We start from the raw sequence: 57671 nt of genomic DNA on the forward strand, positions 1-57671 counted from the left end.
ATGAGTTTAAAGCGCTTTCTGATGTGATTGTTTCGAACCGAATGGTTGATGAAATTAGTGATGTTGCTGATAAGGTTTATACGCGTGATTTGTTTGGTTCAGATTAAGTCTTTTTCTAATAGTCGGTACTATTAGGCTAAAGTACTATCATCCTATTATTCAATTGGATACATAATGGGTGAGTCGGTTCTGAGACACTTTTTTGTCTTGTTCTCACCCTTATTCCTCGCTCAAATTACACCTTTTTCAATCAAACATGAGTTATATTTTTATTGTCAGCACAATCATCTGTTTTTTATGTGCTCAATTCTCCATTAGCAAGAGTGATATATGTCCACTAGCACTTCAATCATTTTCGTTTTCTGCCTTTCTTTTATCAGTCTGTTCGTTTTCAGGAAACTGGCTAAACGCTTTGGATTGGTCGATAAGCCCAATGAACGTAAACACCATGTGGGTCAGATCCCACTCGTTGGCGGTATTTCAATTTACTGCACGTTAATGATCGCCCTGTTTGTGCTTTTTCCTATCACTAACACTTTGCTACTTTATGTTGCATGTTCAACTGTGCTCATTGTCTTGGGGGCGTTAGATGATCGGTACGATTTAAGTTTTAAATCACGCTTAGTGGTGCAGGCGGGTATTTCACTTGCGATGATCTTGATAGGTTATAAAAGTTTGCATTATCTTGGTGCTATGTTCAGTGACTCGGCCTTAGTCATTCCAACTTACATGAGTTATATCGTCACCATTTTGGCGGTAATAGGGGCAATCAATGCCTTTAATATGGTTGATGGTATTGATGGATTATTAGGTGGTCTTGCTTCAGTGACATTCTCTGCCCTTGGTTTGATGTTTTATCTTGCTGGTAATATTGAATTAGCGACTTTTTGTTTATTGTTCGTTGGTGCTATGCTCCCCTATATCATGCTGAACTTAGGCTTTCCGTTTGGTCGCCGTTTCAAGGTGTTCATGGGGGATGCTGGCAGTATGTTTATCGGTTTTACTGCTATTTGGTTACTGATTGAAGCTAGCCAAGGTGGCAATGTGCTGGTTATTCGCCCTGTAACTGCGCTGTGGTTTATTGCATTACCGCTGATGGACATGGTTTGCATCATGACCAGAAGGTTGAAGAAAGGTCAATCGCCTTTTAAACCAGACCGAGAGCATCTACACCATATTTGTCAGCGTATTGGTTTGTCATCAAGTCTGTCATTACTGGTTATTTGTCTTTTAGCATCGATTATGGCTGGCGTGGGCATTTTGTCAGAGTTGTATAATGTGCCTGAGTCGATTATGTTTTTTTCATTTTTAGTGACTTTTGCTATTTATTTCTCTGTTATTGCAAACATTTGGCGGATAACGGCTTTTCTGCATAAAACCTTTACGTTTACTCAGCCATCACACGAATGAGTTATTTAGCTATTAATTTATGTCAGCATAATTATAATACCTAGCAGTTAACTATCGCCAAAAGTGGTAGAATACCTCGCGTTAAATGAATTTTTACAATGTTAAGTTTTATAATATATAGTTTTATAAGTGCTTAAGGATGAGATGATGGATTATTTAGTTCCTTTTATAACGGCTTTTATATTTAGTTTTGCTGCTATTTTAGTATTCAAACCTATCGCTGCTAAGGTTGGCTTATTAGATGTACCTAATGAGCGTAAATGCCACGATGGTGCCATCCCTCTAATAGGTGGGATTGCGATTTTCTTCAGTGTTTTACTCGCATCTGGACTGTTTATTAAAAGCAGTCAAACCCTCAATTTGTATCTTATTTCGTCATCATTGATCCTTTTCATTGGTGTTCTGGACGATCGTTATGATTTGTCAGTGCGGCTTCGGCTAGTTGCACAAGTCATTGTTGCATCAATACTCATTTTTGGTGCAGGATTTTACCTGACCACTTTGGGCGATATTTTTTATTTTTTTGAGTTTAAACTGGGCTATGTTGGAGTTTTAGTCACTGTTATTGCCGTGATAGGCTCGATTAATGCTTTCAATATGGTTGATGGAATCGATGGCCTTGCGGGGATGCTGAGCCTAGTGACGTTTACCTCTCTTTCAGTATTATTTTATCGTGCTGGCAATGATTGGTTTTTACTTCCTTTACTCTTTGATGCCGCTATTCTCGCTTATTTATTTTTTAACCTTCGTTGGCCTTTTGATTCAGTACAAAAAATATTCATGGGCGATGCTGGCAGTATGTTGATAGGGTTAACTGTAGTGTGGTTATTAGTCTTAGGGACTCAATCTTATAACGTACACCAAGGAGCTGTGCTGAATGAGGTTGTTTTCTCGCCAGTAACCGCTTTATACCTGATAGCGATCCCACTAATGGATATGGTCGCTATTATGTACAGAAGGATTAGAAAAGGATTCTCTCCCTTTAAAGCTGATCGCGATCATCTACATCATATCTTTGAGCGTGCAGGTTATAATCGTAAACAGACGCTTGTTAGAATTACGCTGTTATCTTTATTATTAGCATTATGTGGTTTGGCTGGTGAGTTTTATCAGGTTCCAGAGTCGATAATGTTTAGTCTGTTTATTATATTATTTATTTCTTACAATTGGGCTCTTGCTCATGTCTGGCAAATTATTACATGGTTAAAGCGTAATGATTGATTATAATCTTGTAATTATTTTATCAAGTATACTGAATTTAAAGGGTTTTAGATGAAAGTAGTTATTCCCGTAGCAGGCCTAGGCACTCGCATGTTGCCTGCCACCAAAGCCATTCCGAAAGAGATGTTGCCTTTAGTTGATAAACCGTTAATTCAGTACATTGTTAATGAGTGTGTTGCCGCCGGTGTGAAAGAAATTGTCTTAGTGACTCACGCCAGTAAAAATGCGATTGAAAACCACTTTGATAAATCATACGAGCTTGAATCTACTTTAGAAAAACGCGTAAAACGTCAGCTACTGGAAGAAGTGCAAGCGATTTGTCCTAAAGACGTGACGATCATGCATGTGCGTCAAGGCGAAGCTAAAGGGTTAGGTCATGCGGTACTGTGTGCTTACCCTTGTATTGGTAATAACCCTTTTGCGGTCGTGTTGCCTGATGTTGTGCTAGATGAATCCACTGCTAATCAAAAAACTGAAAACCTAGCCGCAATGATAGCGCGTTACAAAGCGACATTTGCTAGCCAGATTATGGTGGCTCCTGTACCTGAATGTGACGTTAACAAATACGGCATAGCCGATTGTAATGGTGTTGAGATAACACCGGGTGATTCAGCTAAAATCAAAAGGATGGTTGAAAAACCTGATGTTGGTGACGCTCCGTCTAATCTCGCGGTTGTTGGCCGGTATGTATTATCTGAAAAGATCTGGCGATTGCTTGCTAAAACACCAGCGGGTGCAGGTGATGAAATTCAGTTAACCGACGCTATTGATATGCTGATTGAACAAGATACCGTTGAAGCCTTTAACATGACCGGCAAGTCACATGATTGCGGTGATAAATTAGGTTACATGAATGCTTTTGTTGAATATGGCTTACGTGATGCTAAGTTGGGCGCAGATTTCAAAAAAAGTGTTGAAAAAATTCTGTTCGAACTGTAACACTTAATTATGATGTGCTTTTAAACCAACTCTTGTGTAGTTGGTTTTTTGCTTTTAGGAATTGGCTAAAAGCCTAGAGCGCTGCGCTAACAAATAGGGCGCCTGCGGCTTCTAGGGCGTGACTTCGTCACTGCTAGGACGCTTCGCTGATAGAATCTAGAAGGACAGAGTCCGCCCTCAGGCGAGCTTGCGAGTTCCTAGAACCTGCGCATGCGCATTTTTTTATATTGGAGTTTTTATGTCTCGTAAGTATTTTGGCACCGATGGTGTGCGTGGAAAAGTAGGGACGTTTCCTATTACGCCTGATTTTGCTATGAAGTTAGGTTGGGCTGCTGGCAAAGTATTAGCCTCAACCGGTACTCAAGAAGTCTTGATTGGTAAAGATACTCGTAGCAGCGGTTATATGTTGGAGTCTGCAATCGAGGCGGGTTTATCTGCTGCGGGTGTGAACGTAGCATTAATTGGCCCTATGCCAACGCCAGCTGTTGCCTATTTAGCCTCTACATTCCGTGCCGATGCTGGTGTAGTGATTAGTGCGTCACATAATCCTTTTTATGATAATGGGATTAAGTTTTTCTCGAATTCGGGCACTAAGCTTAATGACGAGCAAGAGCTTGAAATTGAAGCGTTACTTGACCAGGCGTTAAATCACAATGCGATGGAATGTGTTTCATCTGAATTGTTAGGTAAAGTCCGTCGTATTACTGATGCTGCTGGTCGTTACATTGAGTTCTGCAAAGGCGTATTTGCTAAAGATTTAACCTTAGCAGGCCTTAAAATTGTCGTCGATAGTGCTAACGGTGCGGCGTATCATATTGCGCCCAATGTATATCGTGAGTTAGGTGCTGAGGTGATTAGCATTAATGATAAACCTAATGGTACCAATATTAATGATCATTGCGGTGCGACCCATCTAGACAGTTTACAAACAGCAGTTATGGTACATGAAGCTGATTTAGGCATTGCGATGGACGGTGACGCTGACCGGGTGATGTTTGTTGACCATAATGGCCATGTAGTGGACGGCGATCAAATTTTGTATATTTTAGCTAAGTCGGCCAAACAGCAAGGTACAATGACAGGCGGTGTCGTCGGCACATTAATGTCTAACCTTGGTCTTGAGATTGCATTAAAAGAAATGGATATTCCGTTTAAACGCGCCAAAGTGGGTGACCGTTATGTGGTTGAGCAATTAAATTCTACGGGATGGCGCATTGGTGGTGAAGGTTCTGGACACATTCTTCATCTCGATCATGCATCAACTGGTGATGCTGTGGTTGCATCGTTATTGGTACTACAAGCGGTATTACAATCTGAACAGTCATTAGCTGAGATAGTATCGGGTATGAAAAAGTTACCTCAAGTACTGCTTAATGTTCGCCTAACCGCTAACAACGCTAATGAAATCCTAGCATCAGCAGCAGTAAAGCAAGCTGTAATAGAAGCCGAAGCTGTTCTAGGTGATAAAGGTCGTGTGTTATTACGCAAATCAGGTACTGAACCGCTAATCCGCGTAATGGTTGAATCAATCGACCCTGAAATGTCACAAGCACAAGCAGACCACATAGCTAAAGCCGTTCGGGCATAACGTTTAGGTAATGACCTTAAGACTAGCTTGTTCGCCACTGTCTAAACGTGGCGAACCTGAATTTATCTCATTGCTATGTTTAACCGTAATACTTGGTTAGTTAAGGTCAAATTTTTAATATATAAATACTTTTACCTATAAAGAGAATGATAATGAATAATCGTTATGGTCAATATTTAAATCGTTTAATTAACGAGGCTTAAGCATGAAAATATTGGTCACAGGTAAAAATGGCCAAATTGGGAGGTGCTTAGTTGAGCAACTTAGCACTATGTCAGATATCACCTTGTTGGCATTAGATCGTGACCAGCTTGATATTACAGACCCTATTAACATCAATAAGGTTGTTGCTGAGTTCATTCCGAATATCATTGTCAATGCTGCTGCCTATACTGCGGTTGATAAAGCCGAACAAGAGCGCGAGTTGGCTTATGCAGTTAATCGTGATGGACCCTATAACCTTGCCGTTGCCGCGAATAATATCAATGCCACTATTATTCATATTTCGACCGATTATGTTTTTGCTGGCGATAGTCTTGCAGCTTATGTTGAGACAGATAACACCGAACCTCAAAGTGAATATGGTCGTAGTAAACTCGCTGGTGAACAAGCCGTTGAACGAGCTTGTTCGCGGCATATTATACTAAGGACCGGGTGGGCATTTGCTGAGCAAGGCCATAATTTTGTCAACACCATGCTGCTCCTTACTAAAACCACAGATACCTTAGATGTTGTAGCTGATCAGTTTGGCAGCCCAACCTATGCTGGGGATATTGCCAACGCGATTATCATTATCACGAAACAGCTGGCTGATGGTAATCAAGCTTATGGGCTATATCATTATTCCGGTTTTCCTTATGTAAGCTGGCATGCTTTTGCTGAAAAGATATTCGAACTTGGGTTAGCGCAAGGTGTATTGAAACAATCAATTCAAGTTAACCCAATAACAACTCCAGATTACCCAACCCCCGCAAAGCGCCCGGCAAATTCTTGCTTAAATTGTCATAAAATTAAGCAAGAATTTGGTATCGTTCAAAGTGATTGGCAAGCAGCGTTAGTCAGAATTGAAGAGTATTCACGATGAAAGTCATTCCTACAAAAATTCCAGATGTGAAGATAATAGAGCCAACAGTGTTTGGTGATGATCGTGGTTTTTTTATGGAGACTTGGAGTCAGCAACAGTTTGAACAACTCGTGACAGGCAAGCCTACCATTTTTGTTCAGGATAACCATTCAAAGTCAAACAAGGGAATATTACGCGGTTTACATTATCAAACAAAACACACTCAAGCAAAGCTGGTACGTGTCGTGAGCGGTGAAGTGTTTGATGTGAGTGTGGATATTCGTAAAGGCTCACCTACCTTTGGTCAATGGAGCGGTGTTTATTTATCTGCCGCCAATAAACGCCAATTGTGGATCCCTGAAGGTTTTGCGCATGGTTTTTATGTAACAAGTGACCAGGCGGAATTTATTTACAAATGTACTGATTACTATTGCCCTGAATCTGAAGTGAGTATTGCCTGGAATGATCCCGCTATTGGCATTAAATGGCCGTTAGATAAGCCACCTTTATTATCAAATAGAGATGCACATCAAAGTATATTGCTCAAGTACGCACAGTGTTTATAACATTTAGCAGCCTTTATTGGTTTACCATGTTTAAAAGAGCTGTTAACTGAGTTATTAGCATGATTATTCACTCAGTCACTAATTTGACAAACTAACCTCAGGCTATTTATATCAACTGTATATTGGCTTCGTTACTCTGCTTTTTAATATCTTCTTCGTTATATCCATTATCCATGTGGCTTACCTCTGATGCATAGCATCGTTCAACCCTTGCTTATGTACTTTTACCGATAATATTTTCATGGAACAGATAAGCCTGAACGAGTTATCTGATCTTCGAAGCGCCAATTATCAACCTTTTCAAACCTCATATTTTCTCCATTATTTTCGTGTCGCTTCGCTGCTAAGATTCTAGGTCGCTATGCGGATAGTGCGCTTCGCTTCTAGAACGGACTTCGTCCTGCTAGGGACAGATTCGTTGTGCGATTTGCTTTTATAGAATCTAGCCGCGTAGCGTACTAGCAGCGCAGCGCTCTAGGCTGTTGCTAAGATTTTGTCGCATCTAGCAGCGCTCTAGGCTTTATTATTCCTTACCGATAACAATATCTGCCGTGGGTATGAGTTTTCTATATTCCTGAGCTAGTGCCTGTTTGGCTTCTTCGTCGCCGTGGACGATTCTGATGTGGCTGGGTTTGTGGTGCATGCGTTTGACGAAGTTGATGAGGTTGTGTTGGTCGGCGTGGGCGGAGTAACCACTGATAGTGTGAATAGTGGCTTTAATATTAATTTTTAGTTCGTTGATATAAACGTATCCGCCTTGTGGGCCGTAGGTTTGTATATCTCTGCCTGTGGTGCCTTTAGCTTGATAGCCAACAAACAGAACATCTGTGGTTGGTTTTGATAAAAAGCGGGCGAGGTAGTTGCTGATCCGTCCTCCTGTGCACATGCCTGATGCGGCGATAATAATGGCGGGTTTATTGACTGAATCTAAATAATTGATCACCGCGAGATGGTCTTGATGGCTGTCGATAGTCGTTAGTTGATTAAAGTCGAGTGGATGGCGTCCTTGGGCCAGTTTTCGTTTGGCTTCGTTATCCCATAGCATTTTGAATTGACGATACTTTTGGGTAAAGTTAGCCGCCATAGGTGAGTCGACGATAATGTCGATGTCTTGCCATATTGGGTTGTTTTTATTGCGATAAATGATGTGTTCAAATTCGTAGAGTAACTCTTGAGTTCTGCCGATGCTGAAGGCGGGAATGAGCACTACGCCATTATCTTTTACGGTTTTTTCAATAATGTTTTTAAGCTGCTTGCTACGATCTTTACGGCCTTGATGATTTTTATCTCCATAGGTCGATTCAATCACTAAGGTATCTGCTCTGTATGGGCTTTTGGGGCTCGCAAGTAAAGGTGCATAGCTAGCGCCTAAGTCACCGGAAAACACCACTCTATGGCTTGTCTTAGCACTAGTTTCAGCATTAGATGTCGAGTTGGCATTAGGGCCACTTAAGTCTATTTCCACATAAGCTGAGCCGAGTATATGTCCTGCTGGCTTAAATTTAAGTTTGGCTTTGGTGTACCTTGGTGGGTTTTCTAATGTATTGGTAACTGCGGTTGTTGACGTCGATCTTGAAGGTGATGATATCTCATGGTTTATTGGTAGTGTTATCCACTGACCGTAATCTACTGCAACAAGCAGTTTGTTGAGTCTATTAATACAAGCTTGTATAAGTGTGGTATCGCGAGTGACGCCGACTTTTAAAGCATCTTCTATGACCAAAGGTAATAATGCTGCCGTTGCCGTTGTGGCATAAATCGGTTGGTTAAAGCCTGCTGCGAGTAAGTAAGGAATACGCCCGACGTGGTCGATATGGCAATGAGTAATAATCAGCGCTTTGATATTGTTGATATCGAAAGTGATTTGTAGCTGTTCTGCTGAACTTTGCCCGGCGGTTTCTGCCCCTTGAAATAAACCACAATCGATAAGATAGCTGCTGATATGCTTGCTGTGGTGATTCACATCCAGTTGGTGACATGATCCTGTTACGCCGTTTACCGCTCCGTGGTGAATGATCTGCATGTTAGTCCTTTAATGCTTAGTGAGTCATTGTTAACTTAGCAGCCGATCCGTTATTTTGCTAGCTGCAGGTTGTCTATGAAGCGAGTACCTTAGGCGACGACAAGCTCAGTCCACTTTCTAAATAGCAGTAATGCTGGCCTTAGACGCTAGGGCTACTGACTGTTTAGATGTTAGGTCTTTTGTCTGCTTAGATGCTAGATAGCGGGTGCAAAACTAGATGCATTTATTAGCCATTTTTGTCACACTGTGGCAAATAAAAATACTAACAATTAACAATGGAAACGATAACAAGGACTCTTCATGAAAGCTTTTACTCTGGTATTAACCAGTTTAGCCATTGCTCTATCTGGCATGGCTCACGGGGCAGATATAGATGCCAAATACATTCAACGCTTAGGCCCAGTTAACCAATCGTCGGCAACGCCATTATCAAAAAGTGCTCATGCAGATGCGCTACGAGCTAACCTGGTAGCTAGCTTAGTTGCTAAGTCTGGACAAACCCAGGCAAAAACGGTTCAAATATTTAATCAACAACTCACTTGGCAAGCAGCCTCAGCAAAGATTGAAGGGGAAGGTTGGTTAGCCTATAAGCTGCCGTTATCGACTCAGCGATTTACCCAAGGCACGTTAACTGTTAAAGGGCTTGAAAATCCGCAAGTGTATTTGAATGGGCAGTTGCTTAAATCTGCTGATAAAGTCGAACTTGAGCTGGCTAATGCTGACTATCAGCTGCTGGTGTTGGCTGATGGCCAAACGCAAGATGCGTCATTTAGCCTTGATTGGCAGGGAAAAAGTGAGGTTGATACCCTCGACTTTTCGGCCCAAAAATCACAGCGGGTGTCTGCGCAGCAATTGTTCGACTCAAAAGTTATCAGTGGCTTAACCTTATCCCCAAATGGTAAGTACTTACTGCAATCGACCATTGAATATCAAGCTAGCCAGGGTGACTCGGCTATTCAAGTGACCGAGTTACGCAAATTATCGGACAACAGTGTGATGTATCGCTGGCAAGATAATCGCCCAAGCAGCGCAGTATGGTCGAACGACAGTAAACAGTTAGCCTTTGTGGCTAATAAACAAATTCAATTACTCAATGTGGCAGATTTAACCATTAATGTTGCCGCCACTGATGTTGATAATGTGTCGGGTTTGCAGTGGTACGCTGACAGCCTGTTATTTAGTTGGCAAAAACCGTTTAAGGCCGATGAGAAAGCGACCTCAAAACGTTTTCGTGCATTAGAAGACCGCTGGAGTTATTGGCGTGATAATAGCCAAATATATCAATTAGATGTGGCTTCCGGTTTTATTCGCCAGTTAACCGATAACCCAACCAGCACAGACTTAGTTGACAGTAATCTTGATAAGAATACTGTGCTACTGACGCGATCTCCGGTTGATTATTCTGAGCCTGCGCATTCATTAACACAGCTGATAGAGTTGAGCTTAAATGACTTAACAGAAACTGTGATAGGTGAATACCGAAGCTTTAACGGTGCCTTATATGCCGATGATGGTATGTATATCACTGCTGGGCCGCGTTTTATGGACGGCACAGGAATACAAGATCCCAGCATTGAAGTGAATGATTATGATGGGCAATTATATTGGCGTGATGCTAACGGTAATGTCAGTGCGTTAAGTAAAGACTTTGATCCTGCGATTGGCAGTATGACTAAGCTTGAAAATGATGATCTGATATTGACGGTAACTGAAGGCGATCGCGCACCTCTGTATCTATTTGATAAAAGTAACCGCCGTTTTACTAAAATAGATAGTGGCGTTGATATGGTCGACAGCTTTAGTGTCGCCATTGAACAATCAAGCCCAACCATAGTTGTTGCTGGCACTTCTGCTACCGTGCCACAAAAAGCCTATAAAATGACCTTGAACTCAAGTCGCAAACAGATGTTGTTTGATAGTCAACAGCTAAACTATGCCAATACCCGTTTGGGCGAGATTGAAGATTTTGATTTCACTAATCAGCATGGTCACAATATTGATGGGCGAGTGTATTTACCCGCAGACTTTGATGCCAGTAAAAAATACCCTGCATTAGTGTACTACTATGGCGGGACTTCTCCCGTGGGTCGCCACTTTACTGGGCGTTGGCCATTTAATTTATGGGCGGCCGAAGGGTATGTGGTGTATGTGCTGCAACCTAATGGGGCCACCGGTTATGGTCAAGCATTCAGCGGCCGTCATGTGAATGCATGGGGCAAATACAGCGCAGATGACATTATTGAAGGCACTAAAGCGTTTTTAAAGGCGCATAGCTATGTCGACCCTAAACGAGTGGGGAATATGGGCGCATCGTACGGTGGCTTTATGACTCTATATTTAGCCACCAAAACGGATATTTTTGCCGCGTCAATGTCGCATGCTGGGATCAGTAATTTATCATCTTATTGGGGACATGGCTGGTGGGGTTATGGCTATTCTGGTGTTGCCAGCCGCGGTAGTTTTCCGTGGAATAACCCTGAGCTCTACGTTGAGCACAGTCCGTTATACCATGCCGACAAGATCACCACGCCGCTATTGCTGATCCATGGCAATGCCGATACTAACGTGCCAGTGGGTGAAAGCCATTATATGTACACTGCACTTAAACTATTAGGCAAAGAGGTTGAGTTAGTTGAGTTTAATGGCCAAGACCATCACATCAATACGCGCCAGGCACGTTTTGACTGGTGGAATACTACTATGGCCTGGTTTGACTTAAAGCTAAAAGATGAACCTGAGTGGTGGAATAGTCTTTACCCAGAGACAAAAGAGCAACAGTAAAAGTAAGTGTAAAATAGCCTCGCATTGCGGGGCTATTTTTATCTGATTTGTCGAGAACGCCTCATGATCAGAGTGAAGCGAAGTCGCGGGGTAATTCACTGCGCAAGTAAGATATTCAGATTGATGCCTGTCACACCCTAGATGCTATATTGCTATCATGTTACGGATGGACTCTATTTCTTCCTAGCGTTTTCGCTCGATAGAGGCACTTATCAGCATTGTTGATCAGTTCATCGATAGTTTCATTTTCACTGAGCTGAGATATGCCGATACTGATGGTGACCTGGATTTGATGTTTGAGAAAGTGGATTGTGTGGTTTTGCACACTGAGGCGAATTTTTTCAGCGATGATGCCTGCTTGCTCTGCCGATGTTTGTGGCAATATCACCAGAAATTCTTCACCGCCCCAACGGGCAATGCAGTCCTGTTGCCTGACATTGTCCGTAAATACTTTAGCCAATTCCATTAGCACCATGTCACCTGCGTTATGGCCGTATTTGTCGTTGACGCTTTTAAAATGGTCGAGATCGCACAGCAATACTGAAAGCGGTTCATGATTACGATCAATACGTGCTTTTTCTTGCTGCAATACCGCAGATGCATTGCGTCTGTTAGCGAGTTTTGTCAGCGGGTCGCTCATGGCTAATTGTTGGTATTTTGCGCTTAATTCGAGCACATTGCGGTAAAACTGCATGCTTGAATATTCGTATAATGCAGATAAAAATGTCATGGTTAAAAATGACAGTATCAGGCGAAGTTTAAATTCTGGGGTATAAGCTTCATGTGCAACAAGATGCTGCGGTAAAAACATGATGATGCAGACGATGCAGAGAAATATAGCCAGGTTAATTAAGCCTAAACGAAAGCCTAAAACATAAACTGAAACGGGTGCCACAATAAAAATCCATAAAGGACCCGTTTGTGCGACCCCGCCACTAAAGACTAAGTAGAACATTAATAAATACAGTGAGTAAATGATGATAATCGCACTGACTTTAATATTGAATTTTTTTAACGAAAACAAGGCGATTAGATAGGTGCTACAGGCAACAAGGAGGATGAGGGTTAAGGTGTTGTTGTTACCCAATAAGCTAAGTAAGCACATAACGCCTGTGATCGAGGCTCCTACCAATGAAAATAACTTAATCACCCTAGCATGCAGTAGGTTACCGTTACTTTTACTTTGATCATTGATGGATGCAAGCAATTGTTAATCCTTAATCTCATTGAATTATCAGTTCCATCGCAAAGCATTTTGGGGATGCTGAAACAATACAAGGTTATGATCAATGGGTATGCATTTGGATTGCGCTAACGGGTTATTTATCTTAAGACACCTTGTAATTAAAGTGTACCTTAATTGTTAATTAAGGTGTATTTATATTGTGTGGTCATACGGATAAAAACATGATAATTAACTAGGTTTCCTCTAATATCATGCTCATTGAATATTCTCTTCAGCCATTCTTTATCATTATTGCTTGCGGTAATATTTCAATTACAACATATGAGATAACCTTTTAGTGAGGGACAACTAAATGCACACTTTTCAAACGGTATATCAAGATAGTCACTGGGTTACTCCTTTGCCGCATAATGCTGACACAACTCTGGTATTGGCCTTTGGTTCGCCTGAGCTCATGTTAGACAATAAGCTCAATGATGAGCTATCAAGCGCTTTCCCAAATGCACAGATAGTTGGCTGCAGCACTAGTGGTGAAATCCAAGATGATTGTCTGTACGACAACAGTATATGTGTTACTGCGATTGATTTTGAGCACACCCAAGTGCACGTCGTCAGCCATTCGATAAATCAATTTGCGCATTGCGCTGAATTGGCAAAGCAGTTGGTAAGCCAATTACCTCTTGAAGGACTCAAACATGTTTTAGTTATTTCTGATGGCCATTTAGTGAATGGTTCTGAACTGGTTGATGGTTTACAGCAATACTTGCCTCAAGGCGTCATGGCAACGGGTGGCTTAGCTGGCGATGGTGAGCGTTTTAGCCAAACCACGGTATGGCACAATAAACGCATAGAAAGTGGCCTGATTGTGCTGGTTGGACTGTATGGTGAACGGTTATCTGTTGGTTGTGGCAGTTTAGGCGGGTGGCGTCCATTTGGGCCTAAGCGCCTGATCACTAAATCGACAAATAATGTACTTTATGAACTTGATGGTCGACCAGCATTAGATTTGTATAAAGAATTTTTAGGTGAGTTTGCCAGTGATTTACCTGCATCTGCTTTGTTATACCCGTTGGCGTTACAACAACACGGTGAGCAAGAACATGTAGTTCGGACCATATTATCAATTGATGAATTACAAAAAAGTATGTTGTTCGCTGGTAACATGCCCGAAGGTGCGACCTGCCAGTTAATGCATTCTAACTACGAAGACTTACTCGATGGTGCTCAACTTGCGGCAGATCAAGCTGGAGCGTGTTTTAAAGGAACGCCGCCAGAATTAGCCATATTAATCAGTTGTGTCGGTCGCAGATTAGTTTTAGGGCAGCATGTTGAAGAGGAATTAGAAATTATTAAAGAAGGCTTACCAGCAAAATGCGCTATTTCAGGCTTTTACTCGTATGGTGAAATATCGCCTATTCAATCTATTGGTCGGTGTGGTTTACATAATCAGACCATGGCTGTGACGTTACTTTCTGAGAAATAGTGATATTAACAATGCATAAACTGCTAGTTCGTCAGCTTAAGCGTAACCAAAAAGATGAGTTATTTATTTCAGAAAATGACGCTCTTTTGAATTCTATATCCGATGCTTATACGCAACATGATCAAAGCGTAAAAATGTTAGAGCGTTCTTTATACCTTATTTCCAATGAGTTAAACGATCGTAACCAAACCTTAAAAGACCAGCTAGCCATGATGAAACAGGTTCAAGACAAACTTGAACATTCTATTGGTTTATTAAATGCTACCGTTAATTCCACCGGTGAAATTTTATTTGTCTATGGATTAAATGGCGAGCTGATGTCATTTAATACTATGGGGCAGGATTTTATTGACGAACTCGGTTTTACATTAGAGTCACATTGGGAGGATTTTCTTGGCATTATCAAAGATAAAAATCATATGTTGTCGATTATTGATAATCTCAACCAAGACCCATTTCAATACTTAAGTGGCACCATTGAGTTACTCGATAAACGCTTCTTTGACTTTAGGTCTCTCCCACAAATTCAAGACGATCAAATTTATGGTCGAGTGTGGTGCTTTCGCGATGTGACAACGCAAAAGCAGTATGAGGCGACAATTGAATATCATGCTTTTCATGATTCGCTTACCGGGTTGCCAAATCGTGCACTGTTATTGGACAGAATTAGTCATTCAATTGCCACCAGTAAAAGAGAACATAAAAAGCTTGCGGTGTTATTTTTAGATTTAGATGACTTTAAAAAGATTAATGATACAGAAGGTCATGACGCTGGTGATTTATTGTTGAAAGAAGTGGTAAGACGACTGCAAACACGCTTACGAGAATTTGATACTTTATCCCGCCAAGGCGGTGATGAGTTTATTATTGTATTAGAACAAATAGAGTCTGAAATGACCATAAAACAGGTCTGCCAAGACTTGTTAGCACTGATTAAACAGCCTTTTACTATCGGTTCGCGTCAGTTCGTTGTGACATCGAGTATCGGCATATCACTGTTTCCTAATGATGATGACAATGCAAACGCGCTGATCCGCAAGGCGGATTTAGCCATGTATGAGTCAAAGTCATTAGGTAAAAATAGCTTCCATTTTTACAGTCAGGCGCTTGAGAAAGAAGCTTTAACCCAACTTGCTATTGAGCAAGAGCTGCGTAAGGCCATTGAAGATAATGCCCTGCATTTAGTGTATCAACCTAAAGTTGATTTACGCACAATGAAGATTGTAAGTGTTGAGGCACTATGTCGCTGGACGCAGCAAGATGGCACTGTTGTACCACCCGATGTGTTTATTACAATCGCAGAGCAAACTGGGTTAATTATTGATATTGGTTGTGTGGTGATTTCTAAAGCCTGTTTACAGTTAGCAAAGTGGCGAGATGCAGGTATCACTGAGTTAGCTATTTCCATTAATTTAAGCTGTATTGAGTTTCAAAATGAAGCGCTCATTGCACACCTCATTGATTGCTTAAATCATCATCAATTAGAAGGTAAATATCTGATTATTGAATTAACGGAATCGATTTTTATGGAAGATAAATTCAATGTCAAAGACATTATGCTTAGGCTTAATCAGTATGGCATTACTTTCGCGCTTGATGATTTCGGTAAAGGTTATTCATCATTTAGTTACCTACAGTTTTTACCGTTGCATTATCTGAAAATTGATAAAGCTTTTTTACAATACGTTGAGAGCAGCAGTTCATCGGCAGCCATTGCCAAGACCATTATCGATATTGGTCATAATCTTGGTTTAAAAGTTATTGCAGAAGGGGTAGAGGGCCAGTTTATGCTGGATTACATTAAGACCTATAAATGCGATTTAGCTCAGGGGTTTTATCTGTACAAGCCAATGTTACCCGACGCTATCGCATCCATATATCTTGCCAATCATGCTTCTGTTGATGCTTAAAAGTGACAGTAAGCTATTACGAATTAGGTTGATTACCTACACAATCTCAACGCGCAACCACTCAGCACTTAAGCGTGGTTGCTGTTGAGTATATTTGCGGGTCATTTTCACTGCTTATTATTAGCTATTATCGTCTTCGGATAGCGTTGCTAACCACGGCAGCAGGGCGCTAATAGTGTTGATTTGAGTTGTGGCAGATTCGGCTTGGTAACCATAAATACGAATGCCAAATATTACCGTCATTAACTGGGCCGCGTAGGCTTTTGCTTGTATCTGGGGATAATTTTCACAGAGGTAATCAAGGTAAATATGTTCAATTTTAGTCAGTTGGGCGCTGGCAAATTGATAAAGTTGATTCCCTTGTGATGCCAGCTCTAGCTGGGTTTTTATCAAAAAACAGCCACAATAATCACATGACTTTGATTGTTCAATTAGAGTATTTAACATCTGCTTAATTGCGTTGTTTACGCTGCTGGCATTGGCCATCGATAAGTGTATCGCTTCAACGGAAAAGGTGGCATAACGCGCTAGCGCAGCTTGGAATAAACCTTCTTTACTCTCAAATTCATAATATAAGCTGCCGGGCTTTAATCCGGTGGCTTTGGTTATTTGCTGAATACTTGTTGCGGCATAGCCATTTTGCCAAAACAAGGTAATCACCTTGTCTAATACGTCTTCTCTTGCAAAATTTTTCTTAGCCATGACATCGTTCCTCAACCATTTCTTGGTTGATAATATCACTACTTGAATGATTGTTCAAAAACTGCTTGTGTCTTCAGTGGAAAATGTCTATCTTGAATGTTTGTTCAGAAAAGAGTTTATGCAGATTATCTTGGCTAGCTTAAGTCCGTTACATGATGACGGTATCAATCTGCCCTTTAAGGAATCCTAATTATGTTAAGGCAAGTCTTTGTTGTGTCATTGTTGGCACTGCTTAGTGTTATCACATTCACTACTCGCGCAGGCGAATTTTCAGTTTTTCGTGAGTTAGATAAGCAACATCCACCCGGCAATGTAGCAGTATCAGCTAATGGCCGGGTGTTTATGAGTAATCATCACTTTTACGGTGTAGATTCGAGAATAGTGGAGCTTAACAAAGACGGTTCGATAGTCGATTATCCTGATACTGAGTTTAATCAGCATCTTAATCCTGTTTTGGGTGTAGTCGTTGATGAACAGGGGATTTTATGGATGCTCGAAACGGCGTCTGCTGAAGGGGTTGGCCGACTTATTGGTTGGGATATTCAACAAAACAGCTTATACAAAATGATTACTTTAAAGGCTCCTGTATTGCCTGAAAACTCATTTTTAAATGATCTTGCGGTAGATAGAAAGCATGAAGCGGTATACATCACAGATCCCGCTGGTGGCAGTAATGCAGGATTAATCGTGGTTAACTTAACGACAGGCTCAGCAAAACGAGTGCTCGATGGCAGTATTTATACCCGCCCAGAAGATGTTGATACTGTGATTAATGGCAACACCTTGTCTATTGGCGGTCAACCGATCCGCATTGGAGTTGATGCATTAACCATAGACCCAGCTAATGAGTGGGTTTACTTTGGTGCCTTAAGTGGTGAAAAGTTATATCGGGTACACACTCAATATCTGCTTGATGCCAAATTGTCGCCTAATATGTTGCGCAGTAAAGTTGAGTTCTATGCCAATAAGCCTATTAGCGACGGGATCACCATTGATAATGGCGGCAATATTTATGTCACCGACATAGGCAATAATGCTGTGGGGTATATCGACACCGAGCGTCAATATCATATCTTGCATCAAGATGATGACAAGTTCAGTTGGTCTGATGGCTTTTCAACTACGGCCGATGGTAAGTTGTTAGTCACTGTGAATAAATTACATCAGTCTCCTGCGGTGAATAACCAGCAAGACAAAAGTGATGGTCGCTACTATATCATTCAATTTGATGCGTTAACTGATACTACAGTTGGGCGTTAAAGCTTGATAACTTGGAATTAGAACCTAGATGACGAGAGTGCTACGCTGCTAGATGCTATAAAAGCAAAAGCCTAGATGACTAGAGCGCTACGCTGCTAGATGCTATAAAAGCAAAGCCTAGATGACTAGATTCTAGCTGACTCGGTTCTATAACGTCTTAACAGCGCAGCTGTCCCTAGCAGGACGTAGTCCGCCCTAGAAGCGCAGCGCACTATTCGCATAGAGGTCTAGATTAGTCATCAAATTTCAAAACACGATATATTTCAATGTCTAGTTGTAAAAAACTCGTTTATCGTCCAAAGTTAAGCTCTGTGACTCTTAACTAATAATAAAATGGTCAGACTATCTAGTTATAAAAATGCGCTTAAATTGGGTATTGGAATATTTGCTTTCGGATTAACCATTAGTTTTGTGACTGCTGTTAGCGTTAAGAATCAAAATAGTACTATCATTACTAAAGCACTTGATGAACTGTCAGAGCAAGTTGCTAATACGATTATTGATCGTATTGTATTGTATCAATATGGTTTGCGAGGTGCTCGAGGCGCTGTTGCGACTTCAGGCGAAGACAGAATTTCTCGTAAAATCTTTAGAAAATACAGCTTAACTCGTGATATTGAAACTGAGTTTCCAGGGGCGCGAGGCTTTGGTTATATCCGACGTGTGCCCGCAGCTGATGAGGCTTCTTTTGTCGTCAAAGCGAAACTTGATGACTGGCCCGATTACAGTGTTCGTCAGTTAACCCCTCATAATGATGAACGTTATTTGATTGATTATATCGAACCCGTTGAGCGCAACCTTGCGGCGATCGGTTTAGATATTGCCTCTGAGCCAAACCGTAAAAATGCCGCCCAACAAGCGTATTTAACTGGTGAAGTACGCTTAACTGGCCCTATCACCTTAGTACAAGCTACAGGCCATCCGTTACAAGCCTTTCTTATTTTGATGCCTATCTACCGCACAGGTTTTATACCAGCAACTGCCGAGTTGAGGGAGCAAAATGCTTATGGTTGGAGTTATGCGCCATTAGTGGCCAATGAAGTGTTTGACCAAATTAATTTATCTCGCAAAACGACCAAGATATTGATTAATGATGTGACTGATAATCAAAAAAATGTCATGTTTTATGAGACCCATATTGATGATGCGAGCCCGTTATCGTCTTTTTCTGTTGTCGTCGATCGTGAGATATTTGGCCGTAAATGGCAAATATCTTTAGTGGCTTACCCTGAATTTGTCAGTGGGTTACATTTAACTTCGCCTAATATTGTTTTTACTTACGGTGTAATTGTCAGTTTATTGTTGGGGGGCCTGATTGGCTTTTACAGCTTTGCGTTAGGACGTAAACGCCTTATTTTGGAAGACAATGAAAGACGGGCTAACATTTTAGAACATTCGCTAGATGCGATTATTAGTTTAGATTGTGATGGGGTTATCACCAGTTGGAATGAGGGCGCGGTAACCATTTTTGGTTATGAAAAGCAGGAAGTCGTAGGCCTTAAAAAAACCTCATTTATTGTTCCTAGTGATGATTATGCCGCTGAAATTGAAAAATTTAATCAGGTATTGAACGGCAAATCATTGTTAAATTTTACCAGCCAACATAAACGCAAAGACAATCAGCTATTGTCTACATCGATGACCTCTTTGGCTATTTACAATGAGTTCGGCAAAATTATTGGTGTCAGTCAGACCATTAGAGACATCACGATACAACAGCATGCTGAAAAGCAAATTTTAAGCATTAATGCCAGCCTTGAACGAAAAGTAACTGAGCGAACCCACGCGTTACAACAAGCTCTGTCAGAAAATAAGACCCTACTTGATAACATTAATCAGCAGTTACTTTATTCTGAAACCGATAAAAATGGCACTATTTTAGCAGTAAATGATTATTTTTGTTCGATATCTGGTTTGACTCGAGAGCAGATGATTGGTCACAAACATTCAATTGTAAAATCGAATCAACATGACGACGCATTTTGGAAAAAAATGTGGCAAACCATTCATGCAGGTCAGACTTGGCATGATGAAGTTTGTAATCATGATAGCCAAGGTAACGCTAAATGGTTTGATACTGTTATTGCGCCAATAATGGATGATAAGGGTGAGCTTGAGCGCTGTTTGGCGTTGAGAATTGATATTACTGAACGTAAAAACACTCAATTAGAAAAAGATACTCTTAGTTCTTTACTCACAAATGTGCTTGCTGCTGCATCAGAAATTGCCATTATTTCAACGGATAATGACGGTATGATTAGCATGTTTAATCGTGGTGCAGAATTATTGTTAGGATATCAGGCTGAAGAGGTTGTTGGTAAGCAAAGCCCTGCAATACTGCATCTTGCTGATGAAGTTAGCCAGCGCAGTGTCGAATTAACGGAAGAGTTTGGTGAAGACATCAGTGCTTTTGATGTGTTTACTTACAAGCCAAGAGTCAAAGGGCCTGAAACGCGTACCTGGACCTATATTCGTAAAGATGGCTCTCAATGCCAAGTCTCATTGTCGGTATCAGCTATGCGTGATAATCGCGGTGAAATTATTGGCTATTTAGGCGTTGCGGTCAATATTGATACTATGTTGAAGCAACAAGAAGAGTTGTTATCTGCTAGCTATCAATTAGCCAAAGCAGCTGAAGTGGCAGAGTTAGGGATCTGGAGCTTTGACATACAAACCAATGAGCTACAGTGGAATGATCGTATGTTTAGTATTTATGACTATTCATTAGACATCAGAGACCAAGGGGTAAATTATCAGCATTGGCGTAACAGACTTCATCCTGATGACATTGAAATGGCTGAAAAGGCCTTACAGGAATCGATTACTTTTAATACTCCTTATAACCCCTTGTTTAGAGTTATTAGCAGCTCGGGTCAGGTTCGTTATGTTCAGGCCGGAGGACAAATTAGTTTCGATAAATCAGGCGCAGCAGTGCGCATTGTTGGGATTAATCGTGACATTACCGAGCAACGCGAATTAGAGCAAACGTTACGCTTAGCCAAACAGGCTGCTGATGCGGCTAATGCGGCTAAGTCTGCCTTCTTAGCCAATATGAGTCATGAAATACGTACCCCAATGAATGCAGTGTTAGGTATGCTTCAACTTATTCAGCATTCTGAGATGACTCGCCAACAGGCTGATTATGTTAGCAAGGCTGAGATTGCTGCCAAATCTTTATTGGGATTGTTAAATGATATTTTAGATTTTTCAAAAATTGATGCCGGTAAGTTAGATCTTGATTTGCACTCATTTGAACTTGAAACCGTCATGCGTGAATTAGCGGTTATGCTAGCCACCAACCTGCATAACCAAAATGTTGAAGTGATTTTTGATTTAGACCCAAGTATTCCCTATCTTATTGAGGGCGATGAGCTTCGTTTACGCCAAGTGCTGTTAAATCTGGCGGGTAATGCGATTAAATTTACGGCAGAAGGCCATGTCATCGTCGGTGTGCGTTGCAATACTATTGACGTAAATCAAGTCAACTTAACCATCTCTGTTACTGATACCGGTATTGGTATTAGTAAAGAGCAAGAAACTAAGATTTTCCAAGGTTTTGTGCAAGCGGAGTCATCAACGTCAAGACGATTTGGTGGTACAGGATTAGGATTAGCGATTACTAAACGTCTAGTTAATTTAATGGGCGGAGAATTATCATTAACCAGTCATCTTGGTGAGGGCAGTCGTTTTTGGTTTGATTTAAGCTTTAATATCATTGAATTAGAAAATAGTGATATTGTTATCGATTTACAGGGTAAGCATATTCTGGTTGTTGATGACAGTAAGATGAGCCGTAAGCTTGTAGAAAAAAACTTAACCGCCCACGGCGCTGATGTTAATGAAGCGCACAATAGCCATGAGGCGATTAAGCTTATTGAAAAAAGCATCTCTGCCAATAACCATTACGATGTGATTATTATGGATTGGTATATGCCAGGAGGTAACGGCTTAGAAACTGCCAATCGTATCCAAGCTATGTTTCCCCCAGCAACTGCGCCAGCCATTATTATGTTAACCGCCTATGGTGCTGAGGTGATGGAGCAAACTAAGCATTACAGTCAACAACCTTTTGTCAGTATGCTGACCAAACCTGTCACCGCCAATTTAATGCTTGAGGCTGTTTATCAAGCGATTAATGAGGTAGATAACGTACCTCAAACTAAAAAAATTAACAGTTTGGCCTTAAATGGTATCAAGGTATTAGTGGTTGAAGATAATGCTCTTAACCGCCAAGTGATTGATGAGTTATTGCGACTACAAGGTGCCATTGTTACATTGGCCAAAGACGGTACCGAGGGTGTAAAGTGGGTTACTCAGTCAAATAATCAATTTGATATTGTGATTATGGACATGCAGATGCCTGTTATGGATGGACTTGAAGCCACGCGTCTTATTCGTGCTGATGGTCGGTTTAATGAGTTATCGATTTTAGCCATGACGGCTAATGCATCTATTGCTGATAAAACATTGTGCCTGGCTGCGGGGATGGACGATCATATTGGTAAGCCAATTGACATGACGCTTTTAATACCTTGTATGCTTAAGTTGATAAATAAAGCCGATGTTACTCAATATCGTTTAACTGCAAATAATCTTGATGCGAGCTTGCCTGACGTGGTTAATGATAGCGATGATGATTTGATTATAGAAAACCCTGAGTCTATTTTGCGTCGTTTTGGCGGTGAACTGGCATTTTTTATTGATGTTAAACATCATTTTGCCACCGAAATGAAACAACAATCATTGTTACTGACTCAAGCGTTTGCACAGCAAGATGGCGGGGCTATTAGCCGTATTGCTCATACGATTAAAGGTACTGCAAGTAATATGGGCGCTAAGCGACTGGCTGATTTTGCTGCCACGCTAGAAAAAAATATAAACAATGCGACCGCTGATTCAAATAGCGACTTAAATAAAAAAGTAGTCATTGATTCAGAGACTTGTTTAACAGAAATGCAAGATCATATAGACGATAGTATTCGTATGCTGGATTCGTATTTTCCTGATGAAAGCGCAGAATCAACCGTTGCTATTGTTGATAAAGTGGGATTTTTCCCCACAGCAATCGTAAATTTGGATAAGATAGATCGTTTGATGGCGTTGTTAGTAGAGCAAAATCTAGATGTCATAGACTATCTTGAGCAGCTGCTTAGCAGTGGTGTGCCTAATGAACAGTGGTTAAGGTTGAAAACTCAAGTCAGTCAACTTGAGTTTTTGGATGCAGTCGATACATTAAAATCGATATTGAAGGAGTGATACTTGTTCATAGATAAGTATATTTCTGGCGCAGAGCCTGTTAGAGGTAAAATACTGTTAGTTGATGATCAGGTTGTCAATATCAAGATATTGCATCAACTCTTACAAGATGATTACGACATTTATATGGCTCGTGATGGTAATCAAGCCATTGAGATGTGTAAAAAAGTCAACCCGGACCTTGTGTTGTTAGATATTGAAATGCCAATATTAAATGGCTTCGATGTGTGTGCGCATTTAAAAAATGATCCCGACACACAAGAGGTGGCGGTTATTTTTGTCTCTGGTCATTTTGATGAAGATAAAGAAGTTAGGGGCTTTCAGTTAGGGGCGGTTGATTTTATTCATAAACCCATTAACCCCGTTATTACCAAAGCACGAATTAAAAATCAGATTAGATTGAAATTAAACACCGATTTATTGCGCACTATAGCGTTAATCGATGGATTAACGGGGGTGGCCAATCGACGTCAGTTTGAGCAAGTTTTACCGGTAAGCTGGTCGCAATGTGCGCGTGAAAAACAGCCATTAACCGTTATTTTATTGGATATCGATTTCTTTAAGCACTTTAATGATACCTATGGTCATACCGAGGGAGATGTGTGTTTACGTTTAGTGGCGCAGAAGATACACGACACAGTAAATCGTCCTTATGATCTCGTGGCACGTTTTGGTGGTGAAGAGTTTATTTGTATTTTACCTAATACCGATTTAATTGGCGGGACTTATGTGGCTCAGCAAATTGTCGATAGTATTGTGTCCTTGAAAATACCCCATATAAACTCACCCATATCTGCTTTCGTGACCATTAGTGCTGGCGTTTCAAGCGTCGTGCCTGAGTATGATATGTCGAGTACAACCCTGATTGAAGAAGCTGATAAACAATTGTATATAGCCAAGGACCGTGGCAGAAACAGAGTATTAGGTAGCCAAATACAAGTGACTTTGGGTGAGTAGGACTTTTTAGATACTAAGCGGTTAAATATAAGCTGTTAGAGGTGATAGCGTGTGGCTTAGTACTGAGCGGTATTGTGGCTTAGTAGCGAGAAAATACTTTACACTTGAGCGACAATTTTTTGATGCAGATTATTCCATTGCTCAGGAAATTTTCCATCTAGCATATAAACAAATGCGATTAACTCTGCAATTAATAGGTACAGTTCTTTAGGCACTTCGTCGCCTAGTTCCAGAAGTTGTAAGAATTCACTCAAATGTGGGTCCTGGTGGATATGGATCCCTGCTTCTTTAGCAATCAAAATTATCTCTTCGGCAACTAAATCCTTACCCGTAGCGGTAATTTTGGGCGCACTTTTACCATCAAAACTGAGTGCAACGGCCTGTTGTATTTTTTTCGGTTCTTGTGTCATTGTGCCCTCTGTTATGCCCTTGTTTTAACTAAATAGTGATCGCCTGGCAATAAGGTCGCCGGAATTGGGGCTAGCTGTGTCGTCAGCTTACCTGGGGTAAAGCCTATTTGAGTGATTTTATCTGATAGTGCTTGGTTAAAGCGCTCTACTTTTGTGAGCAGCATTTGGTTGTTGCCTTTGAATTGAATATCCAGCACATCGCCTTGTTTATTAGCACAAATTAATAATGAACCTTGTGCTAAGTTAAATTTGAGTTGTAACTTCCAGCCTGCTTTTTTGTCTTTATCTTGATCATTTTCTTGTTCGAATTTGCCCTCAAATTGCTCATCACGTTGATTAATAGAATAGGGCAAAGCAAAGTACCATGTCATGGCTTGATTAGGGTCAGTACTTGCGTGTTGGTACAGCGCAATACTGCTGGCTAATTGTGCTAAAGAGTCTGCACCGCCTAATTTATCCAGCGCTGCTAATAAACCTGAATTGGCGCTGAGTTTACTTAAGGTTCGTTGTTGTAATTGTGCCAGATGGGCTTGAAGTTTGTCGCTGATCGCAGCGCCGGTGGATTTGGTTTTTACCCCGAGTAATAGCTGGAATAGGGTGGTGATTGCACTGCCGGAAAACAGCGCCGAGGGCTGTGAGCCGCTTGAGTGACTTATCTGAGGGTTCGCTAGGTTAAGTGCTGCTAAACTGTATAGCTCGCTGCTCAGTAAGGCAGGGTCGCTTAATGCACTTAATGGGTGTGGACTGATTTGGGGTAAATGTTTGAACAGTTCACTGGCGAGATTATTAGCCACTTGTTGTGTTAGCTGCTGCTTTATCGGCATTGCCCCTGCTTTTGATAAGGCTTTATTCAGTACCTCGATTGGGGCTGGGTCGCTAGTTAACTTATTGGTGGCCTCGTGATTGGCACTAACCGTCGTAGGATTTGCTTTAAGTATACTTTGTTCCGTTGTGTTGCTTAGCTGAGCTTCTTGGTTTGTCTGTGACGACAAGGGTTGCTGTGTTAGTGCTGCCGTCGTTTTTACTGTATTGCTATCTTGAGCTGTTTTTAGGCTAAGGTTGCTAGAACTGGTATTGATGTTTAGTTGATTAGCGTCAGTTTTTGCAGGAGCGACATTGGGTTGACTAGCATCTGTTTTTGCCGGATTGATATTAGGTTGATTAGCTTCAGTTTTTGCCGGAGTGATATTGAGCTGACTACCTTCTGTTTTTGTAGGAGCGGCATTGGGTTGACTAGCATCTGTTTTCGCCGCAGTGATATTAGTCGGTAACGGAGTCGATTCGAGTTTTTTTAGAAACTGGCTAAGAATTTGCCCTGGTTCATTTTTGGTTATGATGATGTTGGCCGTTTGCAGTGGCTCGGTAATTTGAGGCGCGGTCAGTTTGGTTAAATTAACGCTGAGTTCTGCTATTACAGGCGTTAGTGCAAGTTGCAGTTGCTGATTTTGTAGCACGACTTTGGCTAAATATTGCCCTGAACTTAACGCGGAATTTGGCGCTAATGTAATGCTTGTGCCACTGGCAAACGTCAGTTGTCCTTGGTCTATTACTGCTGTAGGCAGAGGATAGCCCTGAGGCCTTGTCGCCAATGTTGCCAACTGTTGTGTTGATACGCCATTTTGTTTTGCAAGTGCTTCAAGGGCTTGCGGTAGTGCCAGCTGAATGGCTTGCGCCAACAGTATTAGCTGGGTGGAGACTGTTTGTGTTGGTAATGGGGGCGCTGAAACTGTAGACCCAGGAACAAGGGTTACTGGTGCAACGGAATTATTGATGAGTTCGGCTTGCACTTGTGGTTGATTAACGCTGGCTACGGCACGAGTTACAAGTTTGGCTTGGTCGCTCGCGATGACCACTTGTGCAGTTTGTTGTAATAATTTTTGCAGTTCAGCTGTCTTACTCAGTTGATACTGCTGATTTTCAATGGTGACATCGAGTTGTGCACTTGTTGGCGGTTGCGACACTTTTACAGGCAGTAATACCGAAGATAAATTTGATTTTGAAAGTGCTGAAGTCGACGAAGATGAAACCGATTTATCATTTGATGTTTTTGTGGGTACAGCATCACTATTACTTTGAGTTGGCTTGCGTTCTGCCACCGATGACTGACTTGCATCAGCAGGTTTAAATGTGACGTTATTGACCGCTTTTGGAGTCAGCGTTGTTGGCACAGCCATAGAAATCCTATCAAACAATCATGTTTATCTATCGAAATCAATCAATCTGTTAGTGAACAATATCAGCTTCATTTACAATTTTTTGATTGATATTGTAAAAAGGCGCAGTATCCTTAGCCCTCTGTTACCTTTATTGGGCAACTCATTATGGTTTTATGACCATTTGCTGATCGATTGCGGCTAACAAACACGTACAAGCAAGGCCTAGTTATTGAATATTGTAAAATATTAGCCTAATACTAGCTTGCTAAATTATATCGACTTGAACAAAAATTGCTTTAATAAAAAGACAGAGTTAGCAGTTTATTGAGCAGGACCTTTTGTCATTTTAAAGAGAATTATATGAAGTATAAATGGATATTACTTCAGGTGTTTGTGATTAGCATACCTATGTATGCCCAAGCCGAAGCACCTCAAGTTGTCGCTGCGCCAGTACCTGCAGTTGAAATTAAATATAATGATCCTCTTGATCCATTTGAGGAGATTAACCGCACTATGTGGGATTTTAATTATCTGTTTTTAGACAGATATATTATTCGCCCAGTCGCTCATGGCTATAAAGATTATGTGCCTAATCCGCTAAGAACGGGGGTTAATAATTTTGTTTATAACTTAGAAGAGCCCAGCTCCCTAGTCAATAATACTCTGCAAGGAAAGTGGAAATGGGCTGCTAATGCTGGTGGGCGTTTTACCGTTAACACCACCATTGGTTTATTGGGCTTGGTAGATGTAGCCGACATGATGGGGATGCACCGTAAACAGGACGACTTTAACGAAGTTTTAGGTTATTACGGTACGCCCAATGGTCCTTACTTTATGGCGCCATTTTATGGTCCAATTGTGACAAGAGAATTAGCCTCTGATTGGGTGGATGGTCTATACTTTCCCTTATCGGAGTTAACTTTTTGGCAATCAGTATTAAAATGGGGCTTAAAAGGCTTAGATGCTCGTTCTAAGGCCATTGATCAAGAACGATTATTAGACAATGCTCTCGATCCTTATGCTTTTGTAAAAGATGCCTATTTACAGCATGTGGATTACAAAGTGTTTGATGGTGATGTGCCATCAAGTCAAGCAGACGATGAGTTACTTGATGAGTATTTAGATGAGCTAGAATAGTCGAGGCATACAGGCACCTCGACAGTGAATGTCTGTGAGGTTGTTGTATGGCGCTAACTGATGTCGAGATCCTCTTTGTTGAAGATGACCCGATATTTCGCCATGTCGTTGCTAGTTTTTTGCAAGGACAAGGTGCTCGGGTTACTCAAGCTTGTAATGGCTATGAAGGTATAGCCCTTTTTTCTGATTCTATTTTTGACATTGTTATTGCAGATTTAAGCATGCCAGGCCTTGATGGCTTGTCTATGCTTAAGCAAATGCAAGATATTAATCCAGCTATACCTGCTATTGTTATTTCTGGTAACGATGTGATGTCTGATGTTGTAGAGGCATTGCGCATCGGTGCCAGTGATTATCTGACTAAGCCGATTGCAGATTTACTTATTATTGAACAAGCTATCATTCAAGCTATGATGTCAGCTGCGACGCCTATGAATGTGTCTGGGCAATTTCATTTACAAGAAATGAATGAGCTTTCATATCAAGAACTCACTGATAATTTATCGCTGCTTGAGCAAAATGCTCAAGCTGCCAAAAGTGTGCAGCAGCAATTATTTCCGGCTTCACATATCTATTATCCTAAAGCGGATATCAATTATAGCCTGTTTAAAAATAATGATATAAGTGCCTATTTTATTGACTCTACTATGGTGGGCGATCATCATTTAGTTATGTATATGGCCCACTTTTCGCCAGAGGATAATAGTGCTGCTTTTGGCTGTGTATTACTCCGCAGTTTTATCAATCAAAAACTTAAGCTGTTTAGAAATGGCCTAAGTAATACCTTAATTGAACCCAAGAATATGCTGACGTATCTTAATGAACGTATGGTTAAGTCAGGGCTACATATTCATACTGATATTATTTATGTGTGTATCGATTTGAGCCAGTATTTGTTATCAATAGGCCAATCAGGTAAGGGCCTGCGATGTTATTTACGCAATGGCAATATACTCACGCCCTTAGCTTTGCCCGAATCAGCGCCGCTTGGTAGCGCGATGTGGGATAAGCCCAGTATGCAAGTTAGAACTTTACTAAGAGATGAACAAATTTGTATTGGTACACATTTTTATGAGCATAAACAACAATTGCTTGATAATCGATTTACAGGCTTAGTGTATCAGTCAGATATTAAAGCGGGTGGCTTTATGCAGTTAGCCTGTCGCTGATCATTGTTAGAGGCTATCTAGACACTAGAAACCTAGAGCGCTGCGCTGCTAGGACGCTTCGCGGCTAGAGGCTATAAAAGCAAACAGCATAGCGAAGTGATCCTAGCATGACGGAGTCCGTTCTAGCAGCCGCAGGCGCTCTATTTCTAGAACCTAGCAGCCCTTGATGTGGGTGCATAAAAAATCCCCTCACAAGAAAACTTGGAGGGGATGATATTAAGAGTAACAATTACGTCAACACGAATTAACGTTGAATACCTTCGTGTTCAGCTGTGACTGCAATCTCTTCTTCTAACACTTCTTCTTCAGTGTCATTTTTGCTTTCAGCACCGTGCATCCAGTCAACCAATTTGTTTGACATGAAGTACAAAATAATCCCTGAAATAACCGCAGTAATACCGATACCAGCAAAAATAGCCATCGCGTTTGCTAGCTGCTCTTCTACTTCACCGCCATGACCAATCAATGAACCGACTAGGCCACCAATTTTATTAGCTGCAGCGATAAATAGGAACCATGCACCCATCATTAACGAAGCGATGCGCAGTGGAGCCAGTTTGGTTACCATTGATAAACCAATAGGTGATAAACATAATTCTCCCATGGTGTGGAAGAAATAAGCCCCAACTAACCACCACATGCTTGATTTAACCGAAGCGTCGCCACCCATTTCGAATACAGCGCCCATCATAAATAGGAAACCAATCGCCAATAAGAATAAGCCTATAGCAAACTTAATTGGTGAGTTGGGTTCACTTTTACCAAGACGAATCCAAATTGAGGCAATCACGGGAGCAAAAACAACAATGAAAATAGCATTGAGTGATTGGAAATAAGTGGTAGGCACTTCCCATGAGCCAATCATACGGTCGGTGAAATTGTTGGTGAACAAGTTCATTAAGCCGCCAGCTTGCTCGAATCCCGCCCAGAAGATGATGGTAAATAAACCCATTACCATAATCACTTTAATGCGGTCACGTTCAATCTTGGTCAGTGGCTCACTTCTGATCTCACCTTTGGCTTCATTTTTTCTTTGTTCTACTCTTGCAGCCGGTTCAGTACCGATATCGCCAAGTAATTTTTGAGCAAAGAAAAATTGAATAATTAAGGATAAAATCATACCAACACCAGCGCAGAAGAAACCTGCTTGCCAGTTGTTGATGAACACGTCTTTACCATCGATAACAACGTCATGACCAAATGAAGTGTAAGCCCAGGCAACAATAAAGCCTGATAAGGCCGCACCTAGGTTGATCCCCATGTAAAATATCGTAAATGCACCGTCACGACGGTGATCACCAGCAGGATATAAATCACCTACCATGGTAGAGATATTGGGTTTAAATAGACCGTTACCTAAAATTAGCGTTCCTAAACCAATATAAAACACAGTGGTTTCCAAGCCTGGCATCCAGCTATGCGGTGCTGCAAGTGTAAATTGACCTGCTGCCATTAAGAAGCCACCAATATAAATGGCTTTACGTTGACCTAATACGTTATCAGCTAGCCAGCCACCAATTAATGGTGTCAAGTAAACTAAACCAGTAAAAGTACCATATAGTGATAGTGCGTCTGCTTGGGTCCAGCCTAAACCGCCACCTGCTTGATCGCTTTGCACTTTATCGACGAGATAAAGTACTAAAATTGCACGCATGGCGTAATAACTAAAACGTTCCCATAGTTCTGTTGTAAAAAGTAAGAACAACCCCTTAGGGTGCCCAAACAATGTACCTTGAGGTTTTGCGTCACTCATTAAGTCTTCCACCTTAAGCTTGTGATTGCCTGTGAGAAAAATATCGTCACAGAAATAATTGTTTGCAAGAGTTGTCTATGACTGACTTTTCCACGAACACCTGAAATAACGGGTATTTGAATGTGATAAAGCAATACTGAGCAACTTTATTGTCTATTTTTTATAATAAATAATGTCATTTTGATGCTAAAAGCTGACCAAACATCAAAAAGCTAACCTTATATACCCTTTAAGAGGCGACAAAGTCAATGTTAATGCGGGGAACAGAGAGGTTAAGCTTGTTATCAATTGTGTCCAAGTAGACTGTTAACGTGCTTGAATGTTAAGGGATTGTTTTTAAGCTTGCGCGATAATAGCACCTAGGCTGATAAAGCTTTCTAAGCTGGCGCCGATATCCTTATCATGCTTAAGTGACATTAGCGTGAAGCCTGTCTAGCAAGGTATTGATTATAAAGTGTTGTCTTTTAATTTAACTTATAAACAGGTAAAATACGTCTCATTAACATATTTCGATGTCATGTCGAAGGGGTATTTATGGCTATCATTCGTACGTTGACATTGATCTTAATGGGGTGTTTTATCTTCACAGCCCATGCTTGGGTTGATACTGATTTTGACGGGGTACCAGACAAAAAAGATGCATGTAATGACACACCTGCTAATAGTGTTGTTATGGCAAATGGCTGTATTGATACTGAGTTGTTGATTGTCGATGAAGATGCCGAAGATGATAGCGCTTTTGATGCGGAGCTAGGCGCAACAGTTACTAATAATGCTGCTCTTATCGCTGAACAATGTCGTCAACAGCGAGATCTCTCTGTGGCTGTTGATTGTTTTGGGTCTATTCTTCAACCAGTATATTTTGATTTCGATAAATCAAAGGTATTGTTAACTCAACGACCAACCTTAGTGAGAGTGCAACAATATATTGAGCAACACCCTGAGGTTGTCATCCGTTTAGAAGGGCATACCGATAGTATTGGTAGTGATGCTGTCAACCAGGCGCTATCACTTAAACGTGCTGCCACGATTAAAAATTTGCTGGTTAATGAATACCAATTTCAGCCAACGTCGATTGGGATTGTTGGAATGAGTAACAAAAATCCGGTCTCTGATAACGCCACTGTAGAAGGGCGGCAGCGTAATCGACGTGTAGAGTTTATTATATCGGCAGAATAATACTGCTATTTAAAGGGAGAAGGGAATGGAAAACATAGAAGGTTTAGATGCTTTAGTGGAGCAGGCACCTGAGTTTTTGATGACTTATGGTCTTAAAGCGCTAGCTGCTATTGTTATTTTTGTCATCGGTAAGTATTTTTCCGGTGTAGCAAAACGCATAACAACCAAATTACTGACAAGCCGCAAAGTGGATGCAACAGTTGTTTCGTTTGTGGCAAACTTAGCGTGGATGTTGGTCTTTGTATTTACAATTGTCGCTACACTTGGTCAGGTTGGCGTGCAAACAGCTTCACTCGTTGCGGTTATCGGTGCTGCGGGTTTAGCGGTTGGTTTAGCATTGCAAGGTTCTCTTTCAAATTTTGCATCAGGCGTATTAATGGTGCTTTTCCGCCCATGTCGTGTTGGTGACTTTATTGAAGCGGCTGGTGTTGCTGGCGTAGTTGATGAGATAACGATTTTCTCTACCCGTTTACGTACTGGTGATAACAAAGTTATCATCGCGCCTAACTCTTCGATTATGAACGGCACGATTACTAATTACTCGGCATTAGAAAAGCGTCGTATCGATTTAATTATCGGTGTTTCGTATACTGCTGATATCGCTAAAACCAAGAAAGTATTAGCAGATATTCTTGATAACAATCCACTGGTATTAAAAGATCCAGCTTATACCATAGGCCTTGCAGAACTCGCTGATAGTTCAATTAACTTTGTGGTACGTCCATGGGTTAAAACATCAGACTATTGGCCTGTACGTTTTGAATTGCTTGAGCAAATCAAGAATGCACTAGATGCAGCTGAAATTGAAATTCCATTTCCACAAATGGATTTACATGTCAAAGAAGTTCCAGCAAAATAATATTGCAGGCAATTTAATATTTTAAAAACCAGCATTTGCTGGTTTTTTTATACAAGGAGTTTTTCCATGAAGCTATTTTCAACCTTTGCAGCGATCACATTATTATCTTCATCTGTTATAAGCGCTCACAGTTTTGCTGGCGAAAAAACCATGATTACCATGGGCGGTAACCCGGTTGCATTAGAGGGTAAGATGCCGAGCTTAAATAAGACTGCACCATCATTTACAGTGGTTGATGATAAGTTTAACCCAGTAAGCTTAAGTGATTTTAAAGGTAAAACAGTACTGATTAGTGCTGTACCAAGCTTAGACACTGGCGTATGTGCGTTGCAAACCAAGCGGTTTAACAAAGAATTTTCTCAATATGATGCTGATGTTGTCATGCTAACCATCAGTGAAGACTTACCATTTGCCCAAAAGCGTTTTTGCCAAACTGAAAATGTAGATAAAATTAAAGTGTTATCAGATTCAGTATGGCGTGACTTTGGTGATAAATATGGTTTGTTAATTAAAGACCATGGTTTATTGGCTCGTTCTATTTTTATTATTGATCCTCAGGGTATTTTAAAGTACCAAGAGCTAGTAACAGAAGTCAGCGAGCACCCAAACTATGATGCAGCTTTAGCGGCATTAACAGAAATATCGTCACTCGCTAAGTAATGGCTGAGTGAATGAGGATAGAGACGCAGTATGATTGATTTTCGAAGTGATACAGTGACTAAACCGACACAAGCAATGCGCTTAGCTATGTCGAATGCTGAAGTTGGTGACGATGTTTATGGTGATGATCCGACCGTGAATAGTTTACAAGACATGGCAGCCGAGATGTTTGGTTTTGATGGTGCCTTGTTTGTGAGCTCTGGTACCCAAGCTAATTTATTAGCTTTAATGTCCCATTGTGAACGTGGCGATGAGTATCTTTGCGGTCAACAAGCTCATAACTATAAGTTTGAAGGTGGAGGAGCGGCAGTATTAGGCAGTATTCAACCTCAGCCGCTGAATAATCAAGCCGATGGCAGCATTTTATTGCAAGATATTGAAGCCGCTATTAAGCCTGATGATGTTCATTTTGCTCAAACTCGATTATTGAGTTTAGAAAACACCATTGGCGGTAAGATATTAAGCCAAGACTATTTAGCCCAAGCGCAAAGCTTGGCGTTTAATCGCGGTCTGAAAATTCATTTAGATGGTGCTCGTGTGGCCAATGCTGCGGTTGCACAAGGCATTGGTATTGCCGATATTACTCAATACTTTGACTCTGTATCGATTTGTTTATCAAAAGGCTTGTGTGCACCGATAGGCTCGATTCTGTTGGGTGATGAGCGCTTAATCAGTAAAGCGACACGCTGGCGTAAAATGCTCGGTGGCGGAATGCGCCAAGCAGGTATTATTGCGGCAGCTGCTAAGCTAGCGTTAACTGAGCAGGTTGACCGTTTAGCGGATGATCATCACAACGCGAGTACTTTAGCTTTATTGTTGGCAGACATGGATGAATTTACTGTTGATGTGAGCGCAGTGCAGACTAATATTGTCTTTGCTACATTGGCTGAACATATCGATCCTAAAGCGCTTGCGCTAAAACTGGCTAACAAAGGTATTATCATTAGCCCGAACAGGCAGTTACGCCTAGTGACTCATAAAGACATCAGCGCGAATGACATTAGTGTTTTTGTGAACACGGTAAAGCAAATTATTCGTTAATCATCTGCGGTTCATTATCAAGTAAAGGCCACACTCAGTGTGGCCTTTACCTTTTTTGGTGCGTGGTTGCATTTATTTTGGGCATTTTAATCATATATTTATTAAGGTTATATTTTATCTATATGATTTTTATATAATAATATACTTGGCTTAATCATTGCTAATTGTTTAAGGGTATGCGCCTAACGACGCAAAATTAATCAGTTAGATAATGAGGTCACTATGAAATATTTCTCACGTCATATCATCATGCCTGTCCATCTCAATAGCACTAAAAGCTTATGCTGTGGTCAATTGTTAAGTTGGGTCAACGAGGAAGCGACTATTTTTGCCAGTTGCCAGATGCGCAGTCAATTCCACATCGCTAAAGTTATCTCAGAAATTAGTTTTATGGCGCCAGCACAAACTGGTGACATCATTGAGTTTGGTTTTGAGTTAGTGAGTTTAGGCCAAAGTTCAGTGACTGTGCGTTGTAAAATACGCAATAAAGTGAATCATGCACCGATTGCCTTTATTGATAAAATGGTATTTGTTAACGTAAATGAAAATGGTTTGCCTATTCCACACGGTATGCGAGCCAATGCGGCTTAGTTGTTCCATTACTCACAGTAGGGTTGTGTTTATGTTGATTGAGCTGAAGATAAACAGCAAAAAATAAGGAGCTATGATAGCTCCTTAATATTGATGGTAAATAGACTTAGTATATTACTCGACTTTAGCGATACGCTGTTGATAATCATTGATTAAATGCTCCATTATTTGATTTGGAGAAGCATCTTGGCAGCAGTTGTCTAAATAGATTTTAAATGTAACAAGGGCATGGCCATCATGCTTAAGGCGGCTACTTTGCATGGCAAAATAGGCTTCTTCATTATCGGCTTTTCGAACCACAAAATCGTCTAGTTCAAATGATTTGGTGCCTGAGAGGTTGTGCCATTTAGTGATACGGTCTAGAGCAATTTCACAAGATTGGTTTACTTCGATATGGTTGAGCCATGTTGCCGTTTGTTCGTTTTCTTTATAGTGCGGGCATCGAACGGTGTAATTATATATATGAGTAATCGCTGTCATTGTTTACCTACCTATTCGCTATCTAAGTGTTTTCATCATAGACCTTATTTTTTGTATTGGTCAATCCTTATTTCAAGAACTTAGATCTAAGCATCACTTTTTACTAAATTAAAAATAAGCTGTTGTCATTGTTGGTTTTTTACATTAAACACTAGCTAAAAAAGCCCGTAAATAAATACGGGCTTGGGGCTGCTTAACTAAACGAATTAACCTTAATTCGACCTAAGAGATAAGTCAGCTAAAGTTGACATACTTATCCCTTTATATTGGTTTATGTTCTGTTATTGAATTTTATAGCGCGTTAGTGAAAATTTGGCAAATTTCTGCGTGTGTAGCCTGTTTTGGATTTGTAAAACCACAAGCATCCTTAAGGGCATTATCTGCTAGGGTAGGAATGTCTTCAGCTTTAACACCTAATTCAGTTAAATTTGCAGGGATGTTTACTGCTGTAGACAGTTGCTTAATGGCATCGATTGCTGCTTTAGCGCCTTGATCGTCTGACATTGCTGTGATGTCGATGCCCATTGCTTTGGCTACGTCAGCTAAGCGTGCTGGTACGACTTGAGCGTTATATGTTTGAACATGCGGCAGAAGCAATGCGTTACATACGCCGTGTGGTAAATCATAAAAACCACCCAGTTGATGTGCCATCGCATGCACATAACCTAGGCTGGCATTATTAAATGCCATACCCGCGAGAAATTGGGCATAGGCCATATTTTCACGAGCTTGGATGTCATCGCCGTGTTTTACAGCATTGATTAAGTTAGCTTGAATAAGCTCAATGGCTTTTATTGCACATGCATCGGTGATCGGATTGGCAGCAATAGAAACATAGGCTTCAATGGCATGCGTTAATGCATCCATACCTGTGGCTGCTGTGAGTGATGCAGGCTTTTCAAGCATCAGTTCTGGATCATTTACAGAAAGTATTGGGGTGGTATTTTTATCGACAATGGCCATTTTAATGTGCCTTGCTTCATCGGTAATAATACAAAAACGGGTCATTTCGCTTGCCGTGCCGGCAGTGGTATTAATGGCCACTAATGGCATTTGTGCCTTAATTGAGACATCTACACCTTCATAATCTTTAATGTTGCCGCCATTAGTGGCAACAAGCGCTATGCCTTTAGCGCAATCATGAGGCGAACCACCGCCTAATGAAATAATAAAATCACACTTATGACTTGTTAATAGCTCAAGGCCAGCGGCAACATTACCTGTAGTAGGGTTGGGTTGAACACCATCAAAAATAACCACTTCAATCCCATTAGCATTGAGCTTTTTAGTCACCTTAGCCACTAAACCAATACTCACTAGTGGTTTGTCGGTAACAATTAGTGCTTTGGTAAATCCAAATGCGTTGATGTCTTTAATGGCTTCATCTACGCTACCTTGACCCAGAATGTTGACGCTTGGAATAAAAAATTTAGTCGCCATATTGATTGTCCTTTATATAAGATTGAATATTCTCTGTGGTAAACGTAGCAATAACACCAACAATATTATGTGATCTGAATCTGATTAACGGCGATTAAAAACAATTATTGATCTGATTTTTCTTACTGTTTATATCAAGAGTCGCTGAAAATTTTAGATGAATATTATCTTGTTTATATATAGAATGATTCACGGTAAAACATGAAGGGACCATGGTTTTAGATTGTTTTTACATGACTAGATCGAGATAGCTTGGATGCTAATGTGCTTATTAAGGATAGATAAGGGAAATATATAGATGTTGAATCTAAATGTTTTTTTCTCAATTTTAGAAAATTCAGCGCTACTTCTGGCGCTAGTTTATGTTTGCTCACTCTCTCCTTTGTATCAACGTAAAGTGGATCCTGCCCTGTGGCCATTTTATATTGGTGCACTTGTCGGTGTTATTGGCATCATTATCATGATGTTTCCACTGGTTGAACAACAGCCAATATTGTTTAATGCAAGCTCAGTAGCGATCAGTTTAAGCGGATTATTCTTTGGTGCTATTCCTACTGCTATCGCCATCATTATTATGGCGCGATACCGCTATTTCTTGGGCGGTGAAGCGGTCGAGGTGGGCATATTTATCTTGATTAGCAGCGCTATGATAGGGCTAATTTGGCGCCGATTTCGGGTGGATAAATTAGATCAAATTAGCTATGTTGAGTTTTACCTTTTCGGTGTAGCAGTGCATGCGGTATTACTGAATTGGTTATTTTTATTACCTTCCGAACAAGCGTTAGCCATTTTCACTCTTATGTCACTGCCTATCATGACGGTATTACCGTTACTGACGCTGATCATTGGTCATTTTCTTAGCCAAATAGTATCCAGTAAAAACGATATACAAGTTAAACTTCAAGACGATTTTCTATTTAAAAATCAATTTGATATTGGCAATATTGGTATTTCCATTAGTACAAAAAATAAATATTGGCTGCGAGTTAATCCTTATTTATGTCGTATGTTTGGTTACAGCGAAAAAGAATTAACATCGCTAACCTGGCAAGCATTAACTCATCCAGATGATTTGAATAAAGATTTATTACTCTATGAGGAAATGCTTAAAGGCCAACTCAACGAATACGAAATTGATAAACGTTTTATCGCCAAAGATGGTTCGGTTGTTTATACCCATATGACCATTACATGTCGTCGTCATATTGAAGACGATACTTTTTTGGTGATTGCAGCTTTTCTAGACATCACCGAACGAAAGCAAGCGGAGCAAGCTTTATTACACAGTAAAGAACAACTCGCTTTGGTACTCGATAGTAGTGAATTAGGCGTCTGGGACTGGGATGTCGTTAGTCATCGTATTAGCACTAATCGATACAGTGCTGAGATTTTGGGCTGTACCATGGACGAGCTTAATTTGCAGCCAGAGCGATGGATAGATGCAATACATGCAAAAGATAAATTTAAGTTTTTGCGCAGTATTAATGAAATTATAACAGGCCGCAGCATTAGTCAGCGTGTGGAATATCAATTAATTGATTCTCAAGGTGTGTGGCGCTGGATTTTACAAACCGGCAGCGTTGTTGATGTTGATGCTAAAGGTAAACCTCTAAGAGTGTTTGGCACCCATAGTGATATTACTGATATTAAACAGGTTGAAGATTCGTTAAGTATTGCCTCATCTGTGTATCAAAACTCCAGTGAAGCCATGAGTGTGTTTACTGCTAATGGCATTATTATTGATTCAAATCCGGCATTTTCTTTTATCACAGGATTTACTCAGGAAGACATACAAAATCAGCATTTGAGTATGTTTGAAACAGATCTGCAGCCTAAACACTTTTATCAGCAGTTAACACAGCAGCTTAGCCAACAGGGGCATTGGCATGGTGAAGTGTGGATGCGGCGTAAAAATGGTGAAAGTTACCTTATCTTGTTAACGATTAATTCAATCGTGAGCAAGAAGTCGCAGGCAGATCGATTTGTTGCGTTATTTTCTGATGTTACTGAGAAAAAACAAACGCAAGAGTTGATATGGCGCCAGGCTAATTATGATGCACTCACCGGATTACCTAATCGGAGGATGTTACTAACATTTTTGAATCAAGAGGTTTTATTAAGTGACCGTAAGCATAATCATTTTGCATTGATGTTTTTAGATTTAGATTACTTTAAAGAGATTAACGACACATTGGGCCATGATATGGGCGATGTATTGTTGCTTGAAACGGCGGCTCGTCTAAAGCAATGCATTCGAGAGACTGATGTTGTTGCTCGTCTTGGTGGCGATGAATTTACCATAGTACTGGCCAATCTTGAAGATACTCATGGTGTCGATCGCGTCGCGCAGCAAATACTCAAACAACTGTCAAAACCTTATTTATTAGGTGAGCAAACGGCTTATATTAGCGCCAGTATTGGTATCACTCTATTTCCTGACGACGCAAAAACAACGGAAGGATTGTTAAAGAATGCTGATCAAGCTATGTATTCAGCTAAAAAGCTTGGGCGTAATCGATTTAATTATTTTACCTCGGCAATGCAAGATAGTGCCCAAAAGCGGATGCTACTGATCCGGGATCTCAAAGTTGCCATCACTCAACAGCAATTTGAACTATATTACCAACCCATTGTTGATTTAAGTTGTCAGCAGGTGATCAAAGCTGAAGCGTTAATTCGTTGGCATCATCCTACCGTGGGCGTTATTCCGCCAGCAGACTTTATCTCTATTGCCGAAGAGACTGGCATGGTAGTCGATATTGGTAATTGGGTCTTTTATCAGGCTTGTGAGCAAGCAAAGAAATGGAAAGCACAGTTTAATGCAGACGTTCAAATCAGTATTAATATGTCTTCTGTGCAGTTTAAAGATGAGTCGACTCAGGTTGAAGACTGGCTCAACTACATGCATTCGCTCGCATTACCGACCAATAGTATCTGCATTGAAATCATTGAAAGCTTATTGCTTGAAATTGAACCTAATGTTGAGGCTAAATTATTAGCTTATGCTGATGCTGGTATACAAATCTCGCTTGATGATTTCGGCTCAGGTTATTCATCGTTGGCCTATTTAAAGAAATTTAACATTAATTACCTTAAAATTGACAAAGGTTTAGTCAATAGTTTGTCTGCAGAAAGTAATGAAAAGTATTTGTGCGAAGCGATTATTGCCATGGCCCATAAGCTTGGCATTGAAGTGATTGCCGAAGGTATTGAAACTGAAAATCAACGACAGTTAATGGAGCTTGCTGGTTGTGATTATGCCCAAGGATATATTTTCTCGCATGCCTTGTGTCGACACGATTTTGAGCAAAAGTATTTAGTTAATAAAGTAACACAACTAAAATTGACTAAGGTCATGTCACGTTAATGTCATCGCGACACCCTCAACACCTGCATCATCCAGCGTGATAAATGGTTGCTAACACCATTAATGTAATAGTTAATGGTGTTTAGATTAGTATACAATAGCGACCTATTTTTATTTGTTTTTACTGAGTCTGTTATGTCATTTACGTCGCTAGGATTATCGCCACTATTATTAGATGCGGTGAGTCAATCTGGGTATCAAACTGCTACTCCTGTCCAACAAGCTGTGATCCCACTAGCGCTAGATGGCCGAGATGTGTTGGCCAGTGCCGAAACCGGTACCGGAAAAACAGCCGCTTTTGCTTTACCGTTACTCAGCCATTTAATGGCCCAAGATGATGCGGATTTACCATCATCACATCGTTTACGTGCATTAATCATGACACCGACCCGTGAGTTAGCGATTCAGATTGAACAAAATTTAGTTAAATACAGCCAATTTATTAATCTGATTAGCTTAGCTGTGTATGGCGGCGCGAGTATAAACCCTCAGCGCAAAGCATTAGAGCAAGGTGTCGACATATTGGTCGCTACCCCAGGGCGTTTGTTTGACATTATTGGTCAACATGAATTGGATTTATCTTTTGTCACTCATTTAGTGATTGATGAAGCAGACCGTATGCTCGATCTTGGCTTTGTGAAAGATATTGAAAAAGTGAAGCGCTTAATTGCCAGACAACATCAAACCATGATGTTTTCTGCTACTTTTTCTGAAGAAGTTAAAACCCTAGCAGCTAAAATGCTAAACAATCCTGAATATGTTCATGTTGAAACCCAAACCACAGCGGCTAATGTTGTCCAGCAGGTGTATCAAGTCGACACCCGTCGTAAAGCCGAGTTGTTATCTGAATTGATTGGCAAGCATAACTGGCAGCAAGTGATGGTGTTTACCAGCCGCAAAGAAACCGCCGATCATTTATATCGCGAGTTAAGCCTAGACGGTATTAAGTCATCGGTATTTCACGGTGATAAAAGTCAAGGCGCACGCAACCGCGCCCTAGAAGAGTTTAAAACTGGTCAATTACGCGTGTTAATCGCTACCGACTTGGCCGCTCGAGGGCTTGATATTCAAGCGTTACCAAGAGTGATTAACTTTGAATTGCCTGAAGAATGTGAAGATTATGTTCATCGTATAGGGCGCACTGGCCGTGCGGGATTAGGCGGTGAAGCGATTTCGCTGGTCAGCCCGCAAGAGCTTGAGTTACTTGCCGCAATTGAACTACTTATTGGACAGTCTTTACCGTTACAGGTGCCAGTCGGATATGAAGAAGGGGCGCCACTACCAGCTAGATACCGGGATGTGGCGATTGAGAAACCTAAAAAAGTACTTAAGTATAAACGGGGCAAGCCATCGCAAACTGATGCTAAGCCGACTCGTAAAGGTAAATATTCTAAAGCGAAAAAATGATCACTAAACCGATTAATACCAATATCATTACCGGTTTTCTGGGCGTGGGTAAAACCACACTCATTAGCCAGTTATTAGCGCATAAACCCAAAGATGAAGTGTGGGCTGTGCTGGTTAATGAGTTTGGCGAAATAGGCATAGATGGTGGATTGTTAAATGCCACAGTCGGTGATAATCACGCATCTGAATCATCAAAAAAACAGCCTGCTGTGGTGATAAAAGAAGTACCCGGTGGTTGTCTTTGTTGCGTGTCTGGCTTGCCAACACAAGTGGCGATAAATCAGCTTATCCAACAAACAAAACCGGATCGATTACTCATAGAACCCACAGGGTTAGGTCATCCAGCCGAAATTGCTAAGTTGTTAACATCTGAATATTATCAGCATGTTATTAAGCTACAAACCAGTATCTGCCTAGTGGATGCCCGCAAAGTTGGCGATCCACGCTATCAAAACCATGATACGTTTACACAGCAATTACAGCTGGCTGATGTGCTACTTGCTAACAAAGCACAGCTTTACACCGCAAACGATCATCTGCAACTGCAGCAATTCCTCAGCAAGTTATACTTACAACACACGCCACTTATCACAGTCGCTAATTACTTCACTGATATTGACTTGATCCAGCAGATTTTGGCGTACTTAAATGTCCCGACAAAGTATCGTTGTCCAACAACGGCACAACGCTTATTGGGCCGAAAATCGCTTGCAGATAATTGGTTTTCGAGCGAGCCACCACTGAGTGATATTGATGCCGCTGAGGTTTCTGCTAGTGGTTTTATTCACAAAACCAATCAAGGTGAGGGTTGCTACAGCAGTGGGTGGATATTCTCCGCGGTGCATTGTTTTCAGTTTGAGCGCTTTATGGCCTGGATTGACACGGTTAAAATAGATAATGTATTGAGGTTAAAAGCGATAGTGATCACTAGCGACGGAGTATTAGGGGTCAATATGGTTGATGGCTCGTTAGCGCTAAATGAGCTTGATGATACTCTAGACTCACGGGTAGAAATTATTAGTGATATACCACTTGAGCATCAAAAGTTGCAGCAACAGTTACTGGCGTGTTTATTGAACTAATTTTATTAAATTAGCGTTAATAGGACAACTTGATTGGGGGGAATAATTCGTTTCATGACGCCAATTAACCTTGAGTTCGGAAATTAGCGTTAAGTATGGTAACAAAAAATAAGGGCATTGATATCATATCAATGCCCTTATTATTTTCGCTATTTACTCTGATGGCCGGTTAATTTAACGGGTACATTCTTCTAGTAAATATGCTAAATGGCGGTATGAAATACCACTGTGTTGGGTTAAGCCTACCTCACACATTCTGTTGGCGTAGTAACCTTCTTTAGTTTCAGCAGGGATAAGCTTTTTAATGTTACGCAATGCGCTGGCATTAATTTCAGGCTTATAAAGCCCTTTCTCACCAGCATAACCACAACAAGTAATGTCTGCTGGTAACACGACGTGGTTAGCACACGCATCAGCAATTGCCTGTTGTTTAGGTTCTAATTTCATCTTACGGGCACTACAGCCTTGGTGTAAAGTGACATTAGATTTCTTGGTTATGGTCATCTTAGGTAGCATCTCGTCGTGCATAAACTCGACTAAATCGGTTATTTTAACCTTAGGATTACCGGTTAAGGTACGATAGGTACAAGACAAAGCATCAACAATAATAGGCACCTTGCCATTATCTGACTGTTTACTCAGTGCATCAATCAGTTCATCACGCTTAGCATCGGCGTTTTTAAAATCACCTTTTGATTCCCACATCTGACCGCAACATAAATGGCGGGTGTTTTCTGGGATGATCACATTGTAACCAGCCCGTTCGAGCAAAGTGATAACGACTTCAGGTAAGGTGCGGCTATCAGGATCTTTTGGTGTTGGACCAAAGGTTCTGCCACCGCATGCTGGGAAGTATAAAACTGTTTTCTGACCCGGTTTGTGAGCCGATGGTTTTGTAACTTTACCGCCTTTAGGGAAGTCAGGGTTCCAATATGGCACTTCTTTGGAAATCAAGCGTCCTACTTTCATCAAGGAGTTAGTAATGCTATCGCCGGTTATTTTGTGCACAATGCCTAAAATATCGAAACCTGTACTGATCACTTGGTTTACTGCGCCAAAATGTTTGGCTTGGAAGTCGAGTACTTTTTGCTCTGTGGTAGTGATGTAGGGGGTACGCAGTTTACGTACTAACTGACCCATACTGTTATCAACTGGGCAGGCAATAGTACATAACTGACACGCTGCACACGTATCAACAACATCATATTTAGCACTGGCACGCATTTCGGCTGCGGCTTTTTTATCACCAGATTGCTCTAAACGTTCAATTTCACGTAGTACCGCAATTCGTTGTCGTGGAGAGAAGTTGAGTGCCGAAGTCGGACATGTTTTCTCGCAAAAACCACACTCAATACATTTGTCGACGAAATCATCAACAATAGGGCAAGGTTTGATGTTTTTAACATGTACCAAGCTATCATCGTTAAGGATAACTCCTGGATTTAACAGTTTACTTGGGTCGAATATTTGTTTGATTTGCTTCATTAACGTGTAAGCGTCAGTACCCCATTCCATTTCAACAAACGGGGCTACAGCGCGACCGGTACCATGTTCTGCTTTCATCGAACCGTCGTACTTATTGATCACCATGTCAGCGACATCTTTCATAAAGCCTTGGAAGCGATTGATGTCATCTTGTGAGGCAAATGTAGGCGTGATAATAAAGTGGAAGTTACCGGCTAAGGCATGGCCATAAATTACCCCTTCAGGGTAACCGTGCTTATGGAACAAGGCGGTTAAGTCTGACGCTGCACTGGCTAAATGCTGTAATTCGAATGCTACATCTTCAATAATGACGGATGTACCTTTTGGTCTTGCACCACCAATAATAGGGAATAAACCTGAGCGCATTGCCCAATACTGGCCAAATACCACTGGATCATTACTAAATTCTGTTGGGCGTTCGGTGTCAATATGGGCAATTTTTTGAATAACATCTTCAGTGTATTTCACTAATGTTTGTGGATCATTAGCGCGACACTCAATCAATAAAATAGCCGAACCTTCAGGTAAATCACTTAACCACTTCGGCATACCGGTTTTACCGGTAACCGACTTAATTGATGCCCAGTCAAGCAATTCTGCTGCGGCAACACTATCGCCTTTAATAGGGGGAACCGCTCTGGCGGCATCTTCCATATTAAAAAATACTGCCATGGCAGAAGCCTTAAATTGCGCTTCTTCAACTGTGTGATAAGTCACTTCATTAACAAACGCGAGTGTACCTTCCGAGCCAACAATTAAGTGATTAATTAAATCGAATGGGTCACTAAAATCCACCAGTGCATTAATGCTGTAACCCGTGGTATTTTTAATTGAGAACTTCTTACGGATTCTGGCTGATAAGGTTGGATTGTTCTTTGTGAGCTGTGCTAAATCGGTTAATGCTGCAAGTAACATTGAATGCGATTGACTAAATGCCGCTTTAGAATCTGGGCAACCCGTATCGAGTTCAGTTCCATCGGCGAACATTAACTTAGCAGACTTAATTGTTTGATAACTGTTTTGAGCCGTACCACAACACATGCCAGATGCGTTGTTTGCTACCATACCCGCAATTTGAGCCGAGGCTAATGTTGCTGGATCTGGGCCAATTTTTTTATTGAAGGGTTTTAATGCCATGTTGGCATCAGAACCAATGACTGCTGCACCTAGAGTGATCGATGTTTTATCTTCACTAATGTCTATGTTTCTAAAACCATCATGACCCAAAATAAGTAAAATGCCTTCACCAATAGCCTGGCCAGACAAACTGGTGCCCGCGGCGCGGAAGGTCACAGGGACATTATGTGCATTGGCAATATTGAGGGTTATTTTAACTTGTTCTGGAGTATCAGCATGTACCACAATTTCAGGTACAATCCGAAAATAACTGGCATCTGTAGACCAAGCAAAACGACGCACTGGATCGTTAGATACGGCCTGGCTTCCCAGTTGTGACGTTAACATGTCCATCACTACTTGATAATTAATCGTCATAATATGCTCTCTTAATATTTGAATATACAGCAGGAATAGTGTGCCTGCTGTATTGTTATCGTTAGAATAGAAGCCACTTTACAGTGAATTAAAATCCACCCCAGAGAACGGCAATGGTACCTGCGACTAAGGCATATCCAATTGCGATAGGCATTGTTTTACGAATAATTTCAGATTCACGTCCAGCCATACCCACAACTGTTGCAGCAGCAACAACGTTCATGACACACATCATGTTACCCGCATTTGCCCCAATACCTTGAAGTGCGAGTGCGATGGCGTGATTCATACCAATATTGTCGGCAACAGAATACTGTAGGCCTGAAAACATCATGTTTGAGAAGGTTGCAGAACCAGACAAAAAGGCACCAAAAATACCGACGATAGGCGAAACCCAAGCCCATACTGAGCCCATGCTATTAGCCAATAAGTCCGCTAAAGCCACAGGCATTGAAGCTAGACCTGCACCATTTTCACCTGAGTTAAGGAATATCTTCACCATAGGTACAGATGCACCGAGTGAAATAATGGTAGGCAACATCGATTTGCACGATACGGTAATTGATTGCTTCATCGTGGCAGGTTTCATTTTAAATAACATAAAACCGAATAAACACACGACGACAAAGAAAATACCAGGCGCATACAAGGTTGCAAAACCTGCTTTAAGCTCGGTACCTAATAAACCCGTCCAACTGATATTAAAGCCGAGTAACCAGGTTTTAAATGGAACAACCACGCGGGATAAAACTAACAACGCGGCCATAATGATGTATGGAGACCAAGCGGCAATTTGTGAAAATTTAACTGGTGTTTGGTTTAGGGCTATTTCTTCATCTGATTTATGATCGTTTTCGCTGAAGTCACACCAAGGTTTTGCCGGCAGTAACCAGCCTTTTCTAGCGACAGGGATAACTAACGCCATGCCCACAAGAGCACCAATAACGGATGGGAATTCAGGGCCTGCAAAATAGTTAATTAACCATGCTGGTATCGTAAAGGCGAAACCTGCAAATATGGCGAATTTCCAAACTTGTAAGCCTTCTTTGATTGATTTGTTTCGACCAAAAAAGCCAGTTAACACACACACCATCACTAACGGAATTAATGTACCCGTAAATAAGTCAATGGTGATCATATGTTTAGCGATAAACTGTGCGTAACCTGCAAAAGTGCCACCATGTTCAGCAATTTGCGCTGCTGCCATGTTAACGCCGCCTTCAGTTAGACCTTGCTCCATCCCAAATAGAACTGGTAAGCCAATTGCGCCAAATGATACCGATGTTGAATCCGCAATCAAGGCGACTACTGCAGCTGCAATAGGGGGAATACCGAGTAACACTAGCAGCGGTGCACCGATTGCTGCAGGTGTGCCAAAGCCAGCGGAACCTTCAATAAACGAACCAAACAACCAACAAATAATAATGACCTGAACACGTGCATCGGCACTAATGTTAGTAAAGCCTGAACGAATAGTGTCCATGGCGCCAGAATATTTAAGGGTATTTAATAAAAACACCGCGCCAAAAATAATGGTTAGCGGTGTTAGTGCAGCAAGAAGACCTTCAACAACCGAAGCGGCAAGAAGTTGTGTATCCATTTGCCATATAAACATTGCTACAAGGCCTGTAGCAACCATTGATATGGGCATTGCTTTGGACGCTGGTAAGCGCATAAGCACCAAAAATACCATTACGCTAATAATGGGGGTTAAGCTTGCTAGTATCTGTAATATTGTCATGCATACCTCGAATCACTATAAGTGGGTATTGAATTGTTATTATTTGTTAGCATTTGGCTAACTAGGGCGTAATAGACGTTATTTAAGTGTTAAGGATGTTGATCGAGATCATCTAATACACGAGAAAGTGTAATCGTCGACAGAACTGTGAGGCGAGTCAGTATGAGGTTATTAAGTGCGTGTTTGAGATCACGCTTTTTAAGGATGCAACAGGTCATATAGAGTAAACCAAACGAGTTTTCGATTGGCTTTACAATATAATTAATTAGTATTTGGTAATGTGAAGAAGCTCACTGGAAAGGGAGGTTGGCTGTGACTTAGATCAAACTGTTAGAAAAGTTTACTGCCCCAGCCTAATTTATTGCGCAATACGTGAAAATAATTATGTCCTTTGGGATGAATAAGTCTTAGGCGTTCATTTGAACGGCGAATTAAGATTTCATCACCAGGTAATACCGCTAAATGGACGTGGCCATCACAACTGACCTCAAGGTTTTCACCGTTATCAGGTGACACGACTAATTTAATCGTACTGCATGCATCGACGACTATGGGGCGGCAAGACAAGGTGTGCGGGAACATGGGCACTAAAATCAGAGCTTGTAGATTAGGGGTTAAAATTGACCCACCTGCTGATAATGAATATGCCGTAGAACCTGTTGGTGTCGAGACAATCATGCCATCTGCGCGTTGGCTATACATAAATTGGTCGTCAATATACACTTCAAACTGGATCATATGAGCAATTTTGCCCGGATGGAGCACAGCTTCATTCACCGCGGTATTACTTGCGGTTATTTTTCCGTGGCGATGAACTTCGGCCTCGAGTAAAAAACGGTTTTCGGTTTCAAATTCGCCGCCAAGTACTTTGGATAAAGCTTCTTCGAAATTATCAGGTGGCAAATCGGTTAAAAAGCCTAAATTACCTCGGTTTACCCCAATAACTGCCACGTTGAAACGTGCTAATACCCTTGCGGCACCCAGCATATTGCCATCACCGCCAACGACGATAGCTAGATCACAATGCTCACCCATTTCAAGCAGGTCCATTGAACAAACATCAGGCCCCAGCTCTGAAGATACCCGTCCTTCAACGATAACTTTAAAGCCCTGCATGCTCAACCAATGATGCAATCGGGTTAACGTGAGGTTAGTCCCTTGATGATGTGGTTTGCCGATGAGTCCGATAGTCTGGAACAATTTAGTCATATTCGCGTTTGTTATGCCTTTAGGCCTTGAAACATAAGAATTGATCCCCATAATATACTCAAACTTATTAGAAGTGTGAGATTTGCTGTTAATTTTCAGCAAATGGCCACTTTATTTATTGTCGTAGAATACGAAATAACGCATTTATGAGCTGGAGCGAACATGAGCAACGAATCGAACAATACATCGCAAGATCAAGTAGAAGATCAAATTACTTCTGAAGTCGCGGCTGATGAAGTTAGTTTGATGGATGAATTAACCCAAGCAAATTTTCGTATTGAAGAATTAGAGCAACTACTGGCAGAATCTGAAGCTGCGTTAGCTGAGCGTAAAGATGTTGAAATGCGCGCAGCAGCAGAAACACAGAACATCCGTACTCGCGCGGCAAAAGATGTCGAGCAAGCGCGTAAGTTTGCCTTAGAGAAGTTTGCTAACGAACTGTTACCTGTCATCGATAATATGGAACGTGCCTTACAGGGAACCAATCCTGAAGATGAAGCCACCAAGGCGATTTATGAAGGTGTTGACCTGACAATGAAAGGCTTTTTAACGTCAGTGGCTAAGTTCGGCGTAACCCAAGTTAATCCTCAGGGTCAAGCATTTAACCCTGAACATCATCAAGCTATCGGTATGCAGCCTAGTGCTGAGTTTCCAGCTAACACTGTGATGATGGTCATGCAGAAAGGGTATTTACTGAACGACCGTTTATTGCGACCTGCTATGGTAATGGTATCTCAAGGCGGTGCAAGTGTGGATGTTGAAGCTTAACGTTTAAGCCGATACAAGGTCGAAAGACTGAATCAATAGACACAAAAAAGGACTGAATTTTCAGTCCTTTTTTATTAGCATCATCAGCGAGTCATGCTCATAGCACACGTAACCGCCGTTAAACCTTAGCCATAAAGGCTTGGATTTGGGCTAAAATACCTGCTGCATCGAGTTGCAGATCTGCGATTATCTCATCTGGCGCACCGTGCTCAATAAACTCATCAGGTAAGCCAATTTGTAACACGGGTTTCACAATCCGCATTTTATGTAATGCTTCAATCACTCCTGAGCCTGCACCACCCATAATCGCATTTTCTTCTACCGTTACAATAACATCATGGCTGTTGGCGAGTTGTTCAAGCAAGCTTAAATCCAGTGGTTTAACAAAGCGCATATCAGCAACCGTGGCATCCAGCTTTTCAGCCGCATCAGTCGCTGCTTCAAGTGTGGTACCAAAGTTAACAATCGCAATTTTCTGACCTTGTCGGGTTAATACCCCTTTACCGATAGGCAATGCCATCATACTTTCTACTTGTTCAGCACCCGTGGCAAAACCGCGTGGATATCGCACCGCCGTAGGACCATCTTGGTAACAATACCCGGTATAGAGCATTTGGCGACATTCATTTTCATCTGATGGCGCCATAATGATCATATTCGGAATACAGCGCATAAAGCTTAAATCGAATGCACCTTGATGGGTAGGGCCATCGGCTCCCACAATACCGCCGCGATCAATAGCAAATAATACCGGTAAACGTTGCAAAGCTACGTCGTGAATAAGTTGATCGTATCCGCGCTGCAGGAAGGTCGAATATATGGCGACCACAGGCTTTAGTCCTGCACAGGCAAATCCTGCGGATAAGGTGACCGCATGTTGCTCGGCAATCGCAGCATCAAAATATTGGCTTGGGAAGCGTTGTGAAAATTCAACCATGCCAGAACCTTCGCGCATAGCAGGAGTGATAGCCACTAACTTCTCGTCTGTGGCTGCCATGTCGCATAACCATTTACCAAACACTTGTGAAAACGTAGGTAAACCTGGTTTAGTGGTCGGTTTCTTAAACAGGCTTGGATCAAATTTAGGCACTGCGTGCCAGCCGATAGGATCTTTTTCAGCAGGTTCATAACCACGACCTTTTTTAGTCATGATATGCAGTATCTGTGGACCTTTGAGGTTACGCATATTACGCATGGTTTCAACGAGCGAATCGACATCGTGACCATCTATAGGGCCAATATAATTAAACCCTAGTTCTTCAAATAGCGTTGCAGGCACAACCATGCCTTTAAGGTGTTCTTCAGTACGCTTAGCCATTTCTTTAATGACTGGCATCCCTTTAAGGACCTTTTTACTGTTCTCTCTAATGGTGGTATAAAAACGTCCTGACATCAGTTGTGCTAAGTGGTTATTCAGTGCACCAACGTTTTCAGAAATCGACATTTCGTTATCATTAAGTACCACCAGCATGTCATTGTGCAAGTCGCCCGCATGATTAAGGGCTTCAAACACCATACCGCCTGTCATGGCGCCATCACCAATGACGGCAACCACTTTACGACCCACAGCTTCTTTTTCAGCAGCGATCGCCATACCTAATGCTGCACTCACAGAAGTGCCTGAGTGGCCTACGCTAAAGGTATCGTATGGGCTTTCTTCACGCCATGGGAAAGGATGTAAGCCATTTTTTTGGCGAATGGTGTGCATCTGTTCGCGACGATCAGTGAGTATTTTGTGTGGATAAGCTTGATGGCCTACGTCCCAAATTAATCGATCGAATGGGGTATTGTAGACGTAATGAAGTGCCACAGTTAATTCAACTGTGCCTAAGCCAGAAGCGAAATGTCCGCTAGAAATACCAACAGACTGAAGTAAGAACTGTCTGAGTTCATCAGACACTTGTGGAAGTAAACCTTGAGGTAACTTCCTCAATTCTTCTGGTGTATTAGCTTTTGCTAGTACTGGGAATTTAGAAATATCGAAGCTCATAGCGAGATTGTCTGACTCTTTATTATAATCTTCGCTCAATAATGTAGTGGGCGAAGTCTGCAATTAACTGGCTATTGTATGGTAATTTAGTCAGCGCTGATAGTGCATCTTGTATTAGTTGTTCTGCACAGGCTTTGGCACCATCGAGACCGAGTAGTTTCGGAAAAGTGCTTTTATTCGATTGCTGATCGCTGCCTTGGGGTTTTCCTAGCTCTTCAGTGCTTGCGGTGATATCTAAAATATCATCCTGAACTTGAAAAGCTAATCCAAGCGTGTGAGCGTATTTCATCATGAGTTGATAGTGCTCATCGGGTATATCTGCAGCAATCAACGCGAGCTCTACGGCACAAGTAATTAACGCACCGGTTTTTTTATTATGTAATTCGGTTAATCTTTCTATATTGATACTGTGATCGGTAGCACTAAGATCAATTGCTTGTCCACCACACATGCCTTGGTACCCAGAGGCTTTGGCAAGTGCTCTCACCATGGCGATTTGCTGCTTTGGGTGTAAGTCATTGCTCGGAGCGGTGATAATTTCAAACGCTAATGTTTGAAGTGCGTCTCCAGCAAGAATTGCAGTGGCTTCATTAAAGGCAACATGTACCGTGGGTTGACCACGACGAAGTGCGTCGTTGTCCATAGCCGGTAAGTCATCATGTATTAAAGAATATGCATGAATACATTCAATGGCTGCGGCAGCTTTATCCAGCGCATTGATATTGACACCCAGCATATCACCGACACTGTAGACCAAAAATGGTCTAATGCGTTTACCGCCTAATAATGCCCCATGCAGCATGGCTGCTTTTAAATCTGGGGCGGCATCATCAAGCAAAGTTAAATGCTCGTTAAGAGTAACATTAACGCGCTTTTGGTATGTTGTTATCGCTTCAGCTAACACGTATCAAGACCTATTATTTAATACACACTCTGTGACGATTATTCACTTTCAACAGTGAATGGCACAAATTCAGCATCATCTTCATTTAGTAATATAGAGACTTTTTGCTGTGCTTGTTCAAGTTTTGCTTGGCTTTGTCTGACTAACTTAATACCACGCTCAAATTGTTTAAGCGCGTCATCCAGAGACACTTCGCCTTGCTCTAAATGAGCAATAATGGTTTCAAGTTCAGTTAATGATTGTTCAAAACTGAGGTTTTCTGGTTTTTTTGCCACAATTAATATTCCTTTCATTACGCGAGTGACAAGGTATATCAGCCCAGCGTATCGGTCAAATACAGTCGCTGGATATTTGCTCAACAGCACGCTTTGTTATTGAATTTTGTTTAGAATGTGCAAAAACAAGCTAAACTTGAGCCGAGTTTGTCCGATAACAAGTCATAATTTAAAATTGATAGCATAAAATAGTATTGAAACTGTTGCTGTAATACATAACGATGGGCAATATAGTTAAGCAACAATATGCCCCGTTGTTCAGGTTATACAGTATGTGCTCACAGCACGATAAAGCGGCACAAATAGGCAGCGCAATGACTGCGATTGAGGAGAGGTTGTGGATTTAGCTACCCTAATAGGTATTATTGGTGCTTTTGCATTTATTATTGGTGCGATGGTGACTAGTGGTGGTATCGGATTATTTATCGATGTACCGTCAATTTTGATTGTTGTTGCTGGCTCATTATTTGTTGTGATGATGAAATTTAACCTAAAACAATTTTTAGGTTCGATAAAGATTGGCATGAAAGCCTTCATGTTCAAATTAGACAAACCTGAAGATTTAATCGAACAAGCTGTCACCATGGCTGATGCAGCCCGTAAAGGGGGCTTCTTAGCATTAGAAGAGGCGGTTATAACTAACAGCTTTATGCAGAAAGCTGTCGATATGTTGGTTGATGGCCATGATGGCGATGTCGTGCGTAATGCGCTAGAAAAAGACATTACCTTGACAGAAGAGCGGCATAAAACCGGTATTGGCATTTTTAAAGCCATGGGTGATGTAGCCCCTGCAATGGGAATGATTGGTACACTTGTCGGCTTGGTGGCGATGTTATCTAACATGGATGATCCAAAATCCATTGGGCCATCAATGGCGGTCGCTTTGCTAACGACACTTTATGGCGCAGTGATCGCCAACATGATCGCTATCCCAATGGCGGATAAATTATCATTACGTATGAACGAAGAATTGCTTAATCGTAATCTTATTATGGATGCGGTATTAGCTATTCAAGATGGACAAAATCCACGGGTGATCGAAGGCTTCCTGAAGAATTATTTGGCTGAAAAATTAAGAAAAATCGATACAACGGACGGAGAGTAACTCATGGCTAAGGCCAAGTGTGATTGTCCACCAGCAGGCGCCCCCATGTGGCTTGCCACCTTTGCAGACTTAATGTCATTGCTTATGTGCTTCTTCGTGTTGTTATTAGCGTTCTCTGAAATGGACGTGATGAAATTTAAGCAAATTGCCGGTTCAATGAAGTATGCATTTGGGGTGCAAAACAAAGTTGAAGTAAAAGATATCCCCAAAGGCACCTCTGTTATTGCATTGGAATTTCGCCCTGGTCGACCCGATCCCACGCCTATTGAGATCATTAATCAACAGACTAATGAAATGACTCAACCGACCATAGAATATCAGGCCGGCGAAGATGACAATGCTGGCGGAACCCAAAAACAAAGCGGTGAACAGCGTGGCGGTAATGCCGCAGCAACAGCGCAGCAAGAAGCTGAAGCGGTTAAAAAAGATGCTGCATCTTCACAAGAAAATATTAACGAGCAAGTTAAGAAAATGGCTGAAAAGCTTAATGAAGAAATCGTCGATGGTGCGATTGAGATTGAGTCTTTAGGTCAGCAAATTATTATTCGTATTCGTGAAAAAGGCTCGTTTGCATCTGGTTCTGGCTTTTTACAACCTAAGTTCAAACCCATAGTGCGCTCTATTGGTGAATTATTAAAAGATGTTCCCGGGGTGATTACGGTATCCGGTCACACTGACGGGGCCGACATTAGTAATGAGCTGTACAGTTCAAACTGGGAGCTATCAAGTCAACGTGCTGTTTCCGTAGCTCATGAGTTAAGAAAAGTCCCCGGCTTTGATGAGACACGAATGAAAGTGGTTGGAGAGGCATCTAATCGGCCCTTAGTGGCTAATGATTCTAGTGAGAATAGAGCAAGAAATCGTCGCGTTGAAATTTCTATCGAGCAAGGTAAGCCTAAAGAGTCGAATGAAATTGTAGTCTCGCAATAGTAACAACTCATCAGTTTACATCATTATTAGCGCAGTCTATGAAGGTTAAATAGATTGCGCTTTTTTGTGTCAAAAATGTGCTTTAACAGCCGTTTCATTTACAAAAAATAGATAAAAAAGTGAATATGTTTGGTTAATAGACATCATTTGGTATAATTGGCAGATTATTGCATAAGTTATGCTATTTACTGGATTATCTACACATCTAGCAAATAGATCTGTGTTGTTTTTTAATTTATTATCAAGGCATTACTGTCCTTTTTACTTAGCAAAACCGAGTGTGGTGCTATTTGATGGTGATACCTGTGGAACCCTGATGAAGTTTATTGTAAAGCTGTACCCTGAAATCATGATGAAGAGCAAGTCTGTAAGAGTGCGCTTTACTAAGATGCTCGAAACCAATATCCGTAATGTACTAAAAAACGTCGATGAAGGTGCCAAAGTTCTGCGTCAATACGATCGTATTGTAGTCAAGGTACCAATTGATAAACCGGAATTGTGTGATGCATTTGCAGACCGATTATCTTGCATTCCAGGTATTGCTCACATCGTACAGGTCAGTGAATACAGCTTTGATTCTATTGATCATATTTACCAGCAAACATTACCAATATACCGTGACGAAATTGCCGGTAAAACATTTTGTGTTCGCGTAAAACGTTCTGGTAAGCATGATTTTAATTCAATTGATGTTGAGCGATATGTGGGTGGCGGATTAAATCAGCATACGGATGCACTAGGGGTAAAACTTAAAAATCCAGATGTGACCGTTAATCTTGAAATCGATCAAGATAAGCTTTACATGGTCGAACGCCGTATAGAAGGTCTGGGTGGTTTCCCAATGGCAACTCAAGAAGATGTGTTGTCGCTTATTTCGGGTGGTTTCGATTCTGGTGTATCAAGTTTTCAGTTTATTAAGAAAGGTGCGCGTACTCATTATTGTTTCTTTAATCTAGGTGGCGCTCAGCATGAGATAGGTGTTAAGCAGGTGGCTTATCATTTATGGAAAAAATATGGTGAGTCGCATAAAGTACGTTTTATCTCTGTGCCATTTGAGCCTGTTGTTGAAGAGATTCTTGAGCGTATTGATAATGGTCAAATGGGTGTAGTACTTAAGCGTGTAATGATGCGAGCAGCTACTCGAATCGCTGATAAATTTGGTATTCAAGCCTTAGTTACCGGAGAAAGCTTAGGACAAGTTTCTAGCCAAACACTGACTAACTTAAATGTGATTGATCGGAGTACTGAGTTACTGATTTTACGTCCGCTGATCACAATGGATAAACAAGATATTATTAATCAGAGCCGTATTATTGGCACTGAAGATTTTGCGAAGTCGATTCCTGAGTATTGTGGGGTTATTTCACAAAAGCCTACGGTTAAAGCGATATTGTCTAAGGTTGAAGCCGAAGAGATGAAATTCTCCGAAGACTTAATCGAACGGGTGGTTGCATCTGCTGTCGTGATGGATATTCGTGATATAGAGGCTGAAATGAATCAACAAGTTACCGAGACCGAAACGGTTAACAATGTGGCATCAGGTGAGATCATCATTGATGTTCGCGCTCCAGAAGAAGAAGAGCGAAGCCCATTATTGATCGATAATGTGATGATTAAAGCGATTCCATTCTTTAAATTAGCGACACAATTTGCTGACTTAGATAAGTCTAAAACGTATTTATTGTATTGTGACCGTGGGGTTATGAGTAAATTGCAGGCTTTATACCTTGTTGAGCAAGGCTATACGAACGTTAAAGTGTATCGCCCTTAACCACAGGAGCGGTTTGCGCGTGTGTTGGCCGCTTTTATCTGTATGAGTATTTAGGTCATAGCAAGTTGAATCAGCATACTTTTTAAGTTTGCATGTAACAGACGTAAAAAAACCGCATTGAATGCGGTTTTTTTTATTGTTTGGATAACAGGCTAAATCACAATCGTATTAGTTTGCTTGGACCACTTGTGAAGTTTTTTGTTGTTGTTCATTGTCAGCAACAAGAATGCTGTTAACATCGTTATTAATATCGATTTGCATGGCTTCAATACTTTGCGATAGTTCAGCATGTAAATCGGCCATATCGATAGGTTCTAGTTCAGTTGCTTGGGCTGTTGATAATCCGATGATGGATGTCAGCGCAACTGCAAACAGAGTATTTAGGTTGAACATAGGGGTGAGCCTCCAGGCTAATGAATCACATTTGGCGGACCATCCCAGTTACGTCGTAGAGAGTGTCCAACGGTATTTTTAATGCTGCTAATTTAACCAAACACAGTGTTCTTTACAAACGACAAAAAATAACCATAATCATTAGAAAAACTAATTATAAACCGAGAGATTGATCACTATGTCTAGACGATTACCTCCTTTGAATGCAGTTAAAGCATTTGAAGCTGCAGCAAGACATTTGAGCTTTACCCGCGCTGCAGAAGAGTTGTTTGTCACTCAAGCTGCTGTGAGTCATCAAATTAAGGCGTTAGAAGATTTTTTAGGGCTAAAGCTGTTTAGACGTAAAAATAGATCATTATTGTTAACAGAAGAGGGCCAAAGCTATTTTCTGGACATTAAAGATATTTTTATTGAGCTAGGAGAAGCGACTAATCGCTTGCTTGCTCGTAGTGCCGTCGGTTCGTTAACTGTGAGTATGTCACCGAGTTTTGCTATCCAATGGTTAGTGCCGCGTTTAGCTAAATTTAGTG

Annotated in this window: 43 protein-coding genes (2 of these 43 only partly in view); 28 read left to right on the top strand and 15 right to left on the bottom strand. The window is 41.2% G+C overall.

What is annotated here, in order from left to right; translation table 11 throughout:
* The 7 genes from GW828_RS05740 to rfbC form a co-directional block, all read left to right on the top strand.
* Positions 1 to 107: the end of a nucleotide sugar dehydrogenase gene (locus GW828_RS05740; RefSeq protein ID WP_273057742.1), read on the top strand. The gene continues 1060 nt to the left of window position 1, outside the view; only the last 107 of its 1167 coding nucleotides appear in the window; its start codon lies off the left edge, out of view; it ends in the stop codon at positions 105 to 107.
* A gap of 223 nt (positions 108 to 330) precedes the next feature.
* Entirely contained in the window at positions 331 to 1410 is a 1080-nt protein-coding gene (gene wecA, locus GW828_RS05745) for a UDP-N-acetylglucosamine--undecaprenyl-phosphate N-acetylglucosaminephosphotransferase (protein WP_273057743.1), read from the top strand.
* Positions 1411 to 1557: 147 nt separating this feature from the next.
* A complete protein-coding gene (gene wecA / locus GW828_RS05750; RefSeq protein WP_273057744.1) occupies positions 1558 to 2631 on the top strand; it encodes a UDP-N-acetylglucosamine--undecaprenyl-phosphate N-acetylglucosaminephosphotransferase in 1074 nt (357 codons plus the stop codon).
* A 51-nt stretch (positions 2632 to 2682) separates the two neighbouring features.
* Positions 2683 to 3570, top strand: a complete 888-nt coding sequence (gene galU / locus GW828_RS05755; protein ID WP_273057745.1) for a UTP--glucose-1-phosphate uridylyltransferase GalU — start codon at positions 2683 to 2685, stop codon at positions 3568 to 3570.
* 238 nt (positions 3571 to 3808) lie between these two features.
* On the top strand, positions 3809 to 5158 hold the full coding sequence (gene glmM / locus GW828_RS05760; protein WP_273057746.1) for a phosphoglucosamine mutase: 1350 nt from the start codon (positions 3809 to 3811) through the stop codon (positions 5156 to 5158).
* Between the two features lie 205 nt (positions 5159 to 5363).
* Positions 5364 to 6242 carry a dTDP-4-dehydrorhamnose reductase gene (gene rfbD / locus GW828_RS05765; protein WP_273057747.1) on the top strand — a complete coding sequence of 293 codons (879 nt, stop codon included), beginning with the start codon at positions 5364 to 5366 and terminating at the stop codon, positions 6240 to 6242.
* The gene (gene rfbC / locus GW828_RS05770; RefSeq protein ID WP_273057748.1) at positions 6239 to 6787 is read left to right on the top strand and encodes a dTDP-4-dehydrorhamnose 3,5-epimerase; all 549 of its coding nucleotides are present in this window, start codon (positions 6239 to 6241) and stop codon (positions 6785 to 6787) included. Before rfbD ends, rfbC begins: the two co-directional genes overlap by 4 nt.
* Positions 6788 to 7310: 523 nt before the next feature.
* On the opposite strand, the gene GW828_RS05775 is transcribed toward rfbC, so the two are convergent.
* Positions 7311 to 8810: an MBL fold metallo-hydrolase RNA specificity domain-containing protein gene (locus GW828_RS05775; protein ID WP_273057749.1), complete on the bottom strand. Its 1500-nt coding sequence runs from the start codon at positions 8808 to 8810 to the stop codon at positions 7311 to 7313.
* A gap of 300 nt (positions 8811 to 9110) precedes the next feature.
* Here GW828_RS05775 and GW828_RS05780 point away from each other — a divergent pair, with 300 nt between their 5' ends.
* Entirely contained in the window at positions 9111 to 11591 is a 2481-nt protein-coding gene (locus GW828_RS05780; protein WP_273057750.1) for an alpha/beta hydrolase family protein, read from the top strand.
* 160 nt (positions 11592 to 11751) lie between these two features.
* On the opposite strand, the gene GW828_RS05785 is transcribed toward GW828_RS05780, so the two are convergent.
* A complete protein-coding gene (locus GW828_RS05785) occupies positions 11752 to 12798 on the bottom strand; it encodes a diguanylate cyclase (protein ID WP_273057751.1) in 1047 nt (348 codons plus the stop codon).
* A 331-nt stretch (positions 12799 to 13129) separates the two neighbouring features.
* Here GW828_RS05785 and GW828_RS05790 point away from each other — a divergent pair, with 331 nt between their 5' ends.
* Together GW828_RS05790 and GW828_RS05795 are read left to right on the top strand one after the other, a co-directional pair.
* Positions 13130 to 14260 carry an FIST signal transduction protein gene (locus tag GW828_RS05790; RefSeq protein ID WP_273057752.1) on the top strand — a complete coding sequence of 377 codons (1131 nt, stop codon included), beginning with the start codon at positions 13130 to 13132 and terminating at the stop codon, positions 14258 to 14260.
* 11 nt (positions 14261 to 14271) lie between these two features.
* Positions 14272 to 16170: a putative bifunctional diguanylate cyclase/phosphodiesterase gene (locus tag GW828_RS05795; RefSeq protein WP_273057753.1), complete on the top strand. Its 1899-nt coding sequence runs from the start codon at positions 14272 to 14274 to the stop codon at positions 16168 to 16170.
* 120 nt (positions 16171 to 16290) lie between these two features.
* On the opposite strand, the gene GW828_RS05800 is transcribed toward GW828_RS05795, so the two are convergent.
* The gene (locus GW828_RS05800; protein WP_273057754.1) at positions 16291 to 16872 is read right to left on the bottom strand and encodes a TetR/AcrR family transcriptional regulator; all 582 of its coding nucleotides are present in this window, start codon (positions 16870 to 16872) and stop codon (positions 16291 to 16293) included.
* A 192-nt stretch (positions 16873 to 17064) separates the two neighbouring features.
* Here GW828_RS05800 and GW828_RS05805 point away from each other — a divergent pair, with 192 nt between their 5' ends.
* The 3 genes from GW828_RS05805 (at position 17065) to GW828_RS05815 (ending at position 24345) form a co-directional block, all read left to right on the top strand.
* The gene (locus GW828_RS05805) at positions 17065 to 18132 is read left to right on the top strand and encodes an L-dopachrome tautomerase-related protein (protein ID WP_273057755.1); all 1068 of its coding nucleotides are present in this window, start codon (positions 17065 to 17067) and stop codon (positions 18130 to 18132) included.
* A gap of 369 nt (positions 18133 to 18501) precedes the next feature.
* The gene (locus GW828_RS05810) at positions 18502 to 23388 is read left to right on the top strand and encodes a PAS domain S-box protein (RefSeq protein ID WP_273057756.1); all 4887 of its coding nucleotides are present in this window, start codon (positions 18502 to 18504) and stop codon (positions 23386 to 23388) included.
* Positions 23389 to 23391: 3 nt separating this feature from the next.
* Positions 23392 to 24345, top strand: coding sequence for a diguanylate cyclase (locus GW828_RS05815; protein ID WP_273057757.1), 954 nt, complete (start codon positions 23392 to 23394; stop codon positions 24343 to 24345).
* Between the two features lie 98 nt (positions 24346 to 24443).
* On the opposite strand, the gene GW828_RS05820 is transcribed toward GW828_RS05815, so the two are convergent.
* Together GW828_RS05820 and GW828_RS05825 are read right to left on the bottom strand one after the other, a co-directional pair.
* Complete coding sequence (locus GW828_RS05820; RefSeq protein ID WP_182698129.1) at positions 24444 to 24755, bottom strand: EscU/YscU/HrcU family type III secretion system export apparatus switch protein; 312 nt, start codon at positions 24753 to 24755, stop codon at positions 24444 to 24446.
* 11 nt (positions 24756 to 24766) lie between these two features.
* Positions 24767 to 26929: a hypothetical protein gene (locus GW828_RS05825; protein ID WP_273057758.1), complete on the bottom strand. Its 2163-nt coding sequence runs from the start codon at positions 26927 to 26929 to the stop codon at positions 24767 to 24769.
* A 390-nt stretch (positions 26930 to 27319) separates the two neighbouring features.
* Here GW828_RS05825 and GW828_RS05830 point away from each other — a divergent pair, with 390 nt between their 5' ends.
* On the top strand, positions 27320 to 28048 hold the full coding sequence (locus GW828_RS05830) for an MlaA family lipoprotein (RefSeq protein WP_420542418.1): 729 nt from the start codon (positions 27320 to 27322) through the stop codon (positions 28046 to 28048).
* A gap of 47 nt (positions 28049 to 28095) precedes the next feature.
* Positions 28096 to 29217: a response regulator gene (locus GW828_RS05835; protein ID WP_124017935.1), complete on the top strand. Its 1122-nt coding sequence runs from the start codon at positions 28096 to 28098 to the stop codon at positions 29215 to 29217.
* Positions 29218 to 29461: 244 nt separating this feature from the next.
* Here the strand turns inward: GW828_RS05835 and GW828_RS05840 are convergent, their stop codons facing one another.
* A complete protein-coding gene (locus tag GW828_RS05840; RefSeq protein ID WP_124017936.1) occupies positions 29462 to 30970 on the bottom strand; it encodes a peptide MFS transporter in 1509 nt (502 codons plus the stop codon).
* Positions 30971 to 31504: 534 nt separating this feature from the next.
* Here GW828_RS05840 and GW828_RS05845 point away from each other — a divergent pair.
* The 5 genes from GW828_RS05845 (at position 31505) to GW828_RS05865 (ending at position 35300) form a co-directional block, all read left to right on the top strand.
* Positions 31505 to 32149: an OmpA family protein gene (locus tag GW828_RS05845; RefSeq protein ID WP_273057760.1), complete on the top strand. Its 645-nt coding sequence runs from the start codon at positions 31505 to 31507 to the stop codon at positions 32147 to 32149.
* A 25-nt stretch (positions 32150 to 32174) separates the two neighbouring features.
* Entirely contained in the window at positions 32175 to 33008 is an 834-nt protein-coding gene (locus GW828_RS05850; RefSeq protein ID WP_124017938.1) for a mechanosensitive ion channel family protein, read from the top strand.
* A gap of 66 nt (positions 33009 to 33074) precedes the next feature.
* Positions 33075 to 33668 carry a thiol peroxidase gene (gene tpx / locus GW828_RS05855; protein ID WP_124017939.1) on the top strand — a complete coding sequence of 198 codons (594 nt, stop codon included), beginning with the start codon at positions 33075 to 33077 and terminating at the stop codon, positions 33666 to 33668.
* A gap of 30 nt (positions 33669 to 33698) precedes the next feature.
* Positions 33699 to 34709 (top strand): low-specificity L-threonine aldolase, encoded by a 1011-nt coding sequence (ltaE, locus tag GW828_RS05860; protein ID WP_124017940.1) that lies wholly within the window; start codon positions 33699 to 33701, stop codon positions 34707 to 34709.
* Between the two features lie 222 nt (positions 34710 to 34931).
* A complete protein-coding gene (locus tag GW828_RS05865; RefSeq protein WP_124017941.1) occupies positions 34932 to 35300 on the top strand; it encodes an acyl-CoA thioesterase in 369 nt (122 codons plus the stop codon).
* 114 nt (positions 35301 to 35414) lie between these two features.
* On the opposite strand, the gene GW828_RS05870 is transcribed toward GW828_RS05865, so the two are convergent.
* Positions 35415 to 35780: a cytoplasmic protein gene (locus tag GW828_RS05870; protein ID WP_124017942.1), complete on the bottom strand. Its 366-nt coding sequence runs from the start codon at positions 35778 to 35780 to the stop codon at positions 35415 to 35417.
* Between the two features lie 291 nt (positions 35781 to 36071).
* A complete protein-coding gene (gene yiaY, locus GW828_RS05875) occupies positions 36072 to 37220 on the bottom strand; it encodes an L-threonine dehydrogenase (RefSeq protein WP_124017943.1) in 1149 nt (382 codons plus the stop codon).
* Between the two features lie 301 nt (positions 37221 to 37521).
* On the opposite strand from yiaY, the gene GW828_RS05880 reads away from it, so the two are divergent.
* From GW828_RS05880 to GW828_RS05890, 3 genes are all read left to right on the top strand, one after another.
* Positions 37522 to 40587, top strand: coding sequence for an EAL domain-containing protein (locus GW828_RS05880; RefSeq protein ID WP_273057779.1), 3066 nt, complete (start codon positions 37522 to 37524; stop codon positions 40585 to 40587).
* 135 nt (positions 40588 to 40722) lie between these two features.
* Entirely contained in the window at positions 40723 to 41994 is a 1272-nt protein-coding gene (locus GW828_RS05885; protein WP_182698122.1) for a DEAD/DEAH box helicase, read from the top strand.
* Complete coding sequence (locus GW828_RS05890; protein ID WP_273057761.1) at positions 41991 to 43076, top strand: CobW family GTP-binding protein; 1086 nt, start codon at positions 41991 to 41993, stop codon at positions 43074 to 43076. Before GW828_RS05885 ends, GW828_RS05890 begins: the two co-directional genes overlap by 4 nt.
* Before the next feature lie 174 nt (positions 43077 to 43250).
* Here GW828_RS05890 and GW828_RS05895 read toward each other — a convergent pair whose 3' ends face one another.
* From GW828_RS05895 to nadK, 3 genes are all read right to left on the bottom strand, one after another.
* On the bottom strand, positions 43251 to 46055 hold the full coding sequence (locus GW828_RS05895; RefSeq protein WP_273057762.1) for an FAD-binding and (Fe-S)-binding domain-containing protein: 2805 nt from the start codon (positions 46053 to 46055) through the stop codon (positions 43251 to 43253).
* An 88-nt stretch (positions 46056 to 46143) separates the two neighbouring features.
* Positions 46144 to 47796 carry an L-lactate permease gene (locus GW828_RS05900; RefSeq protein WP_273057763.1) on the bottom strand — a complete coding sequence of 551 codons (1653 nt, stop codon included), beginning with the start codon at positions 47794 to 47796 and terminating at the stop codon, positions 46144 to 46146.
* Between the two features lie 330 nt (positions 47797 to 48126).
* Entirely contained in the window at positions 48127 to 49005 is an 879-nt protein-coding gene (nadK, locus tag GW828_RS05905; RefSeq protein WP_124017949.1) for an NAD(+) kinase, read from the bottom strand.
* 162 nt (positions 49006 to 49167) lie between these two features.
* Here nadK and grpE point away from each other — a divergent pair, with 162 nt between their 5' ends.
* Positions 49168 to 49773 (top strand): nucleotide exchange factor GrpE, encoded by a 606-nt coding sequence (gene grpE / locus GW828_RS05910; RefSeq protein ID WP_124017950.1) that lies wholly within the window; start codon positions 49168 to 49170, stop codon positions 49771 to 49773.
* A 118-nt stretch (positions 49774 to 49891) separates the two neighbouring features.
* On the opposite strand, the gene dxs is transcribed toward grpE, so the two are convergent.
* Genes dxs through xseB form a run of 3 tightly spaced genes read right to left on the bottom strand, consistent with a single transcriptional unit; the run spans position 49892 to position 52942 of the window.
* On the bottom strand, positions 49892 to 51763 hold the full coding sequence (dxs, locus tag GW828_RS05915; RefSeq protein WP_273057780.1) for a 1-deoxy-D-xylulose-5-phosphate synthase: 1872 nt from the start codon (positions 51761 to 51763) through the stop codon (positions 49892 to 49894).
* 22 nt (positions 51764 to 51785) lie between these two features.
* Positions 51786 to 52667 (bottom strand): (2E,6E)-farnesyl diphosphate synthase, encoded by an 882-nt coding sequence (ispA, locus tag GW828_RS05920; protein WP_182698119.1) that lies wholly within the window; start codon positions 52665 to 52667, stop codon positions 51786 to 51788.
* Positions 52668 to 52705: 38 nt separating this feature from the next.
* On the bottom strand, positions 52706 to 52942 hold the full coding sequence (gene xseB, locus GW828_RS05925) for an exodeoxyribonuclease VII small subunit (RefSeq protein ID WP_273057764.1): 237 nt from the start codon (positions 52940 to 52942) through the stop codon (positions 52706 to 52708).
* 337 nt (positions 52943 to 53279) lie between these two features.
* Between xseB and pomA the strand changes: the two genes are divergently transcribed.
* The 3 genes from pomA (at position 53280) to thiI (ending at position 56748) form a co-directional block, all read left to right on the top strand.
* Entirely contained in the window at positions 53280 to 54047 is a 768-nt protein-coding gene (pomA, locus tag GW828_RS05930) for a flagellar motor protein PomA (protein ID WP_124017953.1), read from the top strand.
* Positions 54048 to 54050: 3 nt separating this feature from the next.
* Positions 54051 to 54977, top strand: a complete 927-nt coding sequence (locus tag GW828_RS05935; protein WP_273057765.1) for a flagellar motor protein MotB — start codon at positions 54051 to 54053, stop codon at positions 54975 to 54977.
* A gap of 316 nt (positions 54978 to 55293) precedes the next feature.
* Positions 55294 to 56748 carry a tRNA uracil 4-sulfurtransferase ThiI gene (gene thiI, locus GW828_RS05940; RefSeq protein WP_124017955.1) on the top strand — a complete coding sequence of 485 codons (1455 nt, stop codon included), beginning with the start codon at positions 55294 to 55296 and terminating at the stop codon, positions 56746 to 56748.
* Positions 56749 to 56916: 168 nt separating this feature from the next.
* On the opposite strand, the gene GW828_RS05945 is transcribed toward thiI, so the two are convergent.
* The gene (locus GW828_RS05945; protein WP_124017956.1) at positions 56917 to 57141 is read right to left on the bottom strand and encodes a hypothetical protein; all 225 of its coding nucleotides are present in this window, start codon (positions 57139 to 57141) and stop codon (positions 56917 to 56919) included.
* Between the two features lie 178 nt (positions 57142 to 57319).
* On the opposite strand from GW828_RS05945, the gene GW828_RS05950 reads away from it, so the two are divergent.
* Positions 57320 to 57671, top strand: partial view of a transcriptional regulator GcvA gene (locus GW828_RS05950; RefSeq protein ID WP_124017957.1) — the beginning only. Its footprint extends 560 nt past the window's final position; the window shows 352 of its 912 coding nt (coding positions 1-352); it begins with the start codon at positions 57320 to 57322; the stop codon falls past the right edge of the window.

Source organism: Shewanella vesiculosa, from assembly GCF_009994065.1.
Lineage (GTDB): Bacteria > Pseudomonadota > Gammaproteobacteria > Enterobacterales > Shewanellaceae > Shewanella > Shewanella vesiculosa.

Bases quoted from the DNA above. Each gene is read 5' to 3' on its own strand.
- GW828_RS05790 (WP_273057752.1), top strand. From the start codon at position 13,130: ATGCACACTTTTCAAACGGTATATCAAGATAGTCACTGGGTTACTCCT.
- galU (WP_273057745.1), top strand. From the start codon at position 2,683: ATGAAAGTAGTTATTCCCGTAGCAGGCCTAGGCACTCGCATGTTGCCT.
- rfbC (WP_273057748.1), top strand. From the start codon at position 6,239: ATGAAAGTCATTCCTACAAAAATTCCAGATGTGAAGATAATAGAGCCA.
- dxs (WP_273057780.1), bottom strand. From the start codon at position 51,763: ATGAGCTTCGATATTTCTAAATTCCCAGTACTAGCAAAAGCTAATACA.
- GW828_RS05900 (WP_273057763.1), bottom strand. From the start codon at position 47,796: ATGACAATATTACAGATACTAGCAAGCTTAACCCCCATTATTAGCGTA.
- wecA (WP_273057744.1), top strand. From the start codon at position 1,558: ATGGATTATTTAGTTCCTTTTATAACGGCTTTTATATTTAGTTTTGCT.
- GW828_RS05945 (WP_124017956.1), bottom strand. From the start codon at position 57,141: ATGTTCAACCTAAATACTCTGTTTGCAGTTGCGCTGACATCCATCATC.
- thiI (WP_124017955.1), top strand. From the start codon at position 55,294: ATGAAGTTTATTGTAAAGCTGTACCCTGAAATCATGATGAAGAGCAAG.
- GW828_RS05885 (WP_182698122.1), top strand. From the start codon at position 40,723: ATGTCATTTACGTCGCTAGGATTATCGCCACTATTATTAGATGCGGTG.
- GW828_RS05850 (WP_124017938.1), top strand. From the start codon at position 32,175: ATGGAAAACATAGAAGGTTTAGATGCTTTAGTGGAGCAGGCACCTGAG.
- GW828_RS05800 (WP_273057754.1), bottom strand. From the start codon at position 16,872: ATGGCTAAGAAAAATTTTGCAAGAGAAGACGTATTAGACAAGGTGATT.
- wecA (WP_273057743.1), top strand. From the start codon at position 331: ATGTCCACTAGCACTTCAATCATTTTCGTTTTCTGCCTTTCTTTTATC.
- GW828_RS05830 (WP_420542418.1), top strand. From the start codon at position 27,320: ATGTATGCCCAAGCCGAAGCACCTCAAGTTGTCGCTGCGCCAGTACCT.
- GW828_RS05820 (WP_182698129.1), bottom strand. From the start codon at position 24,755: ATGACACAAGAACCGAAAAAAATACAACAGGCCGTTGCACTCAGTTTT.
- glmM (WP_273057746.1), top strand. From the start codon at position 3,809: ATGTCTCGTAAGTATTTTGGCACCGATGGTGTGCGTGGAAAAGTAGGG.
- grpE (WP_124017950.1), top strand. From the start codon at position 49,168: ATGAGCAACGAATCGAACAATACATCGCAAGATCAAGTAGAAGATCAA.
- GW828_RS05895 (WP_273057762.1), bottom strand. From the start codon at position 46,055: ATGACGATTAATTATCAAGTAGTGATGGACATGTTAACGTCACAACTG.
- GW828_RS05865 (WP_124017941.1), top strand. From the start codon at position 34,932: ATGAAATATTTCTCACGTCATATCATCATGCCTGTCCATCTCAATAGC.
- GW828_RS05835 (WP_124017935.1), top strand. From the start codon at position 28,096: ATGGCGCTAACTGATGTCGAGATCCTCTTTGTTGAAGATGACCCGATA.
- GW828_RS05795 (WP_273057753.1), top strand. From the start codon at position 14,272: ATGCATAAACTGCTAGTTCGTCAGCTTAAGCGTAACCAAAAAGATGAG.
- ltaE (WP_124017940.1), top strand. From the start codon at position 33,699: ATGATTGATTTTCGAAGTGATACAGTGACTAAACCGACACAAGCAATG.
- nadK (WP_124017949.1), bottom strand. From the start codon at position 49,005: ATGACTAAATTGTTCCAGACTATCGGACTCATCGGCAAACCACATCAT.
- GW828_RS05805 (WP_273057755.1), top strand. From the start codon at position 17,065: ATGTTAAGGCAAGTCTTTGTTGTGTCATTGTTGGCACTGCTTAGTGTT.
- GW828_RS05890 (WP_273057761.1), top strand. From the start codon at position 41,991: ATGATCACTAAACCGATTAATACCAATATCATTACCGGTTTTCTGGGC.
- rfbD (WP_273057747.1), top strand. From the start codon at position 5,364: ATGAAAATATTGGTCACAGGTAAAAATGGCCAAATTGGGAGGTGCTTA.
- GW828_RS05935 (WP_273057765.1), top strand. From the start codon at position 54,051: ATGGCTAAGGCCAAGTGTGATTGTCCACCAGCAGGCGCCCCCATGTGG.
- GW828_RS05845 (WP_273057760.1), top strand. From the start codon at position 31,505: ATGGCTATCATTCGTACGTTGACATTGATCTTAATGGGGTGTTTTATC.
- yiaY (WP_124017943.1), bottom strand. From the start codon at position 37,220: ATGGCGACTAAATTTTTTATTCCAAGCGTCAACATTCTGGGTCAAGGT.
- GW828_RS05775 (WP_273057749.1), bottom strand. From the start codon at position 8,810: ATGCAGATCATTCACCACGGAGCGGTAAACGGCGTAACAGGATCATGT.
- GW828_RS05825 (WP_273057758.1), bottom strand. From the start codon at position 26,929: ATGGCTGTGCCAACAACGCTGACTCCAAAAGCGGTCAATAACGTCACA.
- GW828_RS05840 (WP_124017936.1), bottom strand. From the start codon at position 30,970: ATGAGTGACGCAAAACCTCAAGGTACATTGTTTGGGCACCCTAAGGGG.
- GW828_RS05780 (WP_273057750.1), top strand. From the start codon at position 9,111: ATGAAAGCTTTTACTCTGGTATTAACCAGTTTAGCCATTGCTCTATCT.
- GW828_RS05870 (WP_124017942.1), bottom strand. From the start codon at position 35,780: ATGACAGCGATTACTCATATATATAATTACACCGTTCGATGCCCGCAC.
- tpx (WP_124017939.1), top strand. From the start codon at position 33,075: ATGAAGCTATTTTCAACCTTTGCAGCGATCACATTATTATCTTCATCT.